We start from the raw sequence: 55,700 nt of genomic DNA, 5'->3' as shown, positions 1-55,700 counted from the left end.
GCGGGCAGCTGCGTTTCGACGAAGCGGCTTGCGATGTCTGGCTCGACGGCCGTTCGGCAGGGCTCACACCCAGCGAGTACCGCCTGCTCGAGACGCTGCATCGCAGCCAGGACGAAGTGCTCAGCAAACCCTTCCTTTATCAACAGGTCTTGCAGCGGGGTTATTCCCGCCATGACCGTAGCCTTGACATGCATGTCAGCCAGATACGTCGCAAGCTCAAGGCGCTCGGCTATCACGAACGGCAAATCCGTACTGTCTGGGGCAAGGGCTATACCTTGTGCGCCGGCGAGGCCGAATGACAGTGCTGGATCGGCATTCGCTGTTCTGGAAGCTGGCCATTCTGCTGGTGGGCTTCTGCCTGTTGATGATTGGCCTGAGCTACACCTGGGGCCGGCACATGGAAACCCGCAACGCCTTCCTCGACGCGCCGGCCCAGGCACAGCTGATCGGTTATGCCGCCGAAGCCGAGCAGGCCTGGCGCCAAGAAGGCAGGGCGGGGGTGGACCGCTGGCTAGCCGGCATGCACCAGCGCGAGCCCGGCTGGGTGAATGTGCTCGATGCCCAACTGCGCCCTTTGGGCAGCGCCACGCTGTCCACCGATGAAATCCAGCAACTGACACGTCTGCGTGGAGTCGACTGGCCCATGAGCCGACGCAGCATCACCCAGCCTTGGCTGCGCCTGCCGTTTCCCGAGGCGCCGGAGCAGGGCATGTTGGTGATCGAGTTGCCGCAGCGGCTGAATCCCGGGCGGTACCTGCTGTTCTGGCAGATCCTGACCAACGGCGTGATTCCTGGCCTGTTCACCTTGTTGTTGTGTGTCGGTCTGTACCGGATGCTGATCGTGCCGCTGAACCAGTTGCGCGAGCAGGCCAACGCCTGGCGTGCCGACCAGCTGTCGGCCCGTCTGGATTCGCGTACCGTTGGGCGGCATGACGAGCTGGGCGAGCTGGCCAGGGCGTTCGATCAGATGGCCGAGCGCCTGCAGGAGAGCGTGGCCATGCAACAGCAGATGCTGCGCGACCTTTCCCATGAGATGCGCACGCCCTTGAGCCGCTTGCGCGTGGCCTGCGACGGCGAGACCGATCATCAATGCCTGCGCGAGCGGGTGGCGCGGGAAATCGACTGCATGCAGCAATTGGTCGAAAACACCCTGCAACTGGCCTGGCAGGATGCCGAGCGGGCACCGATGAACCTCGAGCCGATCCAGCTCCAGGCCCTGTGGGACATGCTCGCCGAGGATGCCTGCTACGAAAGCGGCTGGCCGCCTGAACGCTTGCGCTGTGAATTGCCCGTCCAATGCTGGGTGCAAAGCAACCTCAACCACCTGGCCCAGGCACTGGAGAACATGCTGCGCAATGCGATCCGCCATTCGCCCGAACACGGGCTGGTGCGCTTGGGCGGTTACCGCGAAGGCAATTATTGGCGGCTATCGCTGGAAGATCAGGGGGGAGGCGTGGACGAGGCGGATCTGGATCGGATCTTCGCGCCGTTCTCCCGCCTCGATGGCTCCCGACCCGGGGATGGCGGCTTCGGCCTGGGGCTGAGCATTGCTCGCAGTGCGATTCAGCGCCAAGGTGGCACGTTGTGGGCCGAAAATGGCAAGCAAGGGCTACGCCTGTGCATGCGTTTGCCGGCGCATGTGGCGTCGGATCGCGAGGCAGGTCCGCGCGTTCAGGTTTGGACCGGTACGAGCTTATAGCTTGTAGCTATAGCGACTACAGATTGCGTGATATGGCGAGCAAAGGTTTGCCGGTATGATAGTCGCCCCTGCCGTCCGGATTGCGAACAACGCCATGACCTTGCAGTACCCAACCATCGCCGATTGCGTCGGCAATACGCCTCTGGTTCGCCTGCAGCGTATCGCCGGCGAGACCACCAACACCCTCCTGCTCAAGCTCGAAGGCAACAATCCCGCGGGTTCGGTCAAGGACCGCCCAGCGCTGTCGATGATCACCCGCGCCGAGTTGCGTGGCCAGATCAAACCGGGCGACACGCTCATCGAAGCCACGTCCGGCAACACCGGCATCGCCCTGGCCATGGCGGCGGCGATCAAGGGTTACAAGATGATCCTGATCATGCCGGACAACTCGACCGCCGAGCGCAAGGCGGCGATGACCGCCTACGGTGCCGAACTGATCCTGGTCACCAAGGAAGAGGGCATGGAAGGGGCGCGAGACTTGGCCGAGAAGCTGCAGGCCGAAGGTCGCGGCCTGGTGCTCGACCAGTTCGCCAACGGCGACAACCCGATTGCCCATTATTCCAGCACTGGCCCTGAGATCTGGCAGCAGACGCACGGCACCATCACCCATTTCATCAGCTCCATGGGCACCACCGGGACCATCATGGGCTGCTCCCAATACCTCAAGGAGCAGAACCCGGCAGTGCAGATCGTTGGCCTGCAACCGATGGAAGGCTCGGCCATCCCTGGCATTCGCCGCTGGCCCGAGGAGTACCTGCCGAAGATCTTCGACGCCACCCGGGTCGACCGCGTGGTCGATATGTCCCAAGACGAAGCCGAGCAGACCACCCGTCGTCTTGCTCGTGAAGAAGGGATTTTCTGCGGCGTTTCTTCCGGTGGTGCGGTCGCGGCAATGTTGCGCCTGTCCCGCGAGGTCGAGAACGCGGTCATGGTGGCGATCATCTGCGACCGTGGCGACCGCTATCTGTCCACTGGCCTGTTCGACGCAACCTGATGTCCAGAAAGAAAAGCAACAGCGGCCTGCGCTTCCAGCCGGCCGGCGGCAATCGTGCGCCACAAGTGCCGGTCGGCAAGAAACAACGCCTGCAAATCGAGCGCCTGGCCGGTGACGGTCGTGGCATCGCCTTTGTCGAGGGACGCACTTGGTTCGTCAGTGGCGCTTTGGCTGGGGAGTCCGTCGAGGCCCGCGTGCTGGGCGCCCGTGGCAAGGTGGTCGATGCACGCTTGGAGCGGGTGCTGCAGGCCAGCCCCGAACGGCGCGAGGCGCCGTGCCAGTATTATGAGCGTTGCGGAGGCTGCAACCTGCAGCACCTGCCTCACGACGGTCAATTGACACTCAAGCAGCGGATGCTCGCCGAGCAACTGCAGCGGGTGGCCGGCGTACAACCCGAGCAATGGGCCACGCCACTGGTCGGCCCTGAATTCGGCTATCGGCGCCGGGCCCGGATCGCCGTGCGCTGGGACCCGAAGGCGCGTCATCTGGACGTGGGCTTTCGGGCCGAGGCCAGCCAGGACATCGTCGCCATCGACGAATGCCTGGTGCTGGTACAGCCCTTGCAGGCGATTTTCCGCCATCTGCCGACGGTGCTGCGCAGCCTGAGCAAACCTCAGGCGTTGGGGCATGTCGAGCTGTTCAGCGGCACCGCGCAAGCGGTTCTGGTGCGGCATGTGGCGCCGTTGCCGGCGGAGGATCTGGCGCGCCTGGAGGCCTTCTGCAAGCAGGCTGACGCCCAGCTGTGGTTGCAGGGCGACGGCGAACCGGCGCCGGTCGAGGCCGGTCAGACACTTGGTTTTGCACTCGAGCCTTGGGGGCTGGAGTTGGCCTGGCGGCCGGGGGATTTCGTCCAGGTCAATGCTCAGGTCAATACGTTGATGATCGAGCAGGCGCTGGCGTGGCTGGCCCCTCAACCCGAGGATCGGGTGCTGGATTTGTTCTGCGGCTTGGGCAACTTTGCCCTGCCGCTGGCCCGGCGGGCCCGGGAAGTGGTGGCCGTGGAAGGTGTACAGGCCATGGTCGAACGGGCCGAGGCCAATGCCCGTAGCAACAATGTGCATAATGCACGGTTTTTTCAGGCCGATTTATCGCAGCCTTTGGCGGGCGCCGGATGGGCCGCCGAGGGCTTTTCTGCGGTACTCTTGGATCCACCGCGCGACGGTGCTTTCGAGGTGGTGCAAGGCATCGCACGCCTCAAGGCCAAGCGGCTGGTCTATGTGTCCTGCAACCCGGCCACGCTGGCGCGAGACGCCCAGGTTCTGGTCGGGCAGGGGTACCGGTTAACAAGGGCCGGGATCCTCGACATGTTTCCTCAGACGGCACATGTCGAGGCCATGGCGTTATTCGAAGCGGGCTAGCCAGGCTGGCCCCTTGGTGCGGCGTCCAGGGACTGGGCGGCGTACGGTGATTGCCAGCGCACCCGCGTGGTGCGCTGTATGGAAAGGTAAAAGAAAGATGGTACAGGTGAGAGTGCACCAGCCGGTCAATACCGACGGTAGTATCAATCTCGAAGCATGGCTGGATCATGTGGTGAGCGTCGACTCGGCGCTGGACCGCAAGGCGCTCAAGGAGGCCTGCGATTTCGCCCAGGAGGTCGAGAAGAAGGGCAACCCGGCCAAGCATTCCTGGGCCGACGGTACGTCCAGCTTCCAGGCGGGTCTGGAGATCGCCGAAATCCTCGCCGACCTCAAGCTCGACCAGGATTCCCTGGTGGCTGCGGTGATCTATCGCTCGGTTCGCGAGGGCAAGGTGACCCTGGCCGAGGTCGGCCAGCGCTTTGGCCCGGTGGTGTCCAAGTTGATCGACGGCGTGCTGCGCATGGCCGCCATCAGCGCCAGCCTCAGCCCGCGCCAGTCGCTGGTGCTCGGTTCCCAGGCGCAAGTCGAGAACCTGCGCAAGATGCTGGTGGCCATGGTCGACGACGTGCGCGTTGCCCTGATCAAGCTGGCCGAACGTACCTGCGCCATTCGGGCGGTCAAGGCCGCCGATGACGAGAAGCGCCTGCGTGTGGCGCGCGAAGTGTTCGACATCTATGCTCCGCTCGCCCACCGCCTGGGCATCGGTCACATCAAATGGGAGCTGGAGGACTTGTCCTTCCGCTACCTCGAACCCGACCAGTACAAGCAGATCGCCAAGCTGTTGCATGAGCGCCGGCTCGACCGCGAGCGCTTCATCAGCGACGTGATGAACCAACTGCAGAACGAGCTGCTGGCCACGGGCGTCAAGGCCGACATCAGCGGCCGGGCAAAACACATCTATTCCATTTGGCGCAAGATGCAGCGCAAGGGCCTGGAGTTCAGCCAGATCTACGACGTGCGCGCCGTGCGTGTACTGGTCCCGGAGATCCGCGACTGCTACACCGCGTTGGGCATCGTCCATACCCTGTGGCGGCACATCCCCAAGGAATTCGACGACTACATCGCCAACCCCAAGGAGAACGGCTACCGCTCCCTGCACACCGCAGTGATCGGCCCCGAGGGCAAGGTGCTGGAAGTGCAGATCCGCACCCATTCCATGCACGAGGAAGCCGAGCTCGGTGTGTGCGCCCACTGGCGCTACAAGGGCACCGACGTCAAGTCCAGTTCCAACCACTACGAAGAGAAGATCTCCTGGCTGCGCCAGGTGCTCGAGTGGCACGAGGAACTGGGCGATATCGGCGGCCTGGCCGAGCAACTGCGGGTGGACATCGAGCCGGACCGGGTCTATGTGTTCACCCCCGATGGCCATGCCATCGACCTGCCCAAGGGCGCCACGCCGCTGGACTTTGCCTACCGTGTGCACACCGAGATCGGCCACAACTGCCGCGGCGCCAAGATCAACGGGCGTATCGTCCCGCTCAACTACAGCCTGCAGACCGGCGAGCAGGTGGAGATCATCACCAGCAAGCACGGCAGCCCGAGCCGTGACTGGCTGAACTCCAACCTCGGCTACGTCACCACGTCCCGCGCACGGGCCAAGATCGTCCACTGGTTCAAGCTGCAGGCCCGCGACCAGAACGTCGCTGCCGGCAAGACCCTGCTCGAGCGTGAGCTTAGCCGCCTGGGCCTGCCCCAGGTGGACTTCGAACGCCTGGCCGAAAAAGCCAACGTCAAGACCGCCGAGGACATGTTCGCTGCCCTGGGCGCAGGCGACCTGCGCCTGGCGCATATGGTCAACGCGGCCCAGCAGTTGCTCGAGCCGGAGCGCAGCGAGCAGATCGAACTGATCCCACGCAAGGCCAGCGGTACCCGCTCCGGCAAACGTGGCGATATCCAGATCCAGGGTGTCGGCAACCTGCTCACCCAGATGGCCGGCTGCTGCCAGCCGCTGCCGGGCGACGCCATCGTCGGCTATATCACCCAGGGTCGCGGGGTGAGCATTCACCGCCAGGACTGCGCCTCGGTGCTGCAATTGGCCGGCAAGGAGCCGGAGCGGATGATCCAGGTCAGCTGGGGGCCGATCCCGGTGCAGACGTATCCGGTCGACATCATCATTCGCGCCTATGACCGTCCGGGGTTGCTGCGCGACGTGTCGCAGGTGCTGCTCAACGAGAAGATCAACGTGCTGGCGGTCAACACCCGCTCGAACAAGGAAGACAATACCGCGCTGATGTCCTTGACCATCGAGATCCCAGGCCTGGACGCCCTCGGGCGTTTGCTGGGCAGAATCTCGCAGTTGCCGAACATCATCGAGACGCGGCGTAACCGTACCCCTTGAGATCGAGGCGCCTTTTTCGCGGGTGAACCCGCTCCCACAGCGATTTCACCCCGCTTGTGGAAGCCGGTTCAACCGCCAGAAGCCGCCGCCGAAGGACCTGCCCGATGACCTACACTGTCGATGACCTGCTGCACCTGATGGCCCGTCTGCGCGACCCGCAATACGGCTGTCCGTGGGACCTGAAGCAGGACTACGCGAGCATTGTCCCGCATACCCTTGAAGAGGCCTACGAGGTCGCCGACACCATCGAGCGTGGCGATTTCGAGCACTTGCAGGGCGAGCTGGGCGACCTGTTGTTCCAGGTGGTCTACTACAGCCAGCTGGCGCGGGAGGAGGAGCGTTTCGAGTTCGCAGGCGTGGTCGACGCGATTACCCGCAAGCTGATTCGCCGTCACCCCCATGTGTTTCCTACCGGCGACCTGTATGCCCCGCTGGACACTCCGCGTCTGGACGAGGCGCAGGTCAAGGCGCGCTGGGAAGAGATCAAGGCCCAGGAGCGTGCCGAAAAGAGCGAGCCCGAACAGTTGTCGTTGCTCGACGACGTGCCGGCGGCCCTGCCGGCCTTGTCCCGTGCGGCCAAGCTGCAAAAGCGCGCGGCCACGGTCGGTTTCGACTGGCCGGATGCCCTGCCGGTGCTGGACAAGGTCCGTGAGGAACTGGACGAAGTGCTGCAGGCCATGGCCGATGGCGAAGCTGATGCACTGGAAGATGAAATCGGCGATTTGCTGTTCGCCGCGGTCAACCTGGCCCGCCATCTCAAGCAAGACCCGGAAAACGCCCTGCGCCGGGCCAACCGCAAGTTCGAGCGGCGTTTTCGTTTCATCGAACAGGCATTGCGCGACAATGGCCGGCCGATCGAAGATTGTACCCTCGATGAACTGGACGCCCTGTGGGGCGAAGCCAAGCGTCAGGAAAAGAACCTGCCCAGCTGCGGCTGAGCTGTTGCATAAGTGAGTGAATACATGAGCCTTTCCCTTCGCGACCAATTGCTCAAGGCCGGTCTGGTCAACCAGAAACAGGTCAAGCAGGTCAACAAAGCCGAGAAGAAACAAAAGCGTCTGGAGCACAAAGGCCAGGCCGAGGTCGACGACACCCAGCAGCGCCTGGCCAAGGAGGCCATGGCCGAAAAGGCCAAGAAAGACCAGGAGCTGAACCGCCAGCTTCAGGAAAAGGCCGAGCAGAAGGCCCGCGCCGCGCAGATCAAGCAACTGATCGAGGCGACCCGTCTGCCCAAGCTCAATACCGAGGACTACTACAACTTTGTCGACGACAAGAAGGTCAAGCGCATCGCCGTCAACGCCTTGATGCGCAGCAAACTGAGCAACGGCGCCCTGGCCATCGTGTCTTTCGGCGGCGGTTACGAAGTGATCCCGCGTGAAGCGGCGGTGAAGATCCAGGAGCGTGACCCCAATCGTATCCTGCTGCTCAACACCCATGTCGAAGAAGCGGACGAGGACGATCCGTACGCGGCCTACAAGATCCCAGACGATTTGATGTGGTAAAAGACGAAAACCCCGCTCAGGCGGGGTTTTTCGTGGGCAGTGCGGTCATTGCGGGCTGTGCTGGTTCTCCAGGCATTCCAGCTCGCTGCGGTACTGTTGGGCTTCGTGTTCGGAGTGGAACATCCCCACCAGCTCGCCCTGCTGATGCACATCCCAGATCCGCAGGCCGTGGGCCTGGCTTTCGTGGGACATTTTCGATTCGTCGCGTTCGGTTACTTGGACAGTCATCGTTAAACTCCACTTTCGGTTGGCTGCGGCAACATGTCGCAGGCCTTCTTTATAGAGTTAGTTAGCAGGCTAAGTAAATAAAACGACGATGAAACAAAGTTCATGAAGGGCTGTTTGCGGCTAAACCCGCTCCCCTAGGTAAACAGTGTTTATAGGAAGCGGGTTTGCCCGCAAGCCGGCGGGACAGGCAACAAAAAGCCCCGCACTAGGCGGGGCTTCGGGGGCTCACAACGGTGATCAGTTGCCCTTCACCGACTTGCCGTCGACCGTGCCATCCTGCAGCACGATCACGTATTCCTTGCCATCGGTCTCGACCTGGCGCAGTTGCACCAGCAAATAGTCCCACTCTTTGGCGAACCACAGCTCGGTGATGCGCTTGCTCTGGCTCGGGTCGCGGACGCGCTCGACCTTCACGGCATCGACCTGGCCGGTCTTGGTGGTGACTTTCTCGGTACCGAGCACGCGGAAGTCATAGGTGTCGATCTCGTCACCGTCGACGACCTGGTAGGTCATGCTCTTCTTGCCTGCGGCCACGTCATGCTGCAGGGCCAGCTGATAGGACGATTTGTCCAGCACGCCGCGGTTGAGCGGCAGGTTGATCGCATCGCCACGGTCGGTGCCGGTGACCTTCTTGCTGTTCCAGTCGAAATCCAAGTCGACTTTCTTCGCCTTGCCCAGGCCGCCGCGTTCGAAGTGATACTTCTGCGGCAGCAGGGTGTCGTTGTCCAGGCGCAGGGTACTTTGCTCGGTCAGGCTGGCGATCATCATGGACGCCTTGAAGTTCAGGCTCCAGGTACCGTTGGCGTTTTTTTCCAGGCTGCGCTCGGCGGTGCCGCTCATGGGCAGCTGCTTCCAGTCGGCGGTGTAGCTGGCCGAGAAAGGCTTCAGATCAGCTGCCTGGAGGGGCAGGGCGAGCACGGCGAGAGCCAAGAGCAGGGCACGACGCATAAATTCTCCTAGGGTCGAATCAAGTGACCGCTGGCCGCCAGGGGCTGGCCATCCAGTAGTGCACCTTGTTCGCCCAGACGCAAGCGTCCTTCGGCGAACCAGCGCACCGCCAGCGGGTAGATCTGGTGTTCCTGGCGATGAACGCGCTGTGCCAGGCTGTCGGCTGTATCGCCTGGCTCCACCGGTACCACAGCCTGTACGACCAGAGGGCCGCCATCGAGTTCCTCGGTGACGAAGTGTACGCTGCAACCATGCTCCGCGTCGCCCGCCTCCAACGCACGCTGGTGGGTGTGCAGGCCCTTGTACTTGGGCAGCAGCGACGGGTGGATGTTCAGCAGGCGGCCTTGGTAGTGGCGCACGAAGCCGCCGCTGAGGATGCGCATGAAGCCCGCCAGCACCACCAGATCGGGCTTGAAGCCGTCGATCAACGCCATCAGCGCCGCGTCGAAGGCTTCACGGCCATCGAAGCCACCGTGCGCGAGCACGGCGGTCTCGATGCCCGCTGCCTGGGCCCGTTGCAGGCCATAGGCATCGGCGCGATTGGAGATCACGCCACGGATGCGCACCGGGCTGTCTTCGCCACGGCTGTTGTCGATCAGCGCTTGCAGGTTGCTGCCGGAGCCCGACAGCAGTACTACGACATTGCAGGTCTTGCTTGGCATCAGTGCGCCTTGAGGTTCTGCAATTCGACCTGGGCGGCGCCAGCCGGCGCTTCGGCGATGCGGCCGATGACCCATGGCTGTTCGCCGGCGTCACGCAGCACTTGCAGGGCGCTGTCGACTTTGTCCTGGGCCACGCAAATGACCATGCCCACGCCGCAGTTCAGCACGCGGTGCATCTCGTGCTCGTCGACGTTGCCTTTTTGCTGCAGGAAGTCGAATACCGCCGGGCGCTGCCAGCTGGCCACGTCGATGATGGCCTGGGCGTTGTCGGGCAGGACGCGTGGGATGTTGTCCAGCAGGCCACCGCCGGTGATGTGGGCCATCGCCTTGACTGCGCCGGTGTCCTTGATCAGCTTGAGCAGCGGCTTGACGTAGATGCGGGTCGGAGCCATCAGCAGATCGGCCAGAGGCTTGCCGTCGAGCTGGGTATTCTCGATGTCGGTGCCGGAGACTTCGAGGATCTTGCGAATCAGCGAGTAACCGTTGGAATGCGGGCCGGAGGATGGCAGGGCGATCAGGGCGTCGCCGGTGACGACCTTGGAGCCGTCGATGATTTCGGATTTTTCCACCACGCCGACGCAGAAGCCGGCCAGGTCGTAATCCTCGCCTTCATACATGCCAGGCATCTCGGCGGTTTCGCCACCGACCAGCGAGCAGCCGGCCAGTTCGCAGCCGGCGCCAATGCCGGTGACCACGGTGGCGGCCACGTCGACGTTGAGCTTGCCAGTGGCGTAGTAATCGAGGAAGAACAGCGGTTCGGCACCGCAGACCACCAGGTCGTTGACGCACATGGCGACCAGGTCCTGGCCGATGCTGTCGTGCTTGTTCAGGTTCAGCGCCAGGCGCAGCTTGGTGCCGACGCCGTCCGTGCCGGAGACCAGAACCGGCTGCTTGTAGCCGGCCGGGATCTCGCAAAGGGCGCCGAAGCCGCCCAGGCCACCCATGACTTCAGGGCGTGCGGTGCGCTTGGCCACGCCCTTGATGCGTTCGACCAGTGCTTCGCCGGCGTCGATGTCTACACCGGCGTCCTTGTAGCTCAGGGAGGGTTGCTTGCTCATTGATCCAGGCCTTTAAGAGGGAGGGATTCGGGAAAACGACCGCGACGGCCAAGGCCGGCTCGAAGGGCGGCGGCTGCCTGTACGTCACTGGTCTGCGAAGGCGCGCGATTTTATCAGGGTTGCCGGGCAGCGGCCATCCTCAGGCCGACGGGCAGGCCGCGAATCTGGCAAAAAACATCCTTTCACAGGCCGCGACTGGTTGCCGCGCCAGTGCCTGTATAAGGTAATAGCAATGGCGGCGGGCCGAATCTGTCCGGCATGGCGGAGCGTTTTGCGCGGTGTCGTGGTCACAGCAGCAGATTCGGGGCTCGGTGCCCCTTGGTCATCTGGACAGGAATCCTCCATGCGTTTTCTCAATTACCTGGCTGCCGCCTGCCTGATCGCGGGCAGTGTCGTCGCACAGGCCGAGCCGGTTTCCGGGCTCTACCAAGTCCGTGAACCGATCGAAGGGCAGGGCAGCGACGCCCGCGCCCAAGCCACTGGCAAAGCTTTGGACACACTGGTGCTGCGTTTGACCGGCGATCCCAAGGCCGCGCAAAGCCCAGCCCTGGCGGCCCTGCGCAAGGACCCGCAACAAATCATCAACCAGGTGGGCTCCGAAGCCGGTCCGCCTGAAACCCTGTTGGTGGAATTCGACCCCGGCAGCACCGAGCGTGCCCTACGCCAGGCTGGCCTGGCACTGTGGGGCAGCAACCGTCCCTCGATACTCGGCTGGTGGCTGAACGACAGTGCCGAGGGCAGCAACCTGGTCGGCGACGGCCAGTCGACAGCTGCGCCACTGCGCCGCGCCGCCCAGCACCGAGGTTTGCCGCTGCGCCTGCCTTTGGCCGATCTGCAGGAGCAACTGGTCGCCAACGCCAAGCAGCTCGAAGGCAGCGACCCTGCGCCGCTGCGCGAGGCATCCGAGCGCTACGGCGCCGATGCGTTGCTGGCTGTGCATGCCCACGAGGCCGATGGCAAGTGGCAGGGCAAATGGCAGTTGTGGCTGGGCGACCAGCGTGAGCAAGGCACTGCCGAAGGCGCCGACCAGGCCGCCCTGGCCGATGCGGTGATGCTGGCGATCAGCACGCGTCTGGCGCCGCGCTACGTCACCCGCCCGGGCGCCAGCAGCGAGCTGCAACTGCAGGTGCAGGGCATGAACCTGCAGCATTATGCAGAGCTCAGTCGGGTACTCGAACCCTACGCCCCGCGTTTGCGGCAAGTCGACGGCGGTACCCTGACCTACAGCGTCACCGGTAACCGCGAACAGTTGCGTGCTCAGCTGGGGCTGGCCAAGTTGCAGGAGTTGCCCCCTGAGCAGTCCTCTGCTCCGGCACCTGCTCCGGCGGCAGATGGACAACCCGCCGCCGCCCAGCCGGCTGCGCCCAAGCCGTTCGACGGCCTGCGTTTTCGCTGGTAAGGAGTGCCAGGCATGATCGAGGTTCGCCGTTGGGCGTGGCTGGGTGTGGCGCTGCTGGTCGCTGCGCTGCTTTATTTCCTGCACAACATCTTGTCGCCGTTTTTGGTAGGCATTCTTTTAGCGTATCTGGCCGACCCGCTGGTCGATCGGCTGGAGCGCATGGGGCTGTCGCGCACCTGGGGCGTGGTGGTGGTGTTCAGCCTGTTCACGCTCATTTTCCTGGCCTTGCTGCTGGTGCTGGTTCCGATGCTGGCCAAGCAGCTGGTGCGCCTGTACGAACTGACACCACAGATGCTCGACTGGTTGCAGCATGTCGCCTTGCCCTGGGTGCAGAGCCGCCTGGGCCTGGCCGATGGGTTCTGGAAGTTCGACAAGATCAAGGCCGCCATCGGTGCGCACATGGGCCAGACCACCGATATCGTCGGCATGCTGTTGTCCCAGGCCACTGCCTCGGGCCTGGCATTGCTCGCCTGGCTGGCCAATCTGGTGCTGATTCCGGTGGTGGGCTTCTACCTGCTGCGCGATTGGGACCTGATGATGGCCAAGCTGCGCAGCCTGCTGCCGCGTCAGCGTGAGCGCCAGGTGATGGGGCTGGCGGGCGAGTGCCATGAAGTGCTGGGGGCGTTCGTGCGTGGCCAGTTGCTTGTAATGCTGGCGCTTGGTTTGATCTATGCAGGAGGTCTGATGCTGGTAGGCCTGGAGCTGGGCCTGTTGATCGGCCTTCTGGCAGGGCTTGCGGCCATCGTGCCATACATGGGCTTCATCATCGGTATCGGTGCGGCCTTGATCGCCGGTCTATTCCAGTTTGGCGGCGACCTGTACCCGATGTTGGGCATCGTTGCGGTGTTCATGGTCGGCCAGGCTCTCGAGGGGATGGTGCTTACGCCACTGTTGGTGGGCGATCGAATCGGGCTGCACCCGGTAGCGGTGATTTTCGCCATCCTGGCCGGGGGCGAGCTGTTCGGCTTTACCGGTGTGCTGCTCGCGCTGCCAGTGGCGGCGGTGATCATGGTGCTGTTGCGCCATGTGCACGACCTCTACAAGGAGTCGGACATGTATGCGGGGGATATCGATCCGCAGCTTTGATGCGAGAGGGCTGCTTTGCGGCCCTTTTCGTAGGCAAGGGGGGCGATGGGCTTCAAACGGTAAAATGCTCTCGCAACTCCTTGATTTTCCTTATGCTCTTACCCTCGCGCATTGTGCCGCCCGCGCTGCGGGTATAGACTTTGCACACTGTTCACCAAAGGCCCCCTGTGGTCCTCGCGACCGCCCGCCAGCATGAAACCGATCCAGTTGCCCCTGGGTGTGCGCCTGCGCGATGACGCCACCTTCATCAACTATTATCCGGGCGCCAATGCCGCGGCATTGGGCTACGTCGAGCGGCTATGCGAAGCCGACGCCGGCTGGACCGAGAGCCTCATCTACTTGTGGGGCAAGCAGGGCGTGGGTCGTACCCATCTGCTCCAGGCCGCCACCCACCGCTTCCAGCAGTTGGGTGAACCTGCGGTCTACCTCCCTCTGGCACAACTGCTCGACCGAGGCGTGGAATTGCTCGATTACCTTGAGCAGTACGAGCTGGTGTGCATCGACGATCTGCATGTCATCGCGGGCAAGGCGGATTGGGAAGAGTCCATGTTCCATCTGTTCAACCGCCTGCGCGATAGCGGTCGACGCCTATTGCTCGCGGCCTCCGCCTCGCCGCGCGAGCTGCCGATCAAACTCCCTGACCTCAAATCCCGGCTGACCTTGGCGCTGATCTTCCAGATGCGCGGATTGTCCGACGAGGACAAGCTGCGCGCTTTGCAACTGCGCGCTTCCCGGCGCGGTCTGCACCTTACCGATGAGGTCGGTCATTTCATCCTGACACGCGGTGCGCGCAGCATGAGCGCGCTGTTCGACCTGCTCGAGCGTCTCGACCAGGCTTCGCTTCAGGCCCAGCGCAAGCTGACCATTCCGTTTCTCAAGGAAACCTTGGGCTGGTAACCCCCGAAAAGCGCGGGCCAGAGCCCGAAAACAGAAAAGTCACATTTTTTTCGATAAAATTTGCAAATGGCCATGATAGAGGGCATAGTTTCACCCTTCTAAAGGATTACAGACACGGTCGTGCCCATGCTGAAGCGCTTCGCACCCCTCGTGCCACTTGCACTCGTGACCCTGCTTTTTGGCTGCGCCTCCCAAGGCCCCGTTTCCCAGCCGCAGGATCAACACTCGATCGCCGCGCACTCCGCGAGCCTGATCAAACCCTCTGCCTCTTCCGTCTTCGGTGAAGAGCCGCTGGCCACTGAAGAAGACCTGGAAGCCTTTTCCAGCAACAGCAAGCCCTACGAGCTGCCAGCCCTGGCCGACAGCATCCTGGAGCGTGGCATGTCGCTGATCGGCACCCGTTACCGTTTTGGCGGTACTTCGGAGAAGTCCGGCTTCGATTGCAGTGGTTTCATTGGTTATCTGTTCCGCGAAGAAGCCGGTCTGAACCTGCCGCGCTCGACGCGTGAAATGATCAACGTCGATGCGCCGAAGGTGTCCCGCAACAAGCTCAAGCCTGGCGACCTGCTGTTCTTCAGCACCAACGGCCGTGGCCGTGTCAGCCATGCCGGCATCTACCTGGGTGACAACCAGTTCATCCACTCCAGCAGCCGCCGCAGCGGCGGTGTACGCATCGACAGCCTTGGCGATCGTTACTGGAGCAAGACCTTCATTGAAGCCAAGCGCGCCTTGGCGATGGCGCCGACCACAATCTCGCGCAACTGATATTAAAATGATGTACCCTGCCGCGGCGGCGATGCTGAAAAGCTCGCCGCCGTGCGCATTTACAGAAAGCGTCTAATCTAAATTCTCACCACTTTTGGCTTCGGCTGCGGCCGAACGGTTCCAGACAGGATGTTCTGACCATGGCGATGTTGGCGCGCTTCGCATTCCTTTCCCTGGCGGCACTGCTCGCGGCCTGCTCCAGCCATGCTCCGGCACCGGCTCCGGTGGTCAAGCCGAAGGTCATCTTCAATCAGCAAGGGTCGTCTTCGCCCATGGCCGAGGACGTGCTGTTCCGTGCGATCGGCCTGGTAGGCACGCCGTATCGCTGGGGCGGCAACACGCCGGATTCGGGGTTCGATTGCAGTGGCCTGATCGGCTACGTCTATCGGGACGCCGCCGGGATCAGCCTGCCGCGTTCGACCCGCGAGATGATCGTCATGCGGGCGCCCAATGTGGACATCAACGCCCTGCAGTCCGGAGATCTGGTGTTCTTCGCCACCAGCGGCGGGTCGCAGGTCAGCCACGCCGGGATCTACGTGGGGGAGGGGCGTTTCGTGCATGCGCCATCCACAGGCGGCACGGTGCGCTTGGATTACCTCTCCAACAGCTACTGGTCCCGGGCCTATCTGCAGGCCAAACGCGTATTGCCAACCGGGCATCTGGCTCAAAATCCCTGAGCTGCGCTCACTTTCGGCTCACGCGCCAAACCACATTGCCCACATCATCTGCCACCAAGAGCCCGCCTCGGTCATTGACCACGCCCACCGGGCGTCCCATGGCCTTGCCCTTGCCATCGAGAAAACCGGTCAACAGGTCGATCGGTTTGCCTGCGGGCTTACCCTCGCTGTCGAACGGCACGAAGATCACCTTGTAGCCACTGTGCGGCTTGCGGTTCCAAGACCCATGCTGGCCCACGAAGGCTCCCTGCTCGAAGGGCGGCGGCAACGCGCCGGCCTGGGCAAACGCCAGCCCCAGCGATGCGGTATGGGCCCCCACTGCGTAGTCTGGGACGATCGCCTGGGCGACTTTGCCAGGATCCTGCGGCTCGACCCGTTGATCCACATGCTGCCCGTAGTAACTGAAAGGCCAGCCATAGAAGCCGCCGTCCTTCACCGAGGTGATGTAGTCGGGCACCAAGTCGCTGCCGATCTCGTCGCGTTCATTGACCGCCGTCCATAGCGCGCCGGTACGGGGCTCCCACGCCAGCCCGTTGGGGTTGCGCAGGCCTGAGGCGAAGATGCGGTGTTCACCGCTGGCCGGGGCCACCTCCCAGATCGCGGCGCGGCCTTGTTCCTTTTCCAGGCCGTTCTCGCCGACATTGCTGTTGGAACCCACGGTAACGTAAAGCTTCTTGCCATCGGGGCTGGCGATGACGTTTTTGGTCCAGTGGTGATTCAACGGGCCGCCGGGCAGGTCGGTGACCGGGCGTCCTTCGGCGCGGATCTGCATCGCGCCTTCCTCGTAGTGAAAGCGCAACAGCCGGTCAGTGTCGGCCACATAGAGGTCCTTGCCTACCAAGGTCATGCCGAAGGGGGAGTTGAGCCCTTCGATGAACGTACTGCGCACCTCGGCGACACCATCATGGTCGGCATCGCGCAGCAGGGTGATGCGATTGGCGCTGGGGACCCCGGCACCGGCACGCTCCATGACTTTGCCCATTACCCAGCCGCGCAGGCCCTTGCCGTCCTCGGGCTTGGGCGGGGCATTGGTTTCGGCCACCAAGACATCGCCATTGGGCAGTACGTAGAGCCAGCGTGGGTGATCGAGGTCCCTGGCGAAGGCCACCACTCGGGTGCCCGCGGCGGCCGTCGGCGTGGCGCCGTCCGGCCAGCCGGTCGCCGGGGCGATGTTGACGGTCGGGATCAGGGTCTTGTTGGGCTCGGGCAGGCGAGGCGAGGGGCCGAAGCCGTCGCTGACCTCCAGGCGCGCGGACTCGCCGCAGGCGCTTAGGCTGGCACTCAGGGCCAACACCATCGCGATACGCATCCTGTCCATGCTCGCAATCCTCATTGGCTTGTGAGAATTGAGAGTCGGATGCGTCGGGGTAGGTTCACTCCAGGCGAATGGGCCTAGCGACCGCCGGATGGCTTCCGCGTGGGCTCATCGGCTTGCCTACGCCTGCTTGAGCAACAATGCCACCCCAGGGAAATACTGCCCCAGTTCGTTGTGCAGCGAACGGTAGGCGTAGGGGAAATGCCAGGCGATGGCGCAGGCTGTGTGTTTTTGCAGGTCGTCGACCAAGTCTTGCAGCTCCTCGGGACTGGCGTGCTGCCCGGCCTTCCAGGGGCTGACGAACAACGCGCCGGCCTTGAGCTGGCTGGGGTAGGCGATCGGGCGGGCGAGAGTGGCGGTTTCCTGCAGGGCAGTGGCCAGGTCCAGGCGGGCGATGCGCGGCCAGCGTTGGCTGACATGTAGATGAACGGATTGCTCGGCGGTGCTGATCGACAGGTCGCAGCGGCCTTCGCGTTCGCCTTCGTCGCGTTGCTTCTTGCTGGGATAGTGCGCCAAGGCGACCTGTTCGGCCTGCCAGGCGGCGGCTGCGAGCAGTCCGCTGTTGGTGGCCGCGCCGTGCCAGTAGGGCGCCTCGCTGTCGCCATGTACCTGGTTGAAGCGGTCGATGCACTCGATCCAGCCTTCCAGGGCCGGTCGCAGGAATTCCAGGTTCTGGTTGTTGATGATCAGGCCTCGCATGCTGCGCTCTCCTTATAGTTTCGATCGCATTGCCGAACACTGATGGCTATGTGATATCACTGCTGCACGTCCGGCACAAGCCATGAAGTCGAGCATTGCCTCGGGCGCGCTTCATTGACGCTCCCGCCCCAACCCTCTAACCTTCGCGGCGTGTTTCAGGTGCTCTGCCAGCCTTCGGTTGGGCAGGGTGAAACTGGGAAGCCGGTGGGCGCCAGCAAGGCGCGAATCCGGCGCTGCCCCCGCAACGGTAGGTGAGTCAAAGGTCGTGCAGGGCCACTGGATACAGGTATCCGGGAAGGCGCGCGATCCATGGGCCAAGGCCCTGCTCACGAGCCCGGAGACCGGCCTGTCACTGCCAACGGCATCACGGAGGGTGATGCGCGGTGCACCGTGGCCTTCTGCCGCGGCCTCTGCGCGTTCTCCGTCTGCCTGTCTATCGACCTGTCGTCGCCTTCCGTGCGCGTCGACAGCTTGCGGAGAATCCTGATGAGCGAATCCACCGAACGCGACGAACGCCACCTGGCGCGCATGCAGCGCAAGAAGGCGATCATCGACGAGCGCATCGCCAATGCCCCCAATGAATGCGGCCTGCTGCTGGTGCTCACCGGCAATGGCAAAGGCAAGAGCAGCTCGGCCTTCGGCATGCTCGCCCGCGCCATGGGGCATGGCATGCAGTGCGGCGTGGTGCAGTTCATCAAGGGCCGTGACAGCACAGGCGAAGAGCTGTTCTTCCGCCGCTTCCCCGAACAGGTGCGCTACCACGTCATGGGAGAGGGCTTCACCTGGGAGACCCAGGATCGCCAACGTGACATCGCCGCCGCCGAAGCCGCCTGGGCGGTGTCGCGCCAGCTGTTGCAGGACCCTTCGGTACAGTTCGTGGTGCTGGACGAGCTGAACATCGCCCTCAAGCACGGCTACCTGGACCTCGACCAAGTGCTGTCGGATCTGCAGGCCCGCCCGCCGATGCAACACGTGATCGTCACCGGCCGCGCCGCCAAGCCCGAAATGATCGAGCTGGCCGACACCGTCACCGAGATGGGCGTGATCAAGCACGCCTTCCAGGCTGGCATCCGTGCCCAGAAGGGCGTGGAGCTATGAGCCAGCCCCGGTATTGTCCGGCGGTGCTGATCGCGGCACCCGCTTCTGGCCAGGGCAAGACTACTGTCACCGCTGCCCTGGCGCGCCTGCACCGCAACCTTGGCCGTAAGGTCCGAGTGTTCAAGTGCGGGCCAGATTTTCTCGACCCGATGATCCTCGAGCGCGCCAGCGGCGCGCCGGTGTACCAACTCGACCTGTGGATGATCGGGGCTGACGAGAGTCGGCGTCTGCTCTGGGAGGCGGCAGGCGATGCCGACCTGATCCTGATCGAAGGGGTCATGGGGTTGTTCGATGGCACGCCATCGAGCGCGGACCTTGCGCGCCACTTCGGCGTACCAGTGCTCGCGGTGATCGATGGCACAGCCATGGCGCAGACCTTCGGTGCCCTGGCCCTGGGCCTTGCGCACTACCAGCGCGACCTGCCCTTTGCCGGCGTGCTGGCCAACCGGGTCGGCAGCCTGCGTCATGCACAGTTGCTCGAAGGCAGCCTCACTGAAGGCTTGCGCTGGTATGGCGGGCTGTCCCGCGAGCGCGGCATCGAGCTGCCCAGCCGTCACCTGGGATTGGTCCAGGCCAGTGAACTCAACGATCTGGACCTGCGCCTGGACGCCGCTGCTCAGGCCCTGGGCGAAAGCTGTGATGCCGCCTTGCCGCCCCCGGTGGTATTCGCCGCCCCCACAACTGCACAGGCGCTGCCGTGCATGGCGGGTGTGCGCATTGGCGTGGCCCGGGATGAAGCCTTTGCCTTCACCTATGGCGCCAACCTCGATTTGCTGCGTGCGCTGGGTGCGGAGTTGGTGTTTTTTTCTCCTGTACACGATCAGGCGTTGCCGTCCGTGGACAGCCTTTACCTGCCTGGCGGCTATCCCGAACTGCACCACCACGCCCTGGCCAGCAACGCGCCGATGCGCGAGGCGATCCGCGCCCATCACGTCCAGGGCAAGCCTTTGCTGGCCGAATGCGGCGGCATGCTCTATTTGCTCGACGCCCTGACTGATGTGGCAGGCGAGCGCGCCGAGTTGCTGGGTCTGCTGCCGGGTGAAGCGGTGATGCAAAAGCGCCTGGCTGCCCTTGCCCTGCAAGCGGTGGAATTGCCGGAGGGCACCTTGCGCGGCCACACCTATCATCACTCCTTGACCGAGACGGCGCTCGAGCCGATCGCCCGAGGCCAGAGCCCCAACGGTGGGCGCGGCAACGAGGCGGTCTATCGGATCGGGCGCCTGACTGCGTCGTACGTACACTTCTATTTCCCCTCCAACCCCCACGCGACGGCGGCGCTGCTGCGACCATGAGCGAACATGCCTTTTCCGCTGCCGAGCGCGCCGCGGTCTACCGCGCTATCGGCGAGCGTCGCGACATGCGCCATTTCGCAGGCGGCGAGGTCGCGCCCGAGCTGCTCGCCCGCCTGCTGGCCGCTGCCCATCAGGCGCCCAGTGTCGGATTGATGCAGCCTTGGCGCTTCATCCGCATCAGTGATCGCGCCTTGCGTGGCCAAGTCCAGGCGCTGGTGGAACAGGAGCGAGCCTGCACCGCCCAGGCCCTTGGAGAGCGCTCCGATGAATTCATGAAGCTCAAGGTCGAAGGTATCCAGGATTGTGCCGAGGTATTGGTGGCGGCACTGATGGACCACCGCGAAGCGCACATCTTCGGCCGCAGGACCTTGCCGGAGATGGACCTGGCATCGCTGGCCTGCGCCATTCAGAACCTTTGGCTGGCAGCCCGTGCCGAGGGCCTGGGCATGGGGTGGGTGTCGTTGTTCGACCCGCAGGCACTGGGCGATCTGCTGGGCATGCCGGCGGGCGCCAAGCCGATGGCCGTGCTGTGCCTGGGGCCAGTGGTCGAGTTCTACCCGGCGCCAATGCTGGTGCTGGAGCAATGGGCCCAGGAGCGGCCGCTGAGTGAAATGCTCTATGAGAACCATTGGGGAGAGCGGCAATGAGCGTGGCTTTGCTGACTGTGGCCGGGGTGGCCCTGGATGCCTTGCTGGGCGAGCCGAGACGGCGTCATCCGCTGGTGGGGTTCGGCAACTTCGCCGCGCGCCTGGAGCAGCGGCTGAACGCGGGCGGTCGGGGTTGGCGCAGCCATGGCGTCAGTGCCTGGCTGCTTGCCGTGGTGCCGTTGACTCTGCTGGCGCTGGTGCTCTCCTGGTTGCCCTTTATCGGCTGGCTGGTGGATGTGCTGGCGCTGTATTGCGCCCTGGGGCTACGCAGCCTGGGCGAGCATGTTCAGCCGGTGGCTGAAGCTCTGCGTCGGGGGGATCTGGACGAGGCGCGGCGGCGGGTGGGGTATCTGGTGAGCCGTGAAACCCGCGAGCTGGATGAGCCCGCCGTGGCCCGCGCCGCCACCGAATCGGTACTGGAGAACGGCAGTGATGCGGTCTTTGCGGCGTTGTTCTGGTTTGTCGTGGCCGGTGCGCCCGGGGTGGTGCTGTATCGCCTGAGCAATACCCTCGATGCCATGTGGGGCTATCGCAATCAACGCTTCGAACGCTTCGGCTGGGCCGCGGCGCGTATCGACGATGTCCTGAACTACATTCCAGCCCGGCTGGTGGCGCTGACCTACGCGCTGCTGGGCAAGACCCGCCTGGCCCTGGCCTGCTGGCGCAACCAGGCGCCGTTGTGGGACAGCCCGAATGCCGGCCCGGTGATGGCAGCGGGTGCAGGTGCCCTGGGTGTCGAGCTGGGCGGACCTGCGGTGTACCACGGCGAGTTGCACGAGCGTGCGCGCCTGGGGGAGGGGCCTGTGGCCGACGCCGAGGCCATCGAACGAGGTTGGAGCCTGGTGCAGCGCGGGGTATGGCTGTGGTTGCTGGTGATCTGCCTGGGAGCGTATTGGAATGCTTGAACATGGTGGTCGTCTGCTGCGCGCAGTGCGGCAGTACGGCATTGCCCGTGAACACTGGCTAGACCTTTCCAGCGGCATCGCCCCGTGGCCCTACGCCATCCCGGCGATTGCGGTGGAGGCTTGGGCGCGCCTGCCCGAGGTCGAAGATGGCCTGGAGCAGGCAGCGCGCACCTACTATGGCGTCGACAGCCTGCTGGCGGTGGCCGGCTCCCAGGCGGCGATCCAAGGCTTGCCGTCCCTGCGGCCCGCCGGACGGGTTGGCGTGCTCGCGCCTTGCTATGCCGAGCACCCTCACGCCTGGCGGCGTGCAGGACACCAAGTGGTCGAACTGGCCGATGAGCAGGTCGAACAGGCCCTGGACAGCCTCGATGTGCTGGTGCTGGTCAACCCCAACAACCCTACGGGGCGGTGCGTACCGCGCGAGCGCTTGCTCGACTGGCACGCTCGCCTGACGCGTCGTGGCGGTTGGTTGTTGGTCGACGAAGCCTTCATGGACAACACCCCCGCCCAGAGCATCGTTGATTGCGCCGATCGCGCGGGCCTGATCGTGTTGCGCTCGTTCGGCAAGTTCTTTGGCTTGGCGGGGGTGCGACTAGGCTTCGTCATGGCCGAGCAGGCCCTGTTGCAGCGCTTGGCCGAACTGCTCGGCCCCTGGACCATCAGCGGACCGACGCGGGTTTTGGGGCAGTCTTGCTTCAATGACGCAGCGGCCCATCGCACCCAGACCAGCCGTTGTGCTCAAGCCAGTCAGCGTCTGGCGGCGCTGCTCGAAGAGGCGGGGCTGATGCCCAGCGGCGGCTGCGATCTGTTCCAGTACGTGCGTACGCCGCAAGCCGCGCACCTGCATGAGTTTCTCGCCCGTCGGGGCATCCTGGTGCGGCTGTTCGAACAGCCTCAGGCCGTGCGTCTGGGGCTACCGGCCAACGAAGCGGACGAACAGCGCCTGCGCCAGGCGCTGGCGCAATACCAGAAGGAATCGGCATGACCACGCTCATGGTGCAAGGCACCACCTCCGATGCCGGCAAAAGCACGCTGGTCACCGCCTTGTGCCGCTGGCTGTTGCGCCAAGGCATCGGTGTGGTGCCGTTCAAGCCGCAGAACATGGCGCTCAACAGCGCGGTGACTGCCGACGGCGGCGAGATCGGTCGCGCCCAGGCGGTACAGGCCCAGGCCTGCCGCCTGGCGCCACACACCGACATGAACCCGGTACTGCTCAAACCCAACAGCGACACCGGGGCCCAGGTGATCGTCCATGGCCGTGCCGTCACGTGCATGAATGCCGTGGCCTACCACGACTACAAGGCCATCGCCATGCAAGCGGTGCTGCAATCCCACCAGCGCCTGAGCTCCGCCTATCCGGTGGTGATGGTCGAGGGCGCGGGCTCGCCGGCGGAAATCAACCTGCGTGCGGGTGATATCGCCAACATGGGCTTTGCCGAAGCGGTGGACTGCCCAGTGATTCTGGTGGCGGATATCAATCGTGGCGGTGTGTTCGCCCACCTGGTCGGTACCCTGGAGCTGCTGTCGCCGAGCGAGCAGGCGCGGGTCAAGGGCTTCGTCATCAATCGTTTTCGCGGTGACATCGCCTTGCTGCAGCCGGGCCTGGACTGGCTGGAGCAGCGCACCGGCAAGCCGGTACTGGGCGTGTTGCCGTACGTGACCGACCTGCATCTGGAAGCCGAGGATGCCATCGATGCACGGCAGGCGACCCAGGCCGGGCGCCTGTTCAAGGTGATCGTCCCGGTGTTGCCGCGCATCAGCAATCACACCGACTTCGACCCGCTGCGCCTGCACCCGCAGGTCGACCTGCAGTTCGTCGGCCCTGGTCAGCCGATCCCTGCGGCGGACCTGATCATCCTGCCCGGCTCCAAGAGCGTGCGGGGCGATCTGGCGCAATTGCGCGCGCGCGGCTGGGACACTGCCATCGCCCGGCACCTGCGCTATGGCGGCAAGCTCATCGGTATCTGTGGTGGGCTACAGATGCTCGGCCGTGAAGTTCACGATCCGCTTGGCCTGGAAGGCCCGGCAGGCTCGAGCCCGGGGTTGGGTCTGCTGGATTACGTCACGCAGCTGGAGGCTGAAAAGCAACTGCGTAACGTACGCGGCACCCTGAGCCTGGAGCAGGCTGAGGTAGGGGGATATGAAATCCACGCAGGCGTCACCCGCGGCCCGGCCCTGGAGCACCCCGCCGTGCACCTGGAAGATGGCCGTTGTGACGGCGCGATCAGCGCCGACGGACAGGTGCTCGCTACCTACCTGCACGGCCTGTTCGAGGGCAGCCACTCGTGTGCGGCGCTGCTGCGTTGGGCCGGGCTGGAAGACGCCCAGACCATCGACTACGACGCCCTGCGCGAGCGGGACATCGAGCGCCTGGCCGACCTCGTGGAACAACATCTGGACACCGCGCGCCTGCGCCAACTGTGTGGAGTCGCCTGACATGCGCAACCTGATCCTGGGCGGTGCCCGCTCCGGCAAGAGCCGCCTGGCCGAGCAATTGGCCCAGGCCAGCGGCCTGCCGGTGACCTACATTGCCACCAGCGAGCCGCTGGACGGTGAGATGAACGAGCGCGTGCAACTGCATCGCCAACGTCGCCCCGCCGATTGGGGGCTGATCGAAGAGCCCTTGGCCTTGGCCAGCGTGCTGCGTGCCGAAGCCGCCGAAGGGCGCTGCCTGCTGGTGGACTGCCTGACCCTGTGGCTGACCAACCTGCTGATGCTGGACGACCACACACGCCTGGCCCAGGAGCGCGATGCGCTGCTCGAATGCCTGCAGACACTGCCAGGCACCATCATCCTGGTCAGCAACGAAACCGGCCTGGGCGTGGTGCCTATGGGCGAGCTGACCCGTCGCTATGTCGACCAGGCCGGCTGGCTGCACCAGGCGGTGGCCGAGCGCTGCGAGCGCGTGGTACTGACGGTGGCTGGCCTTCCTCTCATGCTCAAAGGACCCTCCCTATGACTCAACCTTGGTGGCGTGACGCCTGCCAACCCCTCGACAGCGCCGCCATGGAGCAGGCCCGTGCCCGTCAGCAGCAACTGACCAAGCCGGCCGGCTCGCTCGGTCAACTGGAAGGCCTGGCTGTGCAACTGGCGGGCCTGCAAGGCTGTGAACGGCCGACCCTGGAACGGGTGGCCATCACGATCTTCGCAGGTGACCACGGGGTGGTGGAGGAGGGCATCTCCGCGTATCCACAAGCGGTGACCGGCCAGATGCTGCGCAATTTCGTCGGGGGGGGCGCTGCGATCAGCGTACTGGCGCGCCAACTTCAGGCCACTTTGGACGTGGTCGATCTGGGCACCATCGACCTTGAGCTTGCCTTGCCTGGGGTACGCCATCTGCGCCTGGGCGCCGGCACGGCCAACTTCGCCCGCCAACCGGCGATGACCGAGGCGCAATGGCAGGCGGCGCTCGCTGCCGGGCGCGACAGTGCGTTGCGTGCCGCCGAACAGGGCGCCACGTTGTTCATCGGTGGCGAAATGGGCATCGGCAACACCACCGCCGCAGCTGCGTTGGCCAGTGTCCTGTTGGAGTGCTCGGCGCAGGCCCTGAGCGGTCCAGGTACCGGTCTGGATGCTGTCGGCGTGCGGCACAAGGCGCAGGTGATCGAGCGTGCCCTGGCGCTGCACGGCTTGCGTGCCGACGACCCGCTGCAGGCCCTGGCCTGCGTCGGTGGTTTTGAAATCACCGCGCTGGTCGGTGCTTATCTGGCCTGTGCCCAGCAGGGGGTGGCGGTGTTGGTGGACGGCTTCATCTGCAGTGTCGCTGCCCTGGTGGCGGTGCGCCTGAACCCTGACTGCCGACCTTGGCTGCTGTTCGCTCACCAGGGCGCGGAACCGGGACATCGGGCCTTGCTCGAAGCGCTGCAAGCGACCCCCTTGCTCGCCCTCGGCTTGCGGCTGGGCGAGGGCAGCGGTGCGGCATTGGCCGTGCCGCTGATGCGTCTGGCCTGCGCCTTGCACGGGCAGATGGCGACCTTCGCCGAAGCCGCCGTGGCGGATCGCTCGGTATGAGGCTCGACCTGCTGCGCCACGGCGAAACCGAATTGGGCGGTGGCCTGCGCGGTAGCCTGGACGACGCCTTGACCGAGCGCGGTTGGGCACAGATGCGCGAAGCGGTAGCCGAGGCGGGGCCCTGGGACGTGCTGGTCAGTTCCCCCCTGCGTCGCTGCGCACAGTTTGCCGATGAGCTCGGCACGCGACTGGCGCTGCCGGTGCAACGCGAAGCTGGCGTGCGTGAGCTGCACTTTGGGGATTGGGAAGGGCGCAGTGCCGCGCAGATCATGCAGGAACAAGCGGATGACCTGGGGCGCTTCTGGGCCGACCCGTATGGCTACACGCCGCCCAATGGCGAGCCAGTGAGTGCATTTGCCGAGCGGGTGCTCGCGGCCGTCGACGACTTGGCCAGGCAGCATCAGGGCAAGCGCGTACTGCTGATCACCCATGGCGGCGTGATGCGGCTGCTGCTGGCACGTGCCCGCGGCCTGCCGCGTGAACAGCTGCTTCAAATCGAGGTCGGGCACGGGGCGTTGCGGCGCCTGAACCTGGCGAGCGATGGCCAACTGCGAGAGGAGGGCTGAAGTGCTGCCGTTCTGGATCGCCCTGCAGTTTCTCAGCAGTTTGCCGGTGCGCTTGCCGGGGATGCCGGAGCCTCGGCAGATGGGCCGTTCGTTATTGTTTTACCCGGTGATCGGCCTGCTGTTCGGCCTGCTGCTATGGTTGGCCAGTCAGTGGCTCGCAGGTGTCGCCGCGCCCTTGCACGCGGCCTTGCTGCTCACACTGTGGGTGCTGCTCAGTGGTGCGCTGCACCTGGATGGCCTGGCCGACACCGCCGACGCGTGGCTGGGGGGCTTTGGTGATCGCGAGCGCACCTTGCAGATCATGAAGGACCCACGCAGCGGACCGATTGCTGTCGTTACTGTGGTGTTGGTGCTGTTGCTCAAGTTCTGCGCTCTCTGGGTGCTGGTGGAGCGCGACGCAGGTGCCTGGCTGGTATTGGGCCCGGTGGTCGGGCGCGCTGCCTTGCTGGGGCTGTTCATGGGCACCCCTTATGTGCGCCCGGGAGGGCTTGGACAAGCGCTGGCCGATCACCTGCCCAGACAGGCGGCGGGTTGGACGCTGGTTGGCAGTGCGCTGGTCTGCGTGCTGCTCGGTGGCTTGACGGTACTTTGGGTGCTGCTGGTGTCGGTCGTGGTCTTTTTCTGGATTCGTCACCTGATGTGCCGGCGCCTGGGCGGGACAACAGGGGACACCGCCGGAGCCCTGTTGGAGCTATTGGAGCTGACGGTGGTATTGGGGCTGGCGTTGTCTGGGCATTGAGGTCTCTGTTGTCAAAGCTGGACTTTTCGCGTGCAAAGGCCTGACACAACGACACCATGCAACTTCCCGCAATGTTGCTGAACGGTTTCCCTGGCGAGGCGGGCGTATGCTCACGGGCCGACCCATGCATCAGGGAGCCCTCGCATGCGCCACTGGATGTTCGCCAGCCTCTTGGCGCTGGCAAGCCTGCCGGCCAACGCTGCAGACCTCATCGATTTCTGGAACAGCCCCCGCCATGGCGGCAACAGTTTCAACCGTTTGCCTCCCGATCGATCCTACTTCCAGGCATTGAGTGGCTACGGCGCCACCTGGGTACGGTTGTCTTACGACAAGTGGAAGCCTCAGGGGCGTGATTTCCTGCTCGGCGATGCTGACGCCTACAAGGGGCTTTCGCCCCAAGACCTGGCGCAGTTGAAGACCGTGCTGGACAACGCCCACGCCGCGGGACTGAAGGTTGTGATCGCCCCGCTTTCGTTGCCGGGCATGCGCTGGTCACAAAACAACCAAGGCCAGTTCGACGACCGGCTCTGGCGGGACAAACGCTACTGGACCCAGGCGGCAACCTTTTGGCATGACCTTGCCCAAGAACTGAAAGATCACCCCGCCGTGGCGGCCTACAACTTGATCAACGAGCCGGCGCCAGAGCGCCATGGCGGCCTGGCCGAGCATGCCGAGCTGCAACGTATGCAGCAGTGGTACGCCGGTGAGCAAGGCGGCCCGCGTGATTTGCCGGCCTTGTATCGCGAGCTGGTCGCGGCAATTCGTGAGGTGGATGCGACCACCCCGATCATGGTCGATGCCGGCTGGTACGCAGCAGCCGATGCCTTCGGTTATTGGCCGACGGCGTTGCCAGATCGGCGAGTGCTCTACAGCGTGCATATGTACGAGCCCTATTCGGCTACCAGTGCGCCGAATATGGCGCGCAAGCAGCCGATTCCCTATCCGGGGCCGGCACCCTTCGGCGGCAAGCGTGAACGATGGGATGGTGAACGGGTAGCGGCTTATCTTCAAAAGCCGCTGGAATGGGCGGATGCGGTGGGGGTTCCCCGCTCTCGTCTGGTGGTGGGGGAGTTCGGCTGCATGCGACGACTGGCCGGGTGCAAGCAATACCTCGAGGATGTCCTCACTGTCTTGGACAAGCAGCAACTGCACTGGGCCTTCTACAGCTTCCGGGAAGACAACTGGGACGGCATGGACTACGAACTGGGCGCGGCCAAGGTGCCCTGGCGCTACTGGCAGGCGATCGAAAAGGGTGAGCCTGATCCGCTGGCGCGCCAGGCTACGGCTGAGTTCGAGCCGATTCGCCGGCGGTTGGCGCCATAACATCAGATTTGAAATTTATTGCAACATTTCGGTTGCGGGTATATACACGCATTCATGCTGACCAGTGAATGCATCTGTACCCATCTTCGCCGAGCCGCCCGTGGGGTGAGCCGACACTACGACGAAGCCCTTGCCGGCTTCGGCGTCAATGTCGCGCAGTTTTCCCTGCTACGTCACCTGCAGCGGCTCGATCGGCCAAGCATCACCACCTTGGCCGAAGCCATGGGCCTGGATCGCAGCACCCTAGGGCGCAACTTGCGCGTACTGGAGGCTGAAGGGCTGGTGAAACTGTCCGATGGCGACGACCAGCGCAATCGCCTGGTGCTCCTGAGTGCGGCGGGCGAAGCGTTATTGCGCGCTGCGCATCCCGCATGGGAACAGGCTCAGCGGAAATTGATCGAGCGATTGGGCGAAGGGCAGCGGGACGTGCTGATTGCGCTGCTGGAACGCCTGGCCTGATGTTTTACAACTAAAAGTGGGTATATACCCGCATGAACCTTGCGATGTGCTGGAGAGAACGACGATGACCTCGGTATGGCGAACCAGCGGGTGGGTGTTGTTGGGGGCGGCGCTGATTCTGGCGTTGTCCCTGGGGGTGCGGCATGGCTTTGGCCTGTTCCTGGCGCCCATGAGTGCCGAGTTCGGCTGGGGGAGGGAAGTGTTCGCCTTTGCCATCGCCCTGCAGAACCTTATCTGGGGTCTGGCCCAGCCGTTTGCCGGAGCCTTGGCTGACCGCTTGGGCGCCGCGCGGGTCGTGATCATCGGCGGGATTCTCTACACCGTTGGGCTGGTATTGATGGGCATGGCCGACTCGGCTTGGTCGCTCTCGCTCAGCGCCGGTCTGCTGATCGGCATTGGGCTGTCTGGCACATCCTTCTCGGTCATTCTCGGTGTTGTGGGACGCGCAGTCCCGGCGGAAAAACGCAGCTTGGCCATGGGTATCGCCAGTGCCGCCGGCTCATTCGGCCAATTTGCCATGCTGCCGGGGACGCTCGGCCTGATCCAGTGGTTGGGTTGGTCGGCGGCCTTGCTGGTACTGGGCTTGCTGGTGGCCTTGATCGTGCCGTTCGTGGGCCTGTTGCGTGATCGACCACTTCCGAATCACGGTACCGAGCAGACACTCGGCCAGGCGCTGCGCGAGGCGTGTTCGCATTCAGGGTTCTGGTTGCTGGCGCTGGGCTTTTTCGTCTGCGGTTTCCAAGTGGTGTTCATCGGCGTACATCTGCCGGCCTACCTGGTGGACCAGCATCTGCCGGCGACCACCGGCACCACCGTGCTGGCGTTGGTCGGGCTGTTCAATATCGTCGGTACCTACACCGCCGGTTGGTTGGGCGGGCGCATGTCCAAACCGCGTTTGCTCACGGGCTTGTACCTGTTGCGGGCGGTGGTGATCGTGTTGTTCCTATGGGCGCCGGTGACTCAGGTCAGTGCTTATCTGTTTGGCGTCGCCATGGGGCTTTTGTGGTTGTCCACGGTCCCGCTGACCAATGGCACCGTGGCCACAGTATTCGGTGTACGTAACCTGTCCATGCTCGGTGGCATCGTCTTCCTGTTCCATCAGTTGGGCGCCTTCCTCGGTGGTTGGCTGGGCGGCGTGGTGTACGACCGTACCGGCAGCTACGAGCTGGTCTGGCAGATCTCGATTCTGTTGAGCGTGTTGGCTGCTGCCTTGAACTGGCCCGTGCGCGAGCGTCCTGTGGCACGCCTGCAGGCCCAGCCGGCATGAACCGCTCCCTGACGCGTGGGTTGCTGGCAGCGGGCGCGCTCGTGCTGCTGGCGCTGGCGTGGTGGGGCTGGCATGAGGGTGGTCTGGCGTTGATGCAGTTGGGCATGGGTGTTTGTTAGGCGCTACCCTGCAGGTAACGGATTTTCATCTTGCAGGAGTGCCGTACGATGTCTTTACGCAGGTTTACCCTTTCGTTACTGGTTCTTGCCGCCGCTTCGTCCAGTTGGGCGGCCGATTGCCCCGCCTTGCTGCAAGGTAGCCTGCCCGAACTGCGTGGCAAGGAGCAGATCGATTTGTGCGAGCGCTTTGCCGGCAAACCGCTGGTGGTGGTCAATACCGCCAGCTATTGCGGTTTTGCCCCGCAGTTCGAGGGCTTGGAATCGACCTACAAGGCTTACCACGAAAAGGGCCTGGAAATGCTCGGCGTGCCTTCGAACGACTTCAAGCAGGAAGATGCCGACAGTGAGAAGACCGCCAAGGTGTGCTACGCCAACTATGGCGTGACCTTCACCATGACCAAGGCCCAGGCTGTGCGTGGCAAGGATGCGGTGCCCTTGTTCGTTGAGTTGGCGCGTCAGAGCAGTGCGCCGAAATGGAATTTCTACAAATACGTGATCGATCGCCAGGGCAAGGTGATCGCCAACTTCTCCAGCCTGACCAAGCCTGACGACCCCGCCTTCCAGGCAGCGATCGAAAAAGCCATCGCTTCCCAGCCATGATGTTCAGTGCGCGTGGGGTCGTTGATCCCACGTTGGCCGAGCCTTGGTTGGTACAGGCATGAAAAAACCGCCACGAGGGCGGTCTCTTCATGTAGCGGGTGCAACTCAGAAGCGGTAGGTGAGGGATGCACCGATGCCGTGAGCGCTGTTTTCGTACTTGGCCTGGTAGCTGCCCTTCAAAGCGCCTTCCTGCAGGGAGTCCGGACGATTGTTGACCTTGGTGTCTTCTTCCCACAGGTAGGAGTAAGCCACGTCGATGGTCATGTCGTCGTTCGGGCTCCAGCCAGCACCGAAGCTGACCGCCTTGCGATCGCCAGTCGGGATACGTGGCGAACGGTCGTGGTTGTTGGTTGGCGACTGGTCGACGGAGAAGCCTGCGCGCAGGGTCCACTCCTTGTTCACCTTGTAGGCTGCGCCAATGGCGTGGGCCCAGGTGTCGTGCCAGTTCTGCTCTTCGGTGATGGTCTTGAGCGGATAGCCTGCGGGAGCCTCGTTCTCGACGGTAATGTTTTCCAGACGGCTCCAACGAGTCCAGGTGCTACCGGCATACAGCGTCCAGTTGTCATCCAGTTCGTGAGTAATCGAGAAATCTACCGACTCAGGGGTCTTGATCTTCAGACTGGCGTCGAACTTGCCGCTCAGGCCGATGGGCAGAGGGTATGAAACGCGGGTGTTGCCTTCGAGCTTGTAGTCGACCATCGAATGGTAGGTCAGGCCCAGGCGGGTGCGATCAGTGGCCTGTACCAGTACACCGATGTTGTAGCCCACGGCGGTATCGTCGCCCTTGATCTTGACTTCGCCATCGCGAGAGCCCGGGCCAGCAAAGGCCTGGCTGCTGAGGTTCGAACCCAGTTCACCCTTGATGCGGTTGATGGTCGGGCCAAAGCCAATCGACACCTTGTCGTTGAATGCATAGCTGACGGTCGGCTGGAATGTTACGACCTCGACTTTGCTCTTCTTGCCCCAGTAACGTGCGGCATCATCTCCACCGTAGTCGGTGATCAGGCCGAAGGGTACATACACACCGAAGCCTACGCTCCAGTGGTCATCGATCGGCTTGACGTAGTAACCCATTGGTACGCCGACGGTTGGCACCATGTCACCGTCAGTCTCACCCCCGTAGTTACTTCCGCGACCCGAGATATCGGTCTTGGCGATGACGGCAGCACCGCCGACGGTAACTTGTTCACGCTTCAGGCGCGACATGCCGGCAGGGTTGCCATAGACAGTGCTGGCATCTTCGGCAGAAGACGAACGCCCTGCGAAACCTGTCCCCATACCGCTGACGCTTTGTTCGTTGAGGGCGAAACCTGCTGCGAACAGTTGGCTGGATGCGAGGGCGACAGCTACACCGAGGGAGGTTTTGAGCATTGCTTTTTTCATTATTGTGAAACTCCTTGGGTTCTCCGGGGCGAAAAGCTACCAACAATTTACGTGCTGCGCTATAGGCTCAATCGCAGCAGTTCGTGTAGTTTTGTAGGACAATCCGACCAAAATTCCCTTTTTTCCGGTTAATTTGTAAGGCACCTCTTAAGATGCTTCCGAAAGAATGGGGTTCACACAAAGATGCCAAGCGTGGGTGAAATCGCGTAGGCGCCCTTGGGGGTGGAAGATTTGGCGCCAGACGCGCGCCAGTCCCAACAGGTCATCGGCAGCTGGCAATCGAGGGGCCTGCTCTTCGATGAGCATCCAGGCGATCGCGGTGGAATAACGCAGGTTGACTGCAAGTTCTAGGTGAGGACCGCGAAGGAATGCATGCTGGCTGGCCAGGCCGCGGACCAGGCTCGCCAGATCCGGATCGCGTGCCAGGTAGTCGTCCCAGAGGGCCTGATGGCGAGTTTCGCCGATTCGGTAGAGGCCGTGACCACGCCTGTCGTGCAATGCCGAGCCGAGTGCCGACTGGCTAGCGGCCACGCCCAGCAGCAAGGCTTCGGCGCTTTCGCAATGACGATCCAGGTAGATCAGGGTCGGTCGGATCACATACTGACACAACTCTTTCGCTGCGATGCCCATGATGCCCTCGATCAGTTAAGGGCCGACGGGCGCTGGAGCTTGGCAGCTGGTGAATTGATCAGGCCCGCCGGAAGCGGCTCGCACCGCTCGAGTTGAAGTGTAGTGTGATAATCGTGGTGTAAAGGGCTGTTTTTAAATCGATTGCTGCCGGACGCCCCGGCGTATATGCCTTGTAGCAATTACGCCAAGAACGATCAGGCTGGCAAGCGAAGGGGTTACCGAGCGTGTGAATACATGGGTATATGTCGTTCACGCGGCCAACGACTGGCGAGTGCGCTCGATGATGGCCTGCAGCGGCGCGCTGCGGTTGTACTGCTCAGGGTACAGGCGTTCGGTATGGCATGCGACGCCATGCTCGTCGACCAGAGTGAAACTGAAGCTGCCCTTGCGAGGTGCGACGATGAGGCACTTCAAGGGTGCGAAGGCCTGGGACAGGGTGCCGATGGCGGATTGGATCTGATGATGAGTATTCATATTGTTTGGATGTTCCTGCATTTAACACGGGGTTCGATCCGTGCATCTTAGAAACGTTCCAGTGACGCCTTTATTAAGGGACGAAGAACCTGACTGGAACAGGGCAGCCAGAGGAGGCGCAAGCAAATATGGGCGCTGGGCTGACTGGTAGGTACATCAGAAGGCGGGCAAGGCACGCCAGGGCCAAGGTTCGAGGCCTCTGGGTGAAAAATCCCGATCAATCTGTTACGTGATTCGTGATGGAGCAGCGGGGCTGCCTGGGAATCATCGAAAGGGCCGGTCCTGGTTTCAGCAATGGCTACTCGTTGGGTCGAGCGAGGCACTGCAAGGACACTGTTGGCCAGAATTGACTTTCAGCTGGGTACTAACGGTGAGCACCCTACCCTAAACATCTGTACCTGGCAAGCGATTTCGTGTTTTACCAGGCTAGCCGAGCAGTATGGCGTTTAATTGATTGACTGTGAAGTGGGGCGCAGACCGGCAGTGGGGACGATGCCTACACCGGTGGCATCCAAATGGCTGTAAATCGCTCACTTGTGCACACACTGACAACGACTTGTAACAACTTGGCAACAGCCTACGGGAGCCTCGCCAATGACTTGACTGTGCGCTTAAGTCAATGAAAAAAAACACTAATTTTTGCTGGTGAAAAAATCGACAGTTTGACCAAAAGCCCCATTTCATGGGGCTTTGCGGCCACGTCGGGGGGGTTGTCCACCGAGTTATCCACAGCTTCTGTGGATTGTCCCGAGCGCTTGCTCTAGGACGGGCGTGCCAGCTGTTTTTCGAATTGTCCGACAATCATGAGGCAGCCCAGAAGCGATACCATGGCTTCAAAAAACGTCAAGAAAAGATCGTAGAAATTTTTTTTACTTCGCCCCAAAAGCACCGGGTCATCCGAATAAAAAAAGAGTACAGTGGCGCGCCTCTCGAGTTGCCTTCGCTGTTGGTCATGAAGTTTCGCGGTAAACACCTCGCCAGTCCCCCTGTCTCTTCGTCAGAGCCTTATTCCAAGCGCTTTTCCTTGAAAGTCGCCCTGTGGCTGCTCGACAGTCCACGCCTGGGGGACAAGACGCACGTCAAGCACCTGGCCGGCCGCCTGTTAAAGCAACCCGCGCGCCAGGGTGTGGTAGTGGCCCAGAGCCGCCTGGGGCAGATGCTTTGCCGGGAGTGCGGCAATGCCCGCGACCGGCGCATCGGTCATGACCTGTTGCGCCAGGCTGCGCGCGCGGGCGATCGTCGTGCGCAACTCGAATATGGTCGCCTGTGTCAGGCCAGCGAGCCGGAGCAGGCCCGTTATTGGTTGGAGTTGGCGGCAGGGCAGGGGTCGCAAGAGGCGCGGCGGTTGCTCCGACAGCTGCTTCCGGTTTGAGTGCCTATCGCAGGAGAGTCCTGCTACGCCCGCGATGGAGCAGGCTTTACCCTTGTGGCAGGAGCGGTAAAGCCACCCAAAGCATCAACTGGTAAGCTCACGGCATTGTCGAACATCGATTGGAGTCGCTATGGCAGTGGATCTTGCCAGTATCCTGCTGGGCCTCGTCGCCGCAGCCGTCCCTTGCCTGGGTTGGGCATTGCAGTTGCAGCGACAACTGTCGGCCAGGCAATCGGAGCTGGCGTTGGTGCAAGAGCGCCTATCCAGCGCCCAACTTGCCCACGAAGGTCTGCAAGCGCAACTGGAGGCTTGCCGTGATGAGATCAGCGACCTGAGCGAGGCGAACGTGGTCAAGCAGACCACTTTGGCGGCCCAGGCCCGAGAACTCGAGTTATTGCAGATCGATCGCGACAACGCCCGTGATGCCGCCCACGCCTGGCAGCTCGAGCGGGCCAATCGGGAAGCCGAGCAGCGTCGCCTGGAGGCCCAGGCCGCACGCCTGGAGGCAGAGCTGCGGGAACAGCAGGAAAGCCACCAACAGCGTCTCGAAGACCTGCAGGAGGCGCGCGATTCCTTGCGTGCCCAGTTCGCCGAGATGGCTACCAAGATCTTCGATGAGCGTGAACAACGTTTCACCCAGACCAGCCAGCAGCACCTGGGCCAGTTGCTCGACCCACTCAAGGAACGCATCCAGGCGTTTGAGAAGCGCGTTGAGGAAAGCTACCAGCAAGAGGCGCGCGAGCGCTTTTCCCTGGGCAAGGAGCTCGAGCGCCTACAGCAGCTCAACTTGCGCCTGTCGGATGAAGCCACGAACCTGACTCAGGCCTTGAAGGGCCAGAAGACCCAGGGCAACTGGGGGGAGCTGATTCTCGAGCGGGTGCTGGAGCATGCGGGGCTGGAGAAGGGGCGGGAGTACCAAACCCAGGTCAGCCTCAAGAGTGCCGACGGGGAGCGTTACCAGCCCGATGTGCTGATCATGCTGCCAGGCAACAAACAGGTCGTGGTCGATGCCAAGGTCAGCCTCACGGCCTACCAACAGTTTGTGGCTGACACCGATGCCGAACGCGCCCAGGCTGCCCTCAAGCAGCACGTTCAATCCCTGCGCAGTCATGTCAAAGGGCTATCGAGCAAGGATTACAATCGTTTGGACGGTTTGCACAGCCTGGATTTCGTCCTGCTGTTCGTGCCCATAGAAGCGGCGTTCTCGGCAGCCTTGCAGGCCGAGCCCAACCTGTTCCAGGAAGCCTTCGATCGGCAGATCGTGATTGTCAGCCCGACCACCTTGCTGGCGACTTTGCGGGTCATAGACAGCCTGTGGAAGCAGGAGCGCCAGAGCCAGAATGCGCGGGAAATCGCCGAGCGAGCCGGGTGGCTATACGACAAGTTCGTCTTGTTCATCCAGGACCTGGACGAGCTGGGCAGTCGCCTGCAGCAGGTGGACAAGGCCTATGCCGCTGCGCGCAACAAACTGTGCGAAGGTCGCGGCAACCTGGTCAGCCGCAGCGAGCAACTCAAGCTGCTTGGCGCCCGGGCCAGCAAAAGTCTGCCGGGCGAATTGCTCGAGCGGGCGCTTGCCGAGGGCGTGCCGGCTGGCGAAGCGCTTACTGAACAAGGCTCAGATGGCGATTGAGCAAGGCGCGCAAGGCCGCCGGCTTGACTGGTTTGGCCAGGTAATCGAGGCCGGCGGCGTGCACCATGGCGATGGTTTCGTTGCGCCCGTCCGCGCTGATCACCACGCCAGGCACCGGCTCGCCCAGGCGGGTGCGTAGCCAGGCCATCAGCTCGGTACCGGTCTCGCCATCGTCCAAGTGGAAATCCACCAGCGCCAGGTGCGGGCGCATGCCTTGGGCCAGCAACGCTTCGCATTCCTCGCGGTTGCGCGCTGTCCAGACCTGGCAGCCCCAGCGGCTGAGCAGGCTGTTCATGCCCAGGAGAATGCTGTCTTCGTTGTCCACGCACAGCACCTGCAAGCCGGCCAGGGGCTGGCTGACCTGTTCCACGGGCGTGCGGGTCTCGGGCGCCGGGGCCCGGGCGATCGGCACGCTGACCCTGAAGACACTGCCCTTGCCTGGCCAGGAGCGCACTTGCAGTGGATGCCCCAGCACCCGGCACAGGCCATCGGCGATCGCCAGGCCCAGGCCCAGGCCTTTTTCAGCGCGGGTCTGGTGGCTGTCCAGGCGCTTGAATTCTTGAAAGATCACCTGCAACTTGTCGTCGGCGATACCCGGGCCTCGATCCCAAACCTCCAGCCACAGGCGCTCGCCCTGGCGGCGCACGCCGAGCAGCAGCGGACTCTTGCCGTATCGTAGGGCGTTGGTCAGGAAGTTCTGCAAGACCCGTCGCAGTAGTTTCATGTCGCTCTCGACCCGCAGCCGGCTGCCCCGCAGGCGGAACTCCAACCCCTTCTCCGCCGCCAGCACCTTGAATTCGGTACCCAGGGTATCGAACAGTTCGTTGAGGGCGAACGGCTTGGGATCGGGCGTGATCTTGCCGTTTTCCAGCCGTGAGATGTCCAGCAGGTCGCTGATCAGTTCCTCCGCCGAGCGCAGAGAGCTGTCCATGTGCTGCACCAGTTGCCGGGCCTCTTCGTTCATGCCTTCAGCCTGTTGCGACAGGGCGGCGGAGAACAGCCGCGCAGCATTGAGCGGCTGCATCAGGTCATGGCTGACCGCGGCCAGGAAGCGGGTCTTGGACTGACTGACCGCTTCGGCACGGCTCTTGGCTTCCGTTAACGCCTGGTTGAGCTGGGAGAGTTCTTGGGTCCGTTCGGCTACCCGTTGCTCCAGGCTTTCGTTGGCATCCTTGAGCGCCTGTTCGGCTTCGCGGAAGGGCGTGATGTCGGTGAAGCTCATGACAAAGCCCCCGCCTGGCATGGGGTTGCCGATCAACTCGATGACCCGGCCGTTGGGGAACAACCGCTCGGAGGTGTGTGCTCGGCCCTGGCGCATCCAGTGCAGACGGCGTGCGACATGCACCTGCGCCTCGCCAGGGCCGCACAGGCCGCGTTCGGCGTTGTAGCGGATGATGTCGGCAATCGGCCGACCCACGCTGATCAGCCCGTCGGGGTAGTTGAACAACTCCAGGTAGCGGCGGTTCCAGGCCACCAAGTGCAGGTTCTGGTCCACCACGCTGATGCCCTGGTTGATGTTCTCGATGGCGCCTTGCAGCAGGGCGCGGTTGAACTGCAGCACCTCGCTGGCTTCGTCGGCGATGCGCACCACGTCTTCAAGCTGCATCTCTCGGCCTTCGATGGCCGCCTTGACCACTGCGCGGGTCGAAGAGGTGCCAAGCACACCCGCCAACAGCCGCTCGGTGTGCTCGATCCAGTCGCCGTCGGCGTTCTGGTTGGGGTTGAAGCCCTTGCCCTGGCGATAGGCGAAACGAATGAAGCTCTGTCGCGCCCGCTCTTCGCCCACAAAGCGCGCAGCCAGCTTGAGCAGATCGTCGATCTGTACCGCCAGCAGCGACCGGTTGCTGGGCCTGGCGCTGCTCTGTTGACCGATGAAGCGGCCTGCCTGCCAGTGCTCCGAGACGCGTGTGCGCGACAGGATCGAGACCCAGGCGAACAGGATGAAATTACCCGCCAGGGACAGCACCACACCCTGGGTCAGTGGGGTGATCGGCAGGTTCAGCGGGTTGCCGTGCAGCCAGGCAAGGCCGGGGAACAGTTGCAGCGACCATCCCAGGCTGTGGGCGGCGATCGGCAACACCAGGGTGTAGAACCATAGGAATATCCCGGCCGCGAGGCCTGCGAATACGCCGCGGCGGTTGGCCTGCTTCCAATACAGCGCCCCCAGCATGGCTGGCGTCAATTGGGTTACGGCGGCGAAGGCGATCTGGCCGATGGTCGCCAGGCTCGCGGTGGAACCCAGCAGACGGTAGCTGACATAGGCCAGCAGGAGAATGGCGACGATGGTCACTCGGCGCACCGAGAGCATCCAGTGGCGGAACGCCTCGAACGGCCGTTCGGCGTTCTTGCGACGCAGCAGCCACGGCAACAGCATGTCGTTGGATACCATGGTCGACAAGGCCACCGCCTCGACGATCACCATGCCGGTGGCGGCCGATGCACCGCCGATGAACGCCAGCAATGCCAGGCTCGGGTGGGCCTCGGCCAAGGGCAGGCTGATGACGAAGGAGTCGGAGATCACCGTGCCTGGCAGCAACATCTGCCCGGCCAGGGCGATCGGTACCACGAACAGCGCGGCCAGGGCCAGGTACAGGGGGAACACCCAGCGGGCCATGCGCATGTCCTGGGGCTCGATGTTTTCCACCACAGTGACATGGAACTGGCGGGGTAGGCAGATGATGGCCATCATCGCCACGGCAGTCTGCACCACCATCGAAGGCCAGTTGACGGTTTCCTGCCAGTAGGTTTCCAGATGCACCGACTGTCGCGCCTGAGTGAACAGATCATCGAAGCCGTCGTACAGATTGAACACGACGAACGCGCCAACGGCGAGGAAGGCCAGCAGCTTGACCAGAGATTCGAAGGCAATCGCCAGGACCATCCCCCGGTGGTGTTCGGTGACGTCAAGGCTGCGCGTGCCGAAGACGATGGCGAACAATGCCAGCACCAGCGAAATCACCAGTGCGGTGTCCTGCACTCGGGGGCCAGTGGCGTCGGCGTTGGCACCGATCAGCAGATTGACACCGAGCACGATGCCCTTGAGCTGCAAGGCGATGTAAGGCAGCACGCCGACCAGGCAGATCAGCGCCACCACCACCGCCAGCGACTGTGACTTGCCGTAACGTGCAGCGATGAAGTCGGCAATCGAGGTGATGTTCTCTTGCTTGCTGATCAGCACCATCTTCTGCACCACCCAGGGCGCGAAGACCAGCAGCAGCACAGGCCCCAGATAGATGGGCAGGAACGCCCAGAGCTGTTCGGCAGCCTGGCCGACCGCGCCGAAGAAGGTCCAGCTTGTGCAGTACACCGCCAGCGACAGGCTGTACACCCAGGCGCGCAGGCGTGGCGGCAATGGCGTGCTGCGACGGTCGCCATAGAAGGCGATGGCGAACATGATGGCCATATAGGCCAGGGCGACCACGGCGATCAGCCCACTGGACAACGACATGCAAACTCCGGAGCAAAAAAGGAAACGCGGTCCCGATCAATCAGTCTGGCACGCAGTCTGGGGTTCGTCAGCGCAGACGATGGTCGCAGTGGCAGGACGCCGCAGGCCTGGGCTTTGTCACGACCCTGTCGGCGCCGGCTTGGCGCAGCAGGGGGCGTATTAAGGCGTCATGGCCGCTCCATCGCACCCCTTGTCCCCAGGTAATAGAACCCTGCCGCCAGTATCACCGACAACACCAGCAGGTAGAAGATCGCCACCGGCACCATCAGCCCCAGGGCGAATCCGACGAGCACAGGTCCCAGGGCCGCGCCGAGGTTGGAGAGGTTCTGCGCGCCATAATAGACCCCGCGCAGGTGCTCCGGCGCGATCAGGTCGATGAACATGTATTCGGCCGGAATCACGATGATCTCGCCCAAGGTGAACACCAGCATCGCCAGGCACCAGGCCATGACCGAGCCTGCTAGGGAAAAGCCCAGCAGACCGAGAACGAACAGTGTCATGCCGGCCATCAGCCAAGGCATCAGGCGCTGGCGGTCGATGCGGCGGCCCACCAGGTACTGCAGTGCGATCACCGTGGTGGCGTTGGTGGTCACAAGGTACCCCACCAACCTCGCTGCCTCGCTGGCGCTGGCGGTGACCACCAGGTATTGGGAGAGGTAGGCGGTGAACTGCCCGAACACCACGGCACTGAGCACGCCGCCTAGGGTGAAACACACCAGCCGACGGTCCCGCGCCAGTTGCAGACCGACCTGGGCAAAGCCGGCGCCGGGCTGGCGTGGCTCGCTTATCTTCAGTTGTCGCTCGCCCAGGCGCTGGTACAAAAGGGCCATGCCCAAGCCGATCGCTGCGGACATTACAAAAGGCAGGTGATCATTCAGCTCGAGCAGGGCCACCCCGAGCAGAGGGCCTGCTGCATAGGCGATGTTGCTCAAGGTGTACTTTATGGCGAATACCTCGGCCCGCTCGGACACTGGCAGTAATGTGCAAAAGCCTGCCTTGGCGGCGATGTCGACCACCGCCAGGGCCAGGTTGATCAGCACCAGGCACAGGAAGAACAATGCTGCCCAGCGGCTGGCGATGGCGCCGACGAAGGCCAGGGCGAACGTCAGCATGGCGCCGATCAGCAGGGCATAGTTGCTCAGGGTGTCGACCAGATGTCCGCCATACAGGCTCAGCAATGACGCCAGGATCAGCGCGCCGCCGATCAGCAGCCCGATGTGGCTGACCGGCAACTGGAAGTTGTCCGCCAGGTAAACCACCAGGTAAGGCAGGGTGATCGCCCGGGCCAAGGTCAGTGCGAACGTGATCGCAAGCAGCAGGCGCACAGGGGGGGGGTAGCGATGGAGGGCGGCGAGCATCGGACATCCTTGTTGTCGAGTAGTGCCAGTGGCCAAGCATAAGGACAGGCACACGGTTTGTCGTGTGTCCGGTGGAGGAGGGCGTGGCGGTCGCAAATAGCCGCACGCATTCTTCCGGTTGCCAGCGAGCCCCATTCCCATGCAGATTTGTGGCTTCTCGCGCTGTGCGTGCCTCCAATGAAAAAGCCCAATCAGGTACACGGACGATGAGTCACCCCTCGCAATTCACCCTGCTCGGCAAGCGGCGTTTTCTGCCGTTCTTCATTACCCAGTCGTTGGGTGCCTTCAACGACAATCTGTTCAAACAGTCGCTGATCCTGGCGATCTTGTACAAGCTCAGCCTGGAGGGCGATCGCTCGATTTGGGTCAATCTCTGCGCGCTGCTGTTCATCCTGCCGTTCTTTCTGTTCTCGGCACTGGCCGGGCAGTTCGGCGAGAAGTTCGCCAAGGATGCGTTGATCCGCGCGATCAAGTTGGCAGAGATCGTCATCATGGCCATTGGCGCGACCGGATTTGTCACCGGACACCTGCACCTGATGTTGCTGGCGTTGTTCGCGATGGGCACCCATTCGGCGCTGTTCGGCCCGGTGAAGTACTCGATCCTGCCCCAGGCTTTGCGTGAAGAGGAACTGGTCGGCGGAAATGGCCTGGTGGAAATGGGCACCTTCCTGGCGATCCTGGCCGGAACCATCGGGGCTGGGGTGATGATGTCCTCTGGCAGTTATGCTGCGGTGGTCGCAGGGGGAGTGGTCGGCACCGCGGTGCTCGGCTACCTGGCCAGCCGCTGGATCCCTCGGGCGGCCGCCGCTGCCCCGCAGATGAAGCTGGACTGGAACATCTTCAAGCAATCCTGGGCCACCTTGCGCCTGGGGCTGGGGCAAACGCCAGCGGTGTCGCGCTCGATCGTCGGCAACTCCTGGTTCTGGTTCGTCGGTGCCATTTACCTGACCCAGATCCCGGCCTATGCGAAGGACTGGTTGCACGGCGATGAGACCGTGGTGACGCTGGTGCTGACGTTGTTCTCGGTGGGTATCGCCTTGGGGTCGCTGCTCTGTGAGCGTTTGAGCGGGCGCAAGGTGGAGATCGGCCTGGTGCCGTTCGGCTCCTTCGGCCTGACCCTGTTCGGCCTGCTGTGGTGGTGGCACTCGGGCGATGTGCCGGCAGGGGAGGTGCCCCATGACTGGCTGGCGCTGCTTGGCATGGGCCAGGCTTGGTGGATCCTGCTTTCGATCGTGGGCCTGGGGGTGTTCGGTGGCTTCTATATCGTGCCGCTGTACGCCTTGATCCAGGCGCGTACGCCCGAAGACCAGCGGGCCCGGGTGATCGCTGCCAACAACATCCTAAATGCGCTGTTCATGGTGGTCTCGGCGATCATCACCATCGTGCTGTTGAGCGTGGCAAAACTGAGTATCCCTCAGCTGTTTCTGGTGGTGTCGTTGCTCAACGTCGCGGTCAACGCCTATATCTTCCGCATCGTGCCCGAATTCACCATGCGTTTCCTGATCTGGCTGCTCAGCCACTCCATGTACCGCGTCGAACATCGGGACCTGCAGTGCATCCCCGATGAGGGCCCGGCGTTGCTGGTGTGCAACCATGTGTCTTTCGTCGATGCACTGCTCATCGGCGGCGCCATTCGCAGGCCGATACGCTTTGTCATGTACTACAAGATCTATAACCTCCCGGTGCTCAATTTCGTGTTCCGCACCGCCGGGGCCATCCCCATCGCCGGACGCAGCGAAGACGAGGCCACCTATGAGCGCGCCTTTGCGCGAATTGCCGAGTACCTGGCCGATGGCGAACTGGTCTGCATCTTCCCTGAAGGAAAGCTGAGCGCCGATGGCGAGATAGATGTATTCAAGGGAGGGGTGAGCCGCATCCTGCAGGAAACACCCGTGCCGGTGATTCCGCTGGCCTTGCAAGGGCTCTGGGGCAGCTTCTTCAGCCGCGATCCGAACAAGGGCTTTTTCAAGCGTCTTTGGTCGAGGGTGACGTTGGTGGCTGGCGCCGCCATCCCGGTGGAGGCGGCGCAGCCCAATGCACTACGCGAGAAGGTCAGTGCCCTGCGTGGCGATGTGCGTTGAGTGATGAGGGCGCAAGGTCAGCTAGTGCTGACCTTCAGGCCGATCAGGCCAGCGATGATCAGTGCAACACTGATTAGGCGCATGATCGCCATGGATTCGCCGAACAGGATGATGCCAGCGATGACGGTGCCGACGGCGCCGACGCCGGTCCATACGGCATACGCCGTGCCCAGCGGCAGCTCCTTCATGGCCAGACCCAGCAGGCCCAAGCTCACGGCCATGGCGGCAACAGTCAGTGCGGTGGGGAGTGGACGGGTGAAACCGTCGGTGTACTTCAGGCCTACGGCCCAGCCGACTTCGAACAGGCCAGCGAAGAACAGGATGATCCAGGACATGGTGGGTCTCCATCGTTGTTAAGGATGGGGCCGTCCCCCTGAATGATCACGCAGAGCGTCGTGAGGTCGTCCTCACAGTGCGCACTATACTGCCCATTTCCAGAAAACAGGGCAAGTCCGACGGACTCACGGTGTCGCAGCTTCAAGCTCCAAGCCTTAAGTGAAGCAGCACGGTGCTGGCCGCACCGCGCTGTCGCTTTTGACTTTCTTCTTGCAGCTTGTGACCGCTCTTAGACCCCCTGCGGGATCTCCTCGCCACCCAGGGCTTCGAACAGCGCCGGCAGGAACTCGGTGAAGGTCATCATCATCAGGGTGAAGCTGGCATCGAACTGTTGCTGAGCTTCTTCCCCTCCATCCTGCTCGGCTTGCTCTTGCAGCAACTCCTCGAATTTCAGGCGCTTGATCACGGTCTTGTCGTCGAGCACGAACGACAGCTTGTCCTGCCAGGCCAAGGCCAACTGGGTGACTACCTTGCCGGTGCCCAGATGGAGCTGGATCTCTTCGCTGGCCAGATCCTGACGCTTGCAACGAACGATGCCGCCGTCCTCGTGGGTATCGCGCAGCTCGCACTCGTCCAGGACGAAGAAGTCTGGTGCAGGTGCTTGAGACTTGACCCAGTCGGTCATGGTCGCGCTCGGGGCGATCTTCACGGTGACCGGACGCACCGGCAGCGAACCCATGACTTCACGCAGGGTCGACAGCAGGTCTTCAGCGCGCTTGGCGCTGGCCGAATTGACCAGGATCAGGCCTAGGCGCGGGGCGATGGCGGCGAAGATCATCGAACGGCGGATGAAGGCACGGGGCAGGAACGATTGGATGATGTCGTCCTTGATCTGGTCGCGCTCCTTCTTGTAGACCTTGCGCATCTGTTCGGTCTCGATCTCCTCGATCTTTTCCTTGACCGCATCGTTGACCACGCTGCTTGGCAGGATGCGCTCTTCCTTGCGCGCGGCGATCAGCAGGAAGTCACCGCTGACGTGCACCAGAGGAGCATCCTCGCCCTTGCCGAATGGGGCGACGAAACCGTAGGTGGTCAGCTCCTGGCTGGCACAAGGGCGGGCCGGCTTGCTGGCCAAGGCGGCCTCCAGCGCCTCGGGTTCGAACGGGATGTCCTGGGTCAGGCGGTAGGTCAGCAGGTTCTTGAACCACATGAGGGGGAATCTCTCCTTAATGCATAAGGCGGGCATTATTCTCCGAGGGGCGGTCACAGGCCAACCCTGTCAGAGGGCCACCAGACACTTATTCATAAGGAAAAGCCTGGTTGTGCTAGGTCTTTGAAAGATCTGAAAAATTTTTTTAAAAAAGTGCTTGCCAGGGTGGCAGGTCCTCCGTAGAATGCGCGCCACACCGAGACGTTGGGTGATTAGCTCAGCCGGGAGAGCATCTGCCTTACAAGCAGAGGGTCGGCGGTTCGATCCCGTCATCACCCACCACTTCTCGATGTTTAGCGCAGCGGTAGTTCAGTCGGTTAGAATACCGGCCTGTCACGCCGGGGGTCGCGGGTTCGAGTCCCGTCCGCTGCGCCATATTCCAGCTTCCAGGGCCCACTGAACACCCGGAAGCCACAAAAAAAGCGACCTTAGGGTCGCTTTTTTTGTTTCTGCTCTTCTCATCCAGGCTTCGCGAGCGTTGGCGCTCGGCATCGTGATTGGGGCGCCCCTTACGCCCCTTCCCGGTCAAGCCATCGCGGTTGCCCAGGCCTTTTCTTCCTCGCGCAGCGTCAGCACTTCCACGCCAGTCTCTGTCACGGCCACGGTATGTTCCCACTGGGCCGACAGCGAATGATCGCGGGTAATCACGGTCCAGCCATCGCGCAATGTACGCGTACCACGCCCACCCTGGTTGATCATCGGTTCGATGGTAAAGACCATGCCAGGCTTGAGTTTCATGCCCATGCCCGGCTGGCCGAAGTGCAGCACTTCAGGGCCTTCGTGCATTTGCTGGCCGATACCATGGCCGCAGTACTCCCGGACCACGCTGTAGCCTGCCGCCTCGGCATGAACCTGGATGGCATGGCCAATATCGCCGAGGGTTGCGCCGGGGCGTACCTGGGCGATACCTTTCCAGAGCGCCGCATAGGTGGTATCCACCAGGCGCCGGGCGTCATCGCTGACCTGGCCGAGACAGTACATTTTCGATGAGTCGGCAATATAGCCGCCCTGTTCCAGGGTGATGTCGACGTTGATGATCGACCCCACCCTAAGCACCTCATCGGCCTTTGGCATGCCATGGCACACCACATGGTCCACGGAGGTGTTCAGCGCATAGGGAAAGCCGTACTGCCCCTTGCTCGCCGGCCGCGCTTTGAGCGTCTGGACGATGAAGGCCTCGGCGCGGTCGTTGATCTGCAGGGTGGTCACGCCAGGGCGAATGAAGCTGTCCAGGTCAGCGAACACCTGGGCCAGCAGTTGACCTGCCCGGCGCATGAGGTCGAGTTGGGCCGGGGTCTTGAAGATCACTTGGGACATGGGCAGGGCTAGGATCACAATGGCAAAGAGTCGCCAGAATAGCCCTGCGGACGATACATGCGCCACCGCTTGCCAGGGAGGGCGAACAGGTGCTTGAAGCGCGAGGCCCGAAGCTGCAAGCTGCCGGGCATGAACCTCGATACCCGCATCAAGTACCGCCATCTGTTGTGTTTTCTGGAGATTGCCCGCCAGGGTAGCCTGGCCAGGGCTGCCGATGTATTGGCGATCAGCCAGCCGGCGATATCCAAGACGTTGCGCGAGCTCGAAGAGCTGCTCGAAACCCGCCTGTTCGAGCGCACCCGGCAAGGCGTCGAACTGACCGCAGCTGGCACCTTGTTCATGCGTTACGCCGGGCCCAGCGTCCACGCTCTACGCGAAGGCGTGGGAAGTGTGCGCGGCGAGGCGCGGGCGCCGTCGCAGGTGCGCATCGGTGTGTTATCGACGGTCGAGAGCCTGCTCATGCCGGAGGTGCTTTGCCGGCTACACCAGCGGCATTCGGCATTGGTGATCGAAGTGGTGACTGGTGCCAGTGCTCAGCTGCTTGGGCAGTTGCGTCTGGGTGAGCTGGAGCTGGTCGTAGGGCGTATGACCGACAGCCCCCAGATTCAGGGGTTGTCCTTCGAACATTTATACAGCGAGTCGATGAGTTTGGTGGTACGGCCCGGCCATCCTTTGCTGGCGCGCCACCCCGTCGAACGCGCGCGGGTTGGCGACTACCCGCTGGTCCTGCCGCCCCAGGGCACGACCATCCGCCAGCACGCCGACAGCTTGTTCGTGCAGTGCGCGATCCAGATGCCAGCCCAGCGCCTGGAGACCTTGTCCTTGGCCTTGAGCCGTCGTTACCTGCTCGGCAGCGATGCGGTCTGGGTGGCGCCGCGTGACGCGGTCTTGATCGACCTGGGGCGTGGCGAGCTGGTCGAGCTCGATCTCGGTGTACGCGAGCCTGGTGGTTCGGTGGGTATCTGTCGTAATGCCGCGTTGCCCCAGGGTGTGCCTGGACAATGGGTATGCGAGGTGATGCGTGAAGTCGCAGGGCAGTACCGGGATGGCCTGTATCCGTGAGCGTGCAGGCCTTTGGCCATGCCGGAGGTGCACGGGCAGCTCGAATCTGACGTACGTAGGGACAATGACACCTTCAATTGATCGGAAATATCCGTGAACTTATCGGACATTCCCTGCTCTCATGCCGGTAGCCATTGGTCACGGCCGCCTGCTAAGCTCGCGGCTTTACCTGATTGCCCTTATGGCGCATGAACAAGGAACTAGCATGAAACAGCATCGTTTGGCGGCTGCGGTTGCCCTGGTTGGCCTGGTCCTGGCGGGCTGCGACGCTCAGACCAGCAGCGTCGAGCTGAAGACTCCGGCACAGAAAGCCTCCTACGGTATCGGCCTGAACATGGGCAAGAGTCTGGCTCAGGAAGGCATGGAAGACCTTGATTCCAAAGCAGTAGCTCTCGGTATCGAGGATGCGGTTGCCAAGAAAGAGCAACGCATCAAGGACGAAGAGTTGGTCGAGGCGTTCACCGCGCTGCAGAAGCGCGCCGAAGAACGCCTGGCCAAGGCCAGCGAGGAAGCGGCTAGCGCCGGCAAGAAATTCCTCGAAGAAAACGCCAAGAAGCCAGGCGTGGTCACCACTGCGTCGGGCCTGCAGTATGAAGTGGTCAAGAAAGCCGACGGCCCGCAGCCCAAGCCTACCGACGTGGTGACTGTCCACTATGAAGGCAAGCTGATCGATGGCAAGGTCTTCGACAGCTCCGTCGAGCGCGGCAGCCCGATCGACCTGCCTGTCAGCGGTGTGATCCCAGGCTGGGTAGAAGGCCTGCAACTGATGCACGTCGGCGAGAAGTACAAGTTGTACATCCCGGCTGACTTGGCTTACGGCGCCCAGAGCCCGAGCCCGTTGATCCCGGCCAACTCGGTCCTGGTGTTCGACCTGGAACTGATCGGTATCAAGGATCCGTCCAAGGCAGAAGGCGAGGCCGAGGCTCCGGAAGCTGAAGCACCTGCCAAGTAATCGCGCTGTTCACAACGCCCCGTCTCGACGGGGCGTTGTCGTTTCTGGGGTTTGACGAAGGCGAACCTCGGCGCGGCTGTACGGTCGTAGCAGGAGTAGGGCAGCCCCGTAGCAAAACGTTTGCGGTTATGAAACGACTGTGTAAAAAACGCCCGATCTGAGCGAGACCCTTGCCCAGTGGGCGCCTCGCGTCGGAAACTGCACCCTGTTCACAAGGTTATCCACAATAAATGTGGATAACCTTCCCTGCCGATATGGAGGCCTCATGAGCGCACCCTGGAATTTTGCCCGCTTCCTGCCCTTGGCGGAGCGTCTGCTCAGCCGTGGCCGTCTGCCAGCCCTGTTGTTCGCCGTCGCGCGCAAGGGGCCGAAGCTGGGCCAATTGCGTGAGGATGTGCGTCTGCTGCAGGCCCTGTGCCTGGCGTGGTGGCGTGGTGAGTACCGGGCCATCAGCCCCAAGGCGCTGGTCACGGTGGTGGCTGGCCTGCTGTATTTCGTAAGCCCGCTGGACGCCATTCCCGATTGGCTGGTGGGCGTTGGTTTTCTCGATGACATCGCCGTGCTCGGCTGGGTGCTCAAGACCGTGGCCGATGAGTTGAACCGCTTCAAGGCCTGGCGCGACAGCCAGGCGCCCGAGCGGCTGAGGGTGGTGGAACGGCTGCCGGATTCCCCTGAAAGCCTGCGCCTGGAGCGTCGCGCCCCCTGAGGATGGCACCGGATTCCTTGCCTGAACCTATTTCGTCATGCAAAACGCTGATCTGCCCGACCTGCACAGACGCCCGCGCTTGGACATATAATTGGCATAAGGATTATGCCTACGGATTACATGCTGTAATCCTACGTAAAGGGGGTTGTAATGGGTATTCAGGTCATCAGCCGGGACGGTCAACCCGAGTACGCCGTAGTTCCCTGGGAGCAATATCAGGCGTTGCTCAAGGCGGCCGGGCAGGCGCCTGCCAGCGTTGAACCAAAAGCCACTGTGGCTGCCCAGGCGCCGAGCCTGGCATCGTTGAGCGATTTGACGCGATTGCGTGAGGCCAAGGGGCTGGCGCCGGAACAACTGGCACGCAATGTCGGTATCAGCCCGGCCTATCTGGGCATGATCGAGTCCGGCGAGCGCCAACCAGACGCTGCGATCCTGCGCAGCCTGGCCTGGCATCTGGGTATCGCGGGCTGGAGCGAGCCATCATGAGCCAGGTCAGGATCAGCCGACAGCATTGGGAGAGCCTGCTGGGCGAACTGGATGTGGCCCGGCGTCAACGTCACCTGCTCACGTACCGTGCCTTGATCGAACGCCTGCAGCTTCCCAGCCCGGCCATGCAGACCTTGACCGCTGCTCTGGAGTACCTCGCTGTCCTCGATGCCCGTGCCGATCAGCCATTGCGCAGCTCGTTGGTGATCAGCCAAGGTGCTAGCCGCCTACCGCGTACCGGCTTTTTCGAGTGTGTCGAGCGCCTGGGGCGTTTCTCCGGGCCAGTCGATGGTCTGGAAGCGGCGTCTTGGCATGCCTCCGAAGTGGTACGGGTGTTCGAGTACAGCTATCCGGAACACGCCTGACGCAGCAGCACGTTCAGGCTGCGGTCTGTTCGGTGATCAACCTCAGCAGGTCCAGTACGCGTCCTATGCCCTGATAACGGCCGTTGTGGGTGATGACGAAGTCCTCATCGAGGCGTTGGCGAACCCGGCTGGTGATCAGGCGGCTGGCCTGGCGTAGTGAGTGCAGACGCTCCATGGCCAGAAACTCTACGCTCATCAGTTGCGTAACCGCCTTGCCCGGAGTGATCAACAAGTCCTGGCGATGGATAAGGCCGCAGGGTCTGCCATGATCATCCAGCACAGCCAGGGAATTGACCCCGGCGCAGGCCTTGAAGGCATCGAGCACCTCTTCAATCTCGCTATCAACCCTCACTGCCCGCTGCTCGATCAGCAACGCGCGCAAATCGTCAGGCCTGGCCCTGGCGGCAGGCGCCTCGCTGTCCTTCTGCAACAGCGGCTGGAAGTCTTCGCGTAGCGGATACTCCTGTGGGCGGCCGAGCAGATAGCCCTGAACCAGATCCACGCCCATTTCCCCAAGTACCGTCAGTTCTTCGGCCAGCTCGATGCCTTCGGCGATCACTTGGGCCTTTGAGGCGCGGGCGATCTGCAGGATGGAACCAACGAATTCGCGCTTGAGCGAGTCCAGGTGGATACCGTCGATGAAATGCCGATCGATCTTCACGTAGTCCGGGCGCAGCTCCGACCACAGCCGCAGGCTCGAATAGCCTGCGCCCAAATCGTCCAAGGCGATGGAGAAGCCCATGTCGCGGTAGTGGTGCAAAGCGTTGGACAACAACTGGAAATCGTCGGTCGGGGTGTGTTCGGTCAGCTCGATGACCACTCGGCTCGGCGGCAACCCGACTTGCTCCAATAGCTTGAGGGTGCGACCGGAGGGGTAGTTGGGTTCGAGCAGCGACTCGGGTGAGACGTTGAGAAACAGCTTGCCCTCCAGTGCCTGGTCGCAGAACCGCCGGCAGGCACTGTCGCGGCAGGCTTCTTCCAGTTCAGTGAGGCGACCGGCCTGATGGGCGATGGCGAACAGGTTCAGGGGCGCGTGCAACGGGCTGTTGGAGGGGCCGCGACTGAGTGCCTCGTAACCAAGGACGCGGCGTTCGGAAAGACAGATGATCGGCTGGAACAGGCTGTGGATGCTGCGTTGAGCCAGGATGGCGCTCAATGCGCTGAGCTGTTCGGTGACGGTCATGGACTGCTTCCTGAAAGAAAAAGGGCCGGGCGCTTGCGCGTCCGGCCCTTCTATTTCACGACAACCGAATGACTATTTGATGACAGGTCGCATTATTCTGCCATCACGCTCTCAGTGCTTGGCCACCTGCGAATTGAGGCTCAGGTAGTCGAGCAGGATGCGCCCTGTCTCGGACAGGTAGGCATCGTCTTCCGGCTTGGTGTCCTCGTCCTCGGTGGGCAAGGCGTCCTCGTCTTCCTTCTTGAGCTCTTTGAGTGGCTCTTCGCCCTTGGCTTTGCGACGGATGTTCTCCAGTGCCAGTTGCTTGGCTTCGATCTCGTCGTGGCGGGCGCGGCGCTCCTGCTCGTTGAGGCTGACGGTCTTTTCGTTCATCAGCTTCTGGGTCAGGGCCAGGCGATCGCGGATATAGGCGAACTCTGGATCCTTGGCGCTACGCGCATCGTGACGTGCCTTGAGCTCGGCCAGGAACGGCTTGAACGGGTCCACGGCCGGGCGCACGACAGGGCGGATGGTATCCCACGGCATGGCTTCGGGCAGGGCGCTTTCGCCGATTTCCTTGGTGTCGATGATCGACGGGTAGTCGATGTCCGGCAGCACTCCTTGGTGTTGAGTGCTCTGCCCGGAAACCCGGTAGAACTTGGCCAAAGTCAGTTTCAGCTCGCCATGATTGAGCGGCTGGATGGTCTGTACGGTGCCTTTGCCGAAGGTCTGGCCGCCGATGATCAAGGCGCGATGGTAGTCCTGCATGGCACCGGCGAAGATTTCCGAGGCCGACGCCGAGAGACGGTTGACCAGCAGGGCCAGCGGGCCTTTGTAGAAGGCGCCGGGATTTTCGTCCTCGAGCACGTCGACACGGCCGTCGCTGTTGCGCACCAGCACCGTCGGGCCTTTCTCGATGAACAGGCTGGTCAGCTCGGTGGCTTCCTGCAGGGAGCCGCCACCGTTGTTGCGAAGGTCGATGACCACACCGTCGACTTTTTCTTTCTGCAGCTCAGTGAGCAGCTTCTTCACGTCGCGGGTCGTGCTCTTGTAGTCCGGATCGCCTGCGCGATAGGCCTTGAAGTCCAGATAGAAGGCCGGAATCTCGATGATGCCCAGCTTGTACTCGCGCCCATCCTGCTTGAGTTTGAGCACCGACTTCTTGGCGGCCTGCTCCTCGAGCTTCACCGCCTCGCGGGTGATCGACACGATCTTGCTGGTCTGGTCGTTGGGCGCGTTGCTGGCCGGGATGATCTCCAGGCGCACCACCGAGCCTTTCGGGCCGCGGATCAGCTTGACCACTTCGTCAAGGCGCCAGCCGACCACGTCGACCATTTCCTTGTTGCCTTGGGCCACGCCGATGATCTTGTCGGCAGGTGCCACCTGCTTGGTCTTGGCTGCCGGGCCTGCTGGTACCAGGCGCACGATCTTGACCTGGTCGTTGTCGCTTTGCAGCACGGCGCCGATGCCTTCGAGCGACAGGCTCATGTTGATATCGAAGTTTTCGGCGTTATCTGGCGACAGGTAGTTGGTGTGCGGATCGTACGACTGGGCGAAGGTATTGATGTAGGCCTGGAAGATATCCTCGGCACGGGTCTGGTCCAGGCGCGAAAGTTGGTTCTTGTAGCGCTTGGTCAGGGTTTCCTGGATCTGCTTGGGATCTTTGCCTGCGATCTTCTGACGCAAGACTTCATCTTTGACGCGCTTGCGCCACAGGTCGTCGAGCTCGGCCTCGTTCTTCATCCACGGGGCATCCTTGCGGTCGACCAGCAAGGTTTCGCGGGTGGTGAAGTCCATTTTGTCGACGCCCTTGTCCAGCTCTGCGAGCGCGAAGTCCAGGCGCGATTTCACGCGGTCCAGGTAGCGCTTGTAGATGGTGAAGCCAGGCTCCAGGTTGCCGCTTTTGAGGAAGTCGTCGAACTGGGTCTTCCACTTGTCGAACTGGGCGATGTCGGCGGCGGTGAAGTAGCTGCGCGAAGGATCGAGCAGCTTGATGTAGCTGTCGTAGATGATGATCGAACGGGCGTCGTCCAGCGGCGGCTTGCTGTAGTGGTGGCGCTTGAGCAGCTCCACTACGTTGAGACTGGCGACGATCTCGTCGCGGTCAGGTTGCAGGCTGTCCCACTTGTTGGCGGCCGATGCATTGCCGCCGAGCGTGAGACTGCCGAGGCCGATCATGAGGGCGAGGGCTGTGCTGGGCAGGAAATGCTTCATGCTGATTCGACGTAAAGGCAATTGATCACGCATAGTAGGCCGTCTTTTCCGTTCGCCGGCTCCAGGAGAGCCGGACGCATACTGCAAAAAGCCCGGGACATGGCGATCCCGGGCTCAGTCATGACTCAACTATGGAGGCACTGTGAAGGCATTGCAAGGCGTTGACGGACATGTGGCCTGGGTAGAAGCCGAGCGCCCGGCCTGTGATGCGGGTCAGGTCCGGATCCGTGTGGCTGCAGCGGGACTCAACCGTGCCGACCTGCTCCAGCGCGCAGGCTTGTACCCGCCGCCCCCCGGTGCCAGCCCGTACCTTGGCCTGGAATGCGCGGGAGTGATCGCGGAGGTCGGCCCGGGCGCCGACTGGCGTGTTGGCGACCGGGTTTGCGCATTGCTCGCAGGTGGGGGCATGGCCGAAGAAGTGGTGGTCGATGCCCGCCATGTCCTGCCGGTCCCAGAAGGCCTGAGCCTGCACGAGGCGGCGGCGATCCCCGAGGTGTATGCCACGGCATGGCTGAACCTGTTCCAGCTGGCAGGCCTGCGGGCCGGTGAAAAGGTCTTGGTGCATGCCGGGGCCAGCGGAGTGGGCTCGGCGGCGATCCAGCTGTGCAAGGCGTTCGGCAACCCCGTGTGGGTCAGTGTCGGCTCGCAGGATCGTCTGGCCTACTGCCAGGCGCTGGGGGCGGCCGGTGGCGTGGTGCGCAACGAGAATCTGGAAACACTGGAAGGTTTCGGCCCGTTCGATGCGATCCTCGATCCGGTGGGGGCCAGCTACGGGCCACTCAACCTCAAGCTACTGGCCCGGGACGGGCGTTGGGTGATCATCGGCCTGATGGGCGGGCGCAAGGCCGAGCTGGACCTGGCGCAACTGCTGGCCAAACGGGTGCAAGTCACAGGCTCCACGCTGCGCAACCGTGACGATACCTTCAAGGCTGAACTGTTGCGAGACCTGGGCCAGCAGGTGTGGCCGCTGTTCAGCGAAGGTCGGCTTTCACCGCAACTGGTGGACACCTACCCGGTGGCCTTTGCCGAGGCGGCATTTGCGGAGCTGGCGAGCAACCAGGTGTCGGGCAAGCTGGTGCTGGTGATCGATCCTGCCTTGGTGTAAGCCGGGCTGGCCTGTTCGCAGGTAAGCCGCTCCCACTGGTGTTGTGGGAGCGTTTTTACCCGCGAACAGGCTGAAAATCAGCTCCAGCTCAGGATCGGCCACCCATTGATCTGCGCATGCTCACGCAACACCGGGTCCGGGTTGACCACATGCGGGTAGTCGACTTTCAGCAGCAGCGGCAGGTCATTGCGCGAGTCCGAATAGAAGCTGGCGCCTTCGAGGTTCTCCTGCTCTTGGTCCAGCCACTCCAGCAGGCGGGTGATCTTGCCTTCACGGTAGGTCAGCACCCCGTGGGTCTTGCCGGTGTACACGCCATTCACCGCTTCCAGCTCGATGGCCAGGTATTCGTCCACGCCCAGACGCGCCGCGATCGGTCCCACCAGGTGAGTTCCCGAGGCGGAGATGATCAAGATGCGGTCGCCACGCTTGCGGTGTTCGGCGATGCAGCGGCAGGCGTCGCCAAAGATGATCGGTTCGATCACGTCTTCGACCCAGGGCTCGATCAGGTGTTCGACCTCCTCGAGGGTACGTCCTGCTATCGGCTCCAGGCTGAAGGCCATGTACTCCTCCATCTGCAGGTGGCCTTTGCCATAGGCTTCCATCAATTCCTGGTCGCGTCGCAGGAATTCCTTGCCGTCGACCCAGCCCAACTGAGCCATCTGCTTGCTCCACAGCGAGGCGCAGTCACCGTGGATCAGGGTTTCGTCCAGATCGAATATTGCCAATGCCATTGTTGTTCTCCTTAGGCCACTTCTCGTAGCGCCGTGGGGTCGATCGACAGGGACACCCGCTGGCCATCGGCATGCAGGTCGGCCGATGAGCGGTTGAGTACGTCCACCACCAGTTCCACGCCACGCACCTGCACCCGGTAGCGGATGACGTTGCCCAGCAGGCTGTGGCTGCGAACCTGGCCTTCGAGCTCGCCGTCCAGGTGCAGGCTGATGGCTTCCGGGCGGATCGCCAGGCGGGCGGCCACCGGGCGTTGCAACAGGCGGCTGGCGGCGTCCGGGTCGAGCAGGTTGTAGTTGCCGATGAAACCTGCGGCGAACAGGTCCACGGGTGCTGTATAGAGGGTTTCGGCATCGCCGCTCTGGACAATGCGTCCTTGGTTCATCAGGAAGATTCGATCGGACATCGTCAGCGCTTCTTCCTGGTCGTGGGTGACGAAAATGGTGGTCAGCCCCAGCTCGCGCTGGATCGCGCGGATCTGCTCGCGCAGGTGCTTGCGGATACGCGCGTCCAGGGCCGACAGTGGTTCGTCGAGCAACAGCAGACGAGGGCGGGTCACCAGCGATCGGGCCAGGGCCACGCGCTGGCATTGACCACCGGAGAGCTGGTGCGGATAGCGCCCGGCAAAACTGCCCAGCTCCACCAGCTCCAAAGCCTCGAGAACCCGGGCCTTGCTCTCGTCGGCCTTGGTCTTCTGCATGCGCAGGCCGAAGGCGACATTCTGCTCCACGGTCATGTTGGGGAACAGCGCGTAGCTCTGGAAGACCATGCCGATGCCGCGCTTCTGCGGGCTGACGGGCACCAGGTCTTGGCCATCGAGCAGGATCCGGCCACTGTCCACGGGGGTGAGGCCGGCGATGCAACGCAGCAGGGTCGACTTGCCGCAGCCGGATGGACCCAGCAGTGTGACGAACTCGCCGCGTTCGATCTGACAGTCGATGTCGTGGAACACCGGGCTGCCGGCATAGCTTTTGTGCAGTTTCTGTACGCTGACGAAGCTCATGTCAGGATTTGTCCTTGTTCAGGCGATTGGCGACCCAGGTCAGCACCAGCACGAAGGCGAAGTAGGAGATTACCAGTGCACTGTTG

Annotated in this window: 54 protein-coding genes, 2 tRNA genes, 1 pseudogene and 1 riboswitch (2 of these 58 cut by a window edge); of the genes and pseudogenes, 38 read left to right on the top strand and 19 right to left on the bottom strand. The window is 62.9% G+C overall.

Annotated elements, in window-relative coordinates:
* From J5X93_RS20025 to J5X93_RS19995, 7 genes are all read left to right on the top strand, one after another.
* Window positions 1–299: the end of a response regulator transcription factor gene (locus tag J5X93_RS20025; RefSeq protein ID WP_102082299.1), read on the top strand. The gene continues 418 nt to the left of window position 1, outside the view; the window shows 299 of its 717 coding nt (coding positions 419–717); its start codon lies beyond the left edge, outside the window; its stop codon occupies window positions 297–299.
* A gap of 2 nt (window positions 300–301) precedes the next feature.
* Window positions 302–1,699 carry a sensor histidine kinase gene (locus J5X93_RS20020; RefSeq protein WP_102082304.1) on the top strand — a complete coding sequence of 466 codons (1,398 nt, stop codon included), beginning with the start codon at window positions 302–304 and terminating at the stop codon, window positions 1,697–1,699.
* 94 nt (window positions 1,700–1,793) lie between these two features.
* Window positions 1,794–2,693 carry a cysteine synthase CysM gene (gene cysM / locus J5X93_RS20015; RefSeq protein ID WP_043215206.1) on the top strand — a complete coding sequence of 300 codons (900 nt, stop codon included), beginning with the start codon at window positions 1,794–1,796 and terminating at the stop codon, window positions 2,691–2,693.
* Window positions 2,693–4,051: a 23S rRNA (uracil(1939)-C(5))-methyltransferase RlmD gene (rlmD, locus tag J5X93_RS20010; RefSeq protein ID WP_182816201.1), complete on the top strand. Its 1,359-nt coding sequence runs from the start codon at window positions 2,693–2,695 to the stop codon at window positions 4,049–4,051. The genes cysM and rlmD overlap by 1 nt, the downstream gene beginning before the upstream one ends.
* A 97-nt stretch (window positions 4,052–4,148) precedes the next feature.
* Complete coding sequence (gene relA, locus J5X93_RS20005) at window positions 4,149–6,389, top strand: GTP diphosphokinase (protein WP_043215189.1); 2,241 nt, start codon at window positions 4,149–4,151, stop codon at window positions 6,387–6,389.
* A 104-nt stretch (window positions 6,390–6,493) separates the two neighbouring features.
* A complete protein-coding gene (gene mazG, locus J5X93_RS20000; protein ID WP_043215186.1) occupies window positions 6,494–7,327 on the top strand; it encodes a nucleoside triphosphate pyrophosphohydrolase in 834 nt (277 codons plus the stop codon).
* A gap of 24 nt (window positions 7,328–7,351) precedes the next feature.
* Window positions 7,352–7,891 (top strand): DUF2058 domain-containing protein, encoded by a 540-nt coding sequence (locus tag J5X93_RS19995; RefSeq protein WP_043215184.1) that lies wholly within the window; start codon window positions 7,352–7,354, stop codon window positions 7,889–7,891.
* A gap of 45 nt (window positions 7,892–7,936) precedes the next feature.
* On the opposite strand, the gene J5X93_RS19990 is transcribed toward J5X93_RS19995, so the two are convergent.
* The 4 genes from J5X93_RS19990 to purM all read right to left on the bottom strand — a co-directional run bounded on the left by J5X93_RS19990 (window position 7,937) and on the right by purM (window position 10,787).
* Window positions 7,937–8,119, bottom strand: coding sequence for a hypothetical protein (locus J5X93_RS19990; protein ID WP_043215180.1), 183 nt, complete (start codon window positions 8,117–8,119; stop codon window positions 7,937–7,939).
* 237 nt (window positions 8,120–8,356) lie between these two features.
* A complete protein-coding gene (locus tag J5X93_RS19985; protein WP_043215178.1) occupies window positions 8,357–9,067 on the bottom strand; it encodes a DUF3108 domain-containing protein in 711 nt (236 codons plus the stop codon).
* An 8-nt stretch (window positions 9,068–9,075) separates the two neighbouring features.
* Window positions 9,076–9,729, bottom strand: a complete 654-nt coding sequence (gene purN, locus J5X93_RS19980) for a phosphoribosylglycinamide formyltransferase (RefSeq protein WP_090343586.1) — start codon at window positions 9,727–9,729, stop codon at window positions 9,076–9,078.
* Window positions 9,729–10,787: a phosphoribosylformylglycinamidine cyclo-ligase gene (gene purM / locus J5X93_RS19975; RefSeq protein WP_070572965.1), complete on the bottom strand. Its 1,059-nt coding sequence runs from the start codon at window positions 10,785–10,787 to the stop codon at window positions 9,729–9,731. Before purM ends, purN begins: the two co-directional genes overlap by 1 nt.
* 343 nt (window positions 10,788–11,130) lie before the next feature.
* Between purM and J5X93_RS19970 the strand changes: the two genes are divergently transcribed.
* The 5 genes from J5X93_RS19970 (at window position 11,131) to J5X93_RS19950 (ending at window position 15,611) form a co-directional block, all read left to right on the top strand.
* Entirely contained in the window at window positions 11,131–12,186 is a 1,056-nt protein-coding gene (locus tag J5X93_RS19970; protein WP_090343588.1) for a DUF2066 domain-containing protein, read from the top strand.
* Window positions 12,187–12,198: 12 nt separating this feature from the next.
* Window positions 12,199–13,272: an AI-2E family transporter gene (locus J5X93_RS19965; RefSeq protein ID WP_043215674.1), complete on the top strand. Its 1,074-nt coding sequence runs from the start codon at window positions 12,199–12,201 to the stop codon at window positions 13,270–13,272.
* Between the two features lie 192 nt (window positions 13,273–13,464).
* Window positions 13,465–14,169: a DnaA regulatory inactivator Hda gene (gene hda, locus J5X93_RS19960; RefSeq protein WP_070091725.1), complete on the top strand. Its 705-nt coding sequence runs from the start codon at window positions 13,465–13,467 to the stop codon at window positions 14,167–14,169.
* 126 nt (window positions 14,170–14,295) lie between these two features.
* The gene (locus J5X93_RS19955) at window positions 14,296–14,934 is read left to right on the top strand and encodes a C40 family peptidase (RefSeq protein ID WP_043215669.1); all 639 of its coding nucleotides are present in this window, start codon (window positions 14,296–14,298) and stop codon (window positions 14,932–14,934) included.
* Window positions 14,935–15,074: 140 nt separating this feature from the next.
* Complete coding sequence (locus J5X93_RS19950; RefSeq protein WP_043215667.1) at window positions 15,075–15,611, top strand: C40 family peptidase; 537 nt, start codon at window positions 15,075–15,077, stop codon at window positions 15,609–15,611.
* A 7-nt stretch (window positions 15,612–15,618) separates the two neighbouring features.
* Here the strand turns inward: J5X93_RS19950 and J5X93_RS19945 are convergent, their stop codons facing one another.
* Complete coding sequence (locus tag J5X93_RS19945) at window positions 15,619–16,920, bottom strand: PQQ-dependent sugar dehydrogenase (protein WP_420916303.1); 1,302 nt, start codon at window positions 16,918–16,920, stop codon at window positions 15,619–15,621.
* A 126-nt stretch (window positions 16,921–17,046) separates the two neighbouring features.
* Window positions 17,047–17,625, bottom strand: a complete 579-nt coding sequence (locus tag J5X93_RS19940) for a hypothetical protein (RefSeq protein ID WP_043215665.1) — start codon at window positions 17,623–17,625, stop codon at window positions 17,047–17,049.
* A 140-nt stretch (window positions 17,626–17,765) separates the two neighbouring features.
* Window positions 17,766–17,989, top strand: a riboswitch (cobalamin riboswitch).
* Between the two features lie 122 nt (window positions 17,990–18,111).
* On the opposite strand from J5X93_RS19940, the gene cobO reads away from it, so the two are divergent.
* The 15 genes from cobO (at window position 18,112) to J5X93_RS19870 (ending at window position 30,651) form a co-directional block, all read left to right on the top strand.
* Window positions 18,112–18,723: a cob(I)yrinic acid a,c-diamide adenosyltransferase gene (cobO, locus tag J5X93_RS19935; RefSeq protein WP_043215681.1), complete on the top strand. Its 612-nt coding sequence runs from the start codon at window positions 18,112–18,114 to the stop codon at window positions 18,721–18,723.
* Window positions 18,720–20,015 carry a cobyrinic acid a,c-diamide synthase CobB gene (locus J5X93_RS19930; RefSeq protein WP_102082295.1) on the top strand — a complete coding sequence of 432 codons (1,296 nt, stop codon included), beginning with the start codon at window positions 18,720–18,722 and terminating at the stop codon, window positions 20,013–20,015. Before cobO ends, J5X93_RS19930 begins: the two co-directional genes overlap by 4 nt.
* Window positions 20,012–20,662, top strand: a complete 651-nt coding sequence (gene bluB / locus J5X93_RS19925; protein ID WP_043215661.1) for a 5,6-dimethylbenzimidazole synthase — start codon at window positions 20,012–20,014, stop codon at window positions 20,660–20,662. Before J5X93_RS19930 ends, bluB begins: the two co-directional genes overlap by 4 nt.
* Window positions 20,659–21,567: an adenosylcobinamide-phosphate synthase CbiB gene (gene cbiB / locus J5X93_RS19920; RefSeq protein WP_090343599.1), complete on the top strand. Its 909-nt coding sequence runs from the start codon at window positions 20,659–20,661 to the stop codon at window positions 21,565–21,567. The genes bluB and cbiB overlap by 4 nt, the downstream gene beginning before the upstream one ends.
* Window positions 21,560–22,552, top strand: coding sequence for a threonine-phosphate decarboxylase CobD (gene cobD / locus J5X93_RS19915; protein WP_090343601.1), 993 nt, complete (start codon window positions 21,560–21,562; stop codon window positions 22,550–22,552). The genes cbiB and cobD overlap by 8 nt, the downstream gene beginning before the upstream one ends.
* Window positions 22,549–24,003, top strand: coding sequence for a cobyric acid synthase (locus J5X93_RS19910; protein WP_043215724.1), 1,455 nt, complete (start codon window positions 22,549–22,551; stop codon window positions 24,001–24,003). Before cobD ends, J5X93_RS19910 begins: the two co-directional genes overlap by 4 nt.
* Window position 24,004: 1 nt before the next feature.
* Entirely contained in the window at window positions 24,005–24,526 is a 522-nt protein-coding gene (gene cobU / locus J5X93_RS19905) for a bifunctional adenosylcobinamide kinase/adenosylcobinamide-phosphate guanylyltransferase (RefSeq protein ID WP_102082294.1), read from the top strand.
* Window positions 24,523–25,578 carry a nicotinate-nucleotide--dimethylbenzimidazole phosphoribosyltransferase gene (gene cobT, locus J5X93_RS19900; RefSeq protein WP_102082293.1) on the top strand — a complete coding sequence of 352 codons (1,056 nt, stop codon included), beginning with the start codon at window positions 24,523–24,525 and terminating at the stop codon, window positions 25,576–25,578. The genes cobU and cobT overlap by 4 nt, the downstream gene beginning before the upstream one ends.
* On the top strand, window positions 25,575–26,144 hold the full coding sequence (gene cobC, locus J5X93_RS19895; RefSeq protein WP_102082292.1) for an alpha-ribazole phosphatase family protein: 570 nt from the start codon (window positions 25,575–25,577) through the stop codon (window positions 26,142–26,144). Before cobT ends, cobC begins: the two co-directional genes overlap by 4 nt.
* Before the next feature lies 1 nt (window position 26,145).
* On the top strand, window positions 26,146–26,883 hold the full coding sequence (locus J5X93_RS19890; RefSeq protein WP_102082291.1) for an adenosylcobinamide-GDP ribazoletransferase: 738 nt from the start codon (window positions 26,146–26,148) through the stop codon (window positions 26,881–26,883).
* A 144-nt stretch (window positions 26,884–27,027) separates the two neighbouring features.
* Complete coding sequence (locus J5X93_RS19885; protein ID WP_090343609.1) at window positions 27,028–28,206, top strand: glycoside hydrolase family 5 protein; 1,179 nt, start codon at window positions 27,028–27,030, stop codon at window positions 28,204–28,206.
* Window positions 28,207–28,260: 54 nt separating this feature from the next.
* On the top strand, window positions 28,261–28,665 hold the full coding sequence (locus tag J5X93_RS19880) for a MarR family winged helix-turn-helix transcriptional regulator (protein ID WP_102082290.1): 405 nt from the start codon (window positions 28,261–28,263) through the stop codon (window positions 28,663–28,665).
* A 64-nt stretch (window positions 28,666–28,729) separates the two neighbouring features.
* Entirely contained in the window at window positions 28,730–29,932 is a 1,203-nt protein-coding gene (locus J5X93_RS19875) for an MFS transporter (protein ID WP_102082289.1), read from the top strand.
* Window positions 29,929–30,051, top strand: coding sequence for a hypothetical protein (locus J5X93_RS28330; protein WP_256664366.1), 123 nt, complete (start codon window positions 29,929–29,931; stop codon window positions 30,049–30,051). Before J5X93_RS19875 ends, J5X93_RS28330 begins: the two co-directional genes overlap by 4 nt.
* A 48-nt stretch (window positions 30,052–30,099) precedes the next feature.
* Window positions 30,100–30,651 (top strand): glutathione peroxidase, encoded by a 552-nt coding sequence (locus J5X93_RS19870; protein ID WP_043215731.1) that lies wholly within the window; start codon window positions 30,100–30,102, stop codon window positions 30,649–30,651.
* Between the two features lie 105 nt (window positions 30,652–30,756).
* On the opposite strand, the gene J5X93_RS19865 is transcribed toward J5X93_RS19870, so the two are convergent.
* The 3 genes from J5X93_RS19865 to J5X93_RS19855 all read right to left on the bottom strand — a co-directional run bounded on the left by J5X93_RS19865 (window position 30,757) and on the right by J5X93_RS19855 (window position 33,138).
* Window positions 30,757–32,034 carry an OmpP1/FadL family transporter gene (locus tag J5X93_RS19865; RefSeq protein ID WP_043215732.1) on the bottom strand — a complete coding sequence of 426 codons (1,278 nt, stop codon included), beginning with the start codon at window positions 32,032–32,034 and terminating at the stop codon, window positions 30,757–30,759.
* A 147-nt stretch (window positions 32,035–32,181) separates the two neighbouring features.
* Window positions 32,182–32,664 (bottom strand): hypothetical protein, encoded by a 483-nt coding sequence (locus J5X93_RS19860; protein WP_102082288.1) that lies wholly within the window; start codon window positions 32,662–32,664, stop codon window positions 32,182–32,184.
* Window positions 32,665–32,913: 249 nt separating this feature from the next.
* The gene (locus tag J5X93_RS19855; RefSeq protein ID WP_043215552.1) at window positions 32,914–33,138 is read right to left on the bottom strand and encodes a hypothetical protein; all 225 of its coding nucleotides are present in this window, start codon (window positions 33,136–33,138) and stop codon (window positions 32,914–32,916) included.
* A gap of 952 nt (window positions 33,139–34,090) precedes the next feature.
* Here J5X93_RS19855 and J5X93_RS19850 point away from each other — a divergent pair.
* The gene (locus tag J5X93_RS19850; protein ID WP_043215564.1) at window positions 34,091–34,510 is read left to right on the top strand and encodes a tetratricopeptide repeat protein; all 420 of its coding nucleotides are present in this window, start codon (window positions 34,091–34,093) and stop codon (window positions 34,508–34,510) included.
* 244 nt (window positions 34,511–34,754) lie between these two features.
* Window positions 34,755–36,140, top strand: a complete 1,386-nt coding sequence (locus J5X93_RS19845; RefSeq protein WP_180962737.1) for a DNA recombination protein RmuC — start codon at window positions 34,755–34,757, stop codon at window positions 36,138–36,140.
* Here J5X93_RS19845 and J5X93_RS19840 read toward each other — a convergent pair.
* Window positions 36,112–39,588, bottom strand: coding sequence for a hybrid sensor histidine kinase/response regulator (locus tag J5X93_RS19840; protein WP_102082286.1), 3,477 nt, complete (start codon window positions 39,586–39,588; stop codon window positions 36,112–36,114). The two genes, J5X93_RS19845 and J5X93_RS19840, sit on opposite strands and share 29 nt — an antisense overlap.
* A 167-nt stretch (window positions 39,589–39,755) precedes the next feature.
* Window positions 39,756–40,946 (bottom strand): MFS transporter, encoded by a 1,191-nt coding sequence (locus J5X93_RS19835; RefSeq protein ID WP_102082285.1) that lies wholly within the window; start codon window positions 40,944–40,946, stop codon window positions 39,756–39,758.
* Between the two features lie 206 nt (window positions 40,947–41,152).
* Here J5X93_RS19835 and J5X93_RS19830 point away from each other — a divergent pair, with 206 nt between their 5' ends.
* Complete coding sequence (locus tag J5X93_RS19830) at window positions 41,153–43,027, top strand: MFS transporter (protein ID WP_090343623.1); 1,875 nt, start codon at window positions 41,153–41,155, stop codon at window positions 43,025–43,027.
* 17 nt (window positions 43,028–43,044) lie between these two features.
* Here J5X93_RS19830 and sugE read toward each other — a convergent pair whose 3' ends face one another.
* Together sugE and rdgC are read right to left on the bottom strand one after the other, a co-directional pair.
* On the bottom strand, window positions 43,045–43,362 hold the full coding sequence (gene sugE, locus J5X93_RS19825) for a quaternary ammonium compound efflux SMR transporter SugE (protein WP_043215559.1): 318 nt from the start codon (window positions 43,360–43,362) through the stop codon (window positions 43,045–43,047).
* A 230-nt stretch (window positions 43,363–43,592) separates the two neighbouring features.
* Complete coding sequence (gene rdgC / locus J5X93_RS19820; RefSeq protein ID WP_043215562.1) at window positions 43,593–44,513, bottom strand: recombination-associated protein RdgC; 921 nt, start codon at window positions 44,511–44,513, stop codon at window positions 43,593–43,595.
* A 206-nt stretch (window positions 44,514–44,719) separates the two neighbouring features.
* Here rdgC and J5X93_RS19815 point away from each other — a divergent pair.
* Window positions 44,720–44,795: transfer RNA gene (locus tag J5X93_RS19815), tRNA-Val, on the top strand.
* A gap of 16 nt (window positions 44,796–44,811) precedes the next feature.
* Window positions 44,812–44,888 (top strand) — tRNA-Asp (locus tag J5X93_RS19810).
* Between the two features lie 150 nt (window positions 44,889–45,038).
* Here J5X93_RS19810 and map read toward each other — a convergent pair.
* The gene (gene map, locus J5X93_RS19805; RefSeq protein WP_043206668.1) at window positions 45,039–45,830 is read right to left on the bottom strand and encodes a type I methionyl aminopeptidase; all 792 of its coding nucleotides are present in this window, start codon (window positions 45,828–45,830) and stop codon (window positions 45,039–45,041) included.
* A 129-nt stretch (window positions 45,831–45,959) separates the two neighbouring features.
* Here map and pcaQ point away from each other — a divergent pair, with 129 nt between their 5' ends.
* The 5 genes from pcaQ (at window position 45,960) to J5X93_RS19780 (ending at window position 49,401) form a co-directional block, all read left to right on the top strand.
* Window positions 45,960–46,892, top strand: coding sequence for a pca operon transcription factor PcaQ (gene pcaQ, locus J5X93_RS19800; protein ID WP_090344020.1), 933 nt, complete (start codon window positions 45,960–45,962; stop codon window positions 46,890–46,892).
* A 205-nt stretch (window positions 46,893–47,097) separates the two neighbouring features.
* The gene (bamJ, locus tag J5X93_RS19795; RefSeq protein WP_043206667.1) at window positions 47,098–47,844 is read left to right on the top strand and encodes a BamJ family beta-barrel-assembly machinery protein; all 747 of its coding nucleotides are present in this window, start codon (window positions 47,098–47,100) and stop codon (window positions 47,842–47,844) included.
* Between the two features lie 265 nt (window positions 47,845–48,109).
* Entirely contained in the window at window positions 48,110–48,550 is a 441-nt protein-coding gene (locus J5X93_RS19790) for a YkvA family protein (RefSeq protein WP_043206666.1), read from the top strand.
* 150 nt (window positions 48,551–48,700) lie between these two features.
* A complete protein-coding gene (locus tag J5X93_RS19785) occupies window positions 48,701–49,036 on the top strand; it encodes a helix-turn-helix domain-containing protein (RefSeq protein ID WP_043206665.1) in 336 nt (111 codons plus the stop codon).
* Window positions 49,033–49,401, top strand: coding sequence for a hypothetical protein (locus tag J5X93_RS19780; RefSeq protein ID WP_043206664.1), 369 nt, complete (start codon window positions 49,033–49,035; stop codon window positions 49,399–49,401). The genes J5X93_RS19785 and J5X93_RS19780 overlap by 4 nt, the downstream gene beginning before the upstream one ends.
* A gap of 28 nt (window positions 49,402–49,429) precedes the next feature.
* Here the strand turns inward: J5X93_RS19780 and J5X93_RS19775 are convergent.
* Window positions 49,430–50,584: pseudogene (locus J5X93_RS19775) on the bottom strand (EAL domain-containing protein); the annotation flags it as partial.
* Between the two features lie 111 nt (window positions 50,585–50,695).
* Entirely contained in the window at window positions 50,696–52,777 is a 2,082-nt protein-coding gene (locus J5X93_RS19770) for a carboxy terminal-processing peptidase (RefSeq protein WP_167358065.1), read from the bottom strand.
* A gap of 142 nt (window positions 52,778–52,919) precedes the next feature.
* Between J5X93_RS19770 and J5X93_RS19765 the strand changes: the two genes are divergently transcribed.
* The gene (locus J5X93_RS19765; protein WP_043206662.1) at window positions 52,920–53,882 is read left to right on the top strand and encodes an NAD(P)H-quinone oxidoreductase; all 963 of its coding nucleotides are present in this window, start codon (window positions 52,920–52,922) and stop codon (window positions 53,880–53,882) included.
* Between the two features lie 77 nt (window positions 53,883–53,959).
* Here the strand turns inward: J5X93_RS19765 and J5X93_RS19760 are convergent, their stop codons facing one another.
* The 3 genes in view from J5X93_RS19760 to J5X93_RS19750 are tightly spaced (at most 11 nt apart) and all read right to left on the bottom strand, a layout consistent with a single transcriptional unit that may run on beyond the window.
* Window positions 53,960–54,613 (bottom strand): HAD family hydrolase, encoded by a 654-nt coding sequence (locus J5X93_RS19760; RefSeq protein ID WP_043206661.1) that lies wholly within the window; start codon window positions 54,611–54,613, stop codon window positions 53,960–53,962.
* 11 nt (window positions 54,614–54,624) lie between these two features.
* Complete coding sequence (locus tag J5X93_RS19755; RefSeq protein ID WP_043206660.1) at window positions 54,625–55,614, bottom strand: ABC transporter ATP-binding protein; 990 nt, start codon at window positions 55,612–55,614, stop codon at window positions 54,625–54,627.
* A gap of 1 nt (window position 55,615) precedes the next feature.
* Window positions 55,616–55,700: the 3' portion of an ABC transporter permease gene (locus J5X93_RS19750; protein WP_043206658.1), read on the bottom strand. It continues 707 nt past the right edge of the window; 85 of the gene's 792 nt are visible here — the last part of the coding sequence; the start codon falls outside the window, past its right edge — the gene reads right to left on this strand; it ends in the stop codon at window positions 55,616–55,618.

The organism is Pseudomonas sp. BYT-1 (genome assembly GCF_023611805.1).
GTDB lineage: Bacteria > Pseudomonadota > Gammaproteobacteria > Pseudomonadales > Pseudomonadaceae > Aquipseudomonas > Aquipseudomonas guariconensis.
The sequence above is the reverse complement of the archived record's forward strand: the minus strand, read 5'-3'. Positions and strand labels throughout refer to the sequence as shown.

Coding starts and splice junctions, on each gene's coding strand:
- cysM (WP_043215206.1), top strand. CDS start 1,794: ATGACCTTGCAGTACCCAACCATCGCCGATTGCGTCGGCAATACGCCT.
- rlmD (WP_182816201.1), top strand. CDS start 2,693: ATGTCCAGAAAGAAAAGCAACAGCGGCCTGCGCTTCCAGCCGGCCGGC.
- relA (WP_043215189.1), top strand. CDS start 4,149: ATGGTACAGGTGAGAGTGCACCAGCCGGTCAATACCGACGGTAGTATC.
- mazG (WP_043215186.1), top strand. CDS start 6,494: ATGACCTACACTGTCGATGACCTGCTGCACCTGATGGCCCGTCTGCGC.
- J5X93_RS19995 (WP_043215184.1), top strand. CDS start 7,352: ATGAGCCTTTCCCTTCGCGACCAATTGCTCAAGGCCGGTCTGGTCAAC.
- J5X93_RS19990 (WP_043215180.1), bottom strand. CDS start 8,119: ATGACTGTCCAAGTAACCGAACGCGACGAATCGAAAATGTCCCACGAA.
- J5X93_RS19985 (WP_043215178.1), bottom strand. CDS start 9,067: ATGCGTCGTGCCCTGCTCTTGGCTCTCGCCGTGCTCGCCCTGCCCCTC.
- purN (WP_090343586.1), bottom strand. CDS start 9,729: ATGCCAAGCAAGACCTGCAATGTCGTAGTACTGCTGTCGGGCTCCGGC.
- purM (WP_070572965.1), bottom strand. CDS start 10,787: ATGAGCAAGCAACCCTCCCTGAGCTACAAGGACGCCGGTGTAGACATC.
- J5X93_RS19970 (WP_090343588.1), top strand. CDS start 11,131: ATGCGTTTTCTCAATTACCTGGCTGCCGCCTGCCTGATCGCGGGCAGT.
- J5X93_RS19965 (WP_043215674.1), top strand. CDS start 12,199: ATGATCGAGGTTCGCCGTTGGGCGTGGCTGGGTGTGGCGCTGCTGGTC.
- hda (WP_070091725.1), top strand. CDS start 13,465: ATGAAACCGATCCAGTTGCCCCTGGGTGTGCGCCTGCGCGATGACGCC.
- J5X93_RS19955 (WP_043215669.1), top strand. CDS start 14,296: ATGCTGAAGCGCTTCGCACCCCTCGTGCCACTTGCACTCGTGACCCTG.
- J5X93_RS19950 (WP_043215667.1), top strand. CDS start 15,075: ATGGCGATGTTGGCGCGCTTCGCATTCCTTTCCCTGGCGGCACTGCTC.
- J5X93_RS19945 (WP_420916303.1), bottom strand. CDS start 16,920: ATGCGTATCGCGATGGTGTTGGCCCTGAGTGCCAGCCTAAGCGCCTGC.
- J5X93_RS19940 (WP_043215665.1), bottom strand. CDS start 17,625: ATGCGAGGCCTGATCATCAACAACCAGAACCTGGAATTCCTGCGACCG.
- cobO (WP_043215681.1), top strand. CDS start 18,112: ATGAGCGAATCCACCGAACGCGACGAACGCCACCTGGCGCGCATGCAG.
- J5X93_RS19930 (WP_102082295.1), top strand. CDS start 18,720: ATGAGCCAGCCCCGGTATTGTCCGGCGGTGCTGATCGCGGCACCCGCT.
- bluB (WP_043215661.1), top strand. CDS start 20,012: ATGAGCGAACATGCCTTTTCCGCTGCCGAGCGCGCCGCGGTCTACCGC.
- cbiB (WP_090343599.1), top strand. CDS start 20,659: ATGAGCGTGGCTTTGCTGACTGTGGCCGGGGTGGCCCTGGATGCCTTG.
- cobD (WP_090343601.1), top strand. CDS start 21,560: ATGCTTGAACATGGTGGTCGTCTGCTGCGCGCAGTGCGGCAGTACGGC.
- J5X93_RS19910 (WP_043215724.1), top strand. CDS start 22,549: ATGACCACGCTCATGGTGCAAGGCACCACCTCCGATGCCGGCAAAAGC.
- cobU (WP_102082294.1), top strand. CDS start 24,005: ATGCGCAACCTGATCCTGGGCGGTGCCCGCTCCGGCAAGAGCCGCCTG.
- cobT (WP_102082293.1), top strand. CDS start 24,523: ATGACTCAACCTTGGTGGCGTGACGCCTGCCAACCCCTCGACAGCGCC.
- cobC (WP_102082292.1), top strand. CDS start 25,575: ATGAGGCTCGACCTGCTGCGCCACGGCGAAACCGAATTGGGCGGTGGC.
- J5X93_RS19885 (WP_090343609.1), top strand. CDS start 27,028: ATGCGCCACTGGATGTTCGCCAGCCTCTTGGCGCTGGCAAGCCTGCCG.
- J5X93_RS19880 (WP_102082290.1), top strand. CDS start 28,261: ATGCTGACCAGTGAATGCATCTGTACCCATCTTCGCCGAGCCGCCCGT.
- J5X93_RS19875 (WP_102082289.1), top strand. CDS start 28,730: ATGACCTCGGTATGGCGAACCAGCGGGTGGGTGTTGTTGGGGGCGGCG.
- J5X93_RS28330 (WP_256664366.1), top strand. CDS start 29,929: ATGAACCGCTCCCTGACGCGTGGGTTGCTGGCAGCGGGCGCGCTCGTG.
- J5X93_RS19870 (WP_043215731.1), top strand. CDS start 30,100: ATGTCTTTACGCAGGTTTACCCTTTCGTTACTGGTTCTTGCCGCCGCT.
- J5X93_RS19865 (WP_043215732.1), bottom strand. CDS start 32,034: ATGAAAAAAGCAATGCTCAAAACCTCCCTCGGTGTAGCTGTCGCCCTC.
- J5X93_RS19860 (WP_102082288.1), bottom strand. CDS start 32,664: ATGGGCATCGCAGCGAAAGAGTTGTGTCAGTATGTGATCCGACCGACC.
- J5X93_RS19855 (WP_043215552.1), bottom strand. CDS start 33,138: ATGAATACTCATCATCAGATCCAATCCGCCATCGGCACCCTGTCCCAG.
- J5X93_RS19850 (WP_043215564.1), top strand. CDS start 34,091: ATGAAGTTTCGCGGTAAACACCTCGCCAGTCCCCCTGTCTCTTCGTCA.
- J5X93_RS19840 (WP_102082286.1), bottom strand. CDS start 39,588: ATGTCGTTGTCCAGTGGGCTGATCGCCGTGGTCGCCCTGGCCTATATG.
- J5X93_RS19835 (WP_102082285.1), bottom strand. CDS start 40,946: ATGCTCGCCGCCCTCCATCGCTACCCCCCCCCTGTGCGCCTGCTGCTT.
- J5X93_RS19830 (WP_090343623.1), top strand. CDS start 41,153: ATGAGTCACCCCTCGCAATTCACCCTGCTCGGCAAGCGGCGTTTTCTG.
- sugE (WP_043215559.1), bottom strand. CDS start 43,362: ATGTCCTGGATCATCCTGTTCTTCGCTGGCCTGTTCGAAGTCGGCTGG.
- rdgC (WP_043215562.1), bottom strand. CDS start 44,513: ATGTGGTTCAAGAACCTGCTGACCTACCGCCTGACCCAGGACATCCCG.
- map (WP_043206668.1), bottom strand. CDS start 45,830: ATGTCCCAAGTGATCTTCAAGACCCCGGCCCAACTCGACCTCATGCGC.
- pcaQ (WP_090344020.1), top strand. CDS start 45,960: ATGAACCTCGATACCCGCATCAAGTACCGCCATCTGTTGTGTTTTCTG.
- bamJ (WP_043206667.1), top strand. CDS start 47,098: ATGAAACAGCATCGTTTGGCGGCTGCGGTTGCCCTGGTTGGCCTGGTC.
- J5X93_RS19790 (WP_043206666.1), top strand. CDS start 48,110: ATGAGCGCACCCTGGAATTTTGCCCGCTTCCTGCCCTTGGCGGAGCGT.
- J5X93_RS19785 (WP_043206665.1), top strand. CDS start 48,701: ATGGGTATTCAGGTCATCAGCCGGGACGGTCAACCCGAGTACGCCGTA.
- J5X93_RS19780 (WP_043206664.1), top strand. CDS start 49,033: ATGAGCCAGGTCAGGATCAGCCGACAGCATTGGGAGAGCCTGCTGGGC.
- J5X93_RS19770 (WP_167358065.1), bottom strand. CDS start 52,777: ATGAAGCATTTCCTGCCCAGCACAGCCCTCGCCCTCATGATCGGCCTC.
- J5X93_RS19760 (WP_043206661.1), bottom strand. CDS start 54,613: ATGGCATTGGCAATATTCGATCTGGACGAAACCCTGATCCACGGTGAC.
- J5X93_RS19755 (WP_043206660.1), bottom strand. CDS start 55,614: ATGAGCTTCGTCAGCGTACAGAAACTGCACAAAAGCTATGCCGGCAGC.